This window comes from Pseudoalteromonas fenneropenaei, from assembly GCF_042643375.1.
Classification (GTDB): Bacteria; Pseudomonadota; Gammaproteobacteria; order Enterobacterales; family Alteromonadaceae; genus Pseudoalteromonas; species Pseudoalteromonas fenneropenaei.
In genome coordinates this window covers 115,213-172,883 of sequence record NZ_JBHRSD010000002.1, presented here as the reverse complement: position 1 = coordinate 172,883, position 57,671 = coordinate 115,213, and the positions used below count along the sequence as shown (strand labels likewise).

Annotated in this window: 51 protein-coding genes (2 of these 51 only partly in view); 28 read left to right on the top strand and 23 right to left on the bottom strand. The window is 45.0% G+C overall.

What is annotated here, in order from left to right; all coding sequences use genetic code 11:
- Positions 1–686, top strand: partial view of an SDR family NAD(P)-dependent oxidoreductase gene (locus tag ACFOEE_RS02070; RefSeq protein WP_377120679.1) — the 3' portion only. The gene continues 148 nt to the left of window position 1, outside the view; 686 of the gene's 834 nt are visible here — the last part of the coding sequence; its start codon lies off the left edge, out of view; its stop codon occupies positions 684–686.
- Between the two features lie 204 nt (positions 687–890).
- On the opposite strand, the gene rplT is transcribed toward ACFOEE_RS02070, so the two are convergent.
- The 4 genes from rplT to thrS all read right to left on the bottom strand — a co-directional run bounded on the left by rplT (position 891) and on the right by thrS (position 4,182).
- A complete protein-coding gene (gene rplT, locus ACFOEE_RS02065) occupies positions 891–1,250 on the bottom strand; it encodes a 50S ribosomal protein L20 (protein WP_377120422.1) in 360 nt (119 codons plus the stop codon).
- 15 nt (positions 1,251–1,265) lie between these two features.
- Positions 1,266–1,466, bottom strand: coding sequence for a 50S ribosomal protein L35 (gene rpmI, locus ACFOEE_RS02060; protein ID WP_377120420.1), 201 nt, complete (start codon positions 1,464–1,466; stop codon positions 1,266–1,268).
- Between the two features lie 187 nt (positions 1,467–1,653).
- Positions 1,654–2,217, bottom strand: a complete 564-nt coding sequence (gene infC / locus ACFOEE_RS02055) for a translation initiation factor IF-3 (RefSeq protein ID WP_377120418.1) — start codon at positions 2,215–2,217, stop codon at positions 1,654–1,656.
- 54 nt (positions 2,218–2,271) lie between these two features.
- A complete protein-coding gene (gene thrS, locus ACFOEE_RS02050) occupies positions 2,272–4,182 on the bottom strand; it encodes a threonine--tRNA ligase (RefSeq protein WP_377120416.1) in 1,911 nt (636 codons plus the stop codon).
- 265 nt (positions 4,183–4,447) lie between these two features.
- On the opposite strand from thrS, the gene ACFOEE_RS02045 reads away from it, so the two are divergent.
- The 4 genes from ACFOEE_RS02045 to ACFOEE_RS02030 all read left to right on the top strand — a co-directional run bounded on the left by ACFOEE_RS02045 (position 4,448) and on the right by ACFOEE_RS02030 (position 8,784).
- Positions 4,448–5,449, top strand: coding sequence for an endonuclease/exonuclease/phosphatase family protein (locus ACFOEE_RS02045; protein ID WP_377120414.1), 1,002 nt, complete (start codon positions 4,448–4,450; stop codon positions 5,447–5,449).
- 73 nt (positions 5,450–5,522) lie between these two features.
- Positions 5,523–5,993 (top strand): DUF3010 family protein, encoded by a 471-nt coding sequence (locus ACFOEE_RS02040; protein ID WP_377120412.1) that lies wholly within the window; start codon positions 5,523–5,525, stop codon positions 5,991–5,993.
- Between the two features lie 296 nt (positions 5,994–6,289).
- Positions 6,290–6,844: a TMEM165/GDT1 family protein gene (locus tag ACFOEE_RS02035; RefSeq protein ID WP_377120410.1), complete on the top strand. Its 555-nt coding sequence runs from the start codon at positions 6,290–6,292 to the stop codon at positions 6,842–6,844.
- Positions 6,845–6,942: 98 nt separating this feature from the next.
- Complete coding sequence (locus ACFOEE_RS02030) at positions 6,943–8,784, top strand: ABC transporter ATP-binding protein (RefSeq protein WP_377120408.1); 1,842 nt, start codon at positions 6,943–6,945, stop codon at positions 8,782–8,784.
- On the opposite strand, the gene ACFOEE_RS02025 is transcribed toward ACFOEE_RS02030, so the two are convergent.
- Complete coding sequence (locus ACFOEE_RS02025) at positions 8,768–9,370, bottom strand: TetR/AcrR family transcriptional regulator (RefSeq protein ID WP_377120406.1); 603 nt, start codon at positions 9,368–9,370, stop codon at positions 8,768–8,770. The genes ACFOEE_RS02030 and ACFOEE_RS02025 overlap by 17 nt on opposite strands.
- Positions 9,371–9,842: 472 nt before the next feature.
- Between ACFOEE_RS02025 and ACFOEE_RS02020 the strand changes: the two genes are divergently transcribed.
- The 8 genes from ACFOEE_RS02020 (at position 9,843) to ACFOEE_RS01985 (ending at position 21,543) form a co-directional block, all read left to right on the top strand.
- Positions 9,843–11,021, top strand: a complete 1,179-nt coding sequence (locus tag ACFOEE_RS02020) for an efflux RND transporter periplasmic adaptor subunit (RefSeq protein WP_377120404.1) — start codon at positions 9,843–9,845, stop codon at positions 11,019–11,021.
- A gap of 6 nt (positions 11,022–11,027) precedes the next feature.
- Positions 11,028–14,201 carry an efflux RND transporter permease subunit gene (locus ACFOEE_RS02015; RefSeq protein WP_377120402.1) on the top strand — a complete coding sequence of 1,058 codons (3,174 nt, stop codon included), beginning with the start codon at positions 11,028–11,030 and terminating at the stop codon, positions 14,199–14,201.
- Between the two features lie 140 nt (positions 14,202–14,341).
- Positions 14,342–14,932 carry a PilZ domain-containing protein gene (locus ACFOEE_RS02010; RefSeq protein WP_377120400.1) on the top strand — a complete coding sequence of 197 codons (591 nt, stop codon included), beginning with the start codon at positions 14,342–14,344 and terminating at the stop codon, positions 14,930–14,932.
- A 54-nt stretch (positions 14,933–14,986) separates the two neighbouring features.
- On the top strand, positions 14,987–16,024 hold the full coding sequence (locus ACFOEE_RS02005; protein WP_377120398.1) for an agmatine deiminase family protein: 1,038 nt from the start codon (positions 14,987–14,989) through the stop codon (positions 16,022–16,024).
- An 8-nt stretch (positions 16,025–16,032) separates the two neighbouring features.
- On the top strand, positions 16,033–16,923 hold the full coding sequence (locus ACFOEE_RS02000) for a carbon-nitrogen hydrolase (RefSeq protein WP_377120396.1): 891 nt from the start codon (positions 16,033–16,035) through the stop codon (positions 16,921–16,923).
- 19 nt (positions 16,924–16,942) lie between these two features.
- The gene (gene mfd / locus ACFOEE_RS01995) at positions 16,943–20,413 is read left to right on the top strand and encodes a transcription-repair coupling factor (protein ID WP_377120394.1); all 3,471 of its coding nucleotides are present in this window, start codon (positions 16,943–16,945) and stop codon (positions 20,411–20,413) included.
- Positions 20,413–21,252 carry a CsiV family protein gene (locus ACFOEE_RS01990; RefSeq protein WP_377120392.1) on the top strand — a complete coding sequence of 280 codons (840 nt, stop codon included), beginning with the start codon at positions 20,413–20,415 and terminating at the stop codon, positions 21,250–21,252. Before mfd ends, ACFOEE_RS01990 begins: the two co-directional genes overlap by 1 nt.
- Positions 21,253–21,294: 42 nt before the next feature.
- Complete coding sequence (locus tag ACFOEE_RS01985; protein ID WP_377120390.1) at positions 21,295–21,543, top strand: DUF3862 domain-containing protein; 249 nt, start codon at positions 21,295–21,297, stop codon at positions 21,541–21,543.
- Between the two features lie 42 nt (positions 21,544–21,585).
- Here the strand turns inward: ACFOEE_RS01985 and ACFOEE_RS01980 are convergent, their stop codons facing one another.
- Positions 21,586–22,497, bottom strand: a complete 912-nt coding sequence (locus tag ACFOEE_RS01980; RefSeq protein ID WP_377120388.1) for an AEC family transporter — start codon at positions 22,495–22,497, stop codon at positions 21,586–21,588.
- A 251-nt stretch (positions 22,498–22,748) separates the two neighbouring features.
- On the opposite strand from ACFOEE_RS01980, the gene ACFOEE_RS01975 reads away from it, so the two are divergent.
- Complete coding sequence (locus ACFOEE_RS01975; protein ID WP_377120386.1) at positions 22,749–23,171, top strand: hypothetical protein; 423 nt, start codon at positions 22,749–22,751, stop codon at positions 23,169–23,171.
- Positions 23,172–23,175: 4 nt separating this feature from the next.
- On the opposite strand, the gene ACFOEE_RS01970 is transcribed toward ACFOEE_RS01975, so the two are convergent.
- The 10 genes from ACFOEE_RS01970 to ACFOEE_RS01925 all read right to left on the bottom strand — a co-directional run bounded on the left by ACFOEE_RS01970 (position 23,176) and on the right by ACFOEE_RS01925 (position 32,954).
- Positions 23,176–24,231 carry an NAD(P)H-dependent flavin oxidoreductase gene (locus ACFOEE_RS01970; RefSeq protein WP_377120384.1) on the bottom strand — a complete coding sequence of 352 codons (1,056 nt, stop codon included), beginning with the start codon at positions 24,229–24,231 and terminating at the stop codon, positions 23,176–23,178.
- Between the two features lie 26 nt (positions 24,232–24,257).
- Entirely contained in the window at positions 24,258–24,704 is a 447-nt protein-coding gene (locus tag ACFOEE_RS01965; RefSeq protein ID WP_377120382.1) for a GNAT family N-acetyltransferase, read from the bottom strand.
- 23 nt (positions 24,705–24,727) lie between these two features.
- Positions 24,728–24,997 carry a hypothetical protein gene (locus ACFOEE_RS01960; protein ID WP_377120380.1) on the bottom strand — a complete coding sequence of 90 codons (270 nt, stop codon included), beginning with the start codon at positions 24,995–24,997 and terminating at the stop codon, positions 24,728–24,730.
- A gap of 240 nt (positions 24,998–25,237) precedes the next feature.
- Positions 25,238–25,999: an SDR family oxidoreductase gene (locus ACFOEE_RS01955; protein WP_377120378.1), complete on the bottom strand. Its 762-nt coding sequence runs from the start codon at positions 25,997–25,999 to the stop codon at positions 25,238–25,240.
- Positions 26,000–26,001: 2 nt separating this feature from the next.
- The gene (mmsB, locus tag ACFOEE_RS01950) at positions 26,002–26,889 is read right to left on the bottom strand and encodes a 3-hydroxyisobutyrate dehydrogenase (protein WP_377120376.1); all 888 of its coding nucleotides are present in this window, start codon (positions 26,887–26,889) and stop codon (positions 26,002–26,004) included.
- A 9-nt stretch (positions 26,890–26,898) separates the two neighbouring features.
- Positions 26,899–28,035 carry an enoyl-CoA hydratase/isomerase family protein gene (locus ACFOEE_RS01945; protein ID WP_377120374.1) on the bottom strand — a complete coding sequence of 379 codons (1,137 nt, stop codon included), beginning with the start codon at positions 28,033–28,035 and terminating at the stop codon, positions 26,899–26,901.
- On the bottom strand, positions 28,035–28,811 hold the full coding sequence (locus ACFOEE_RS01940; RefSeq protein ID WP_377120372.1) for an enoyl-CoA hydratase: 777 nt from the start codon (positions 28,809–28,811) through the stop codon (positions 28,035–28,037). Before ACFOEE_RS01940 ends, ACFOEE_RS01945 begins: the two co-directional genes overlap by 1 nt.
- A gap of 10 nt (positions 28,812–28,821) precedes the next feature.
- Positions 28,822–29,979 (bottom strand): acyl-CoA dehydrogenase family protein, encoded by a 1,158-nt coding sequence (locus ACFOEE_RS01935; protein WP_377120677.1) that lies wholly within the window; start codon positions 29,977–29,979, stop codon positions 28,822–28,824.
- A gap of 221 nt (positions 29,980–30,200) precedes the next feature.
- Positions 30,201–31,691 (bottom strand): CoA-acylating methylmalonate-semialdehyde dehydrogenase, encoded by a 1,491-nt coding sequence (locus tag ACFOEE_RS01930; RefSeq protein ID WP_377120370.1) that lies wholly within the window; start codon positions 31,689–31,691, stop codon positions 30,201–30,203.
- An 84-nt stretch (positions 31,692–31,775) separates the two neighbouring features.
- Positions 31,776–32,954, bottom strand: coding sequence for a thiolase family protein (locus ACFOEE_RS01925; RefSeq protein WP_377120368.1), 1,179 nt, complete (start codon positions 32,952–32,954; stop codon positions 31,776–31,778).
- Positions 32,955–33,391: 437 nt separating this feature from the next.
- Between ACFOEE_RS01925 and ACFOEE_RS01920 the strand changes: the two genes are divergently transcribed.
- The 8 genes from ACFOEE_RS01920 (at position 33,392) to ACFOEE_RS01885 (ending at position 41,710) form a co-directional block, all read left to right on the top strand.
- Positions 33,392–33,787 (top strand): MerR family transcriptional regulator, encoded by a 396-nt coding sequence (locus ACFOEE_RS01920; protein WP_377120366.1) that lies wholly within the window; start codon positions 33,392–33,394, stop codon positions 33,785–33,787.
- A gap of 20 nt (positions 33,788–33,807) precedes the next feature.
- The gene (locus ACFOEE_RS01915; RefSeq protein WP_377120364.1) at positions 33,808–34,983 is read left to right on the top strand and encodes an isovaleryl-CoA dehydrogenase; all 1,176 of its coding nucleotides are present in this window, start codon (positions 33,808–33,810) and stop codon (positions 34,981–34,983) included.
- An 11-nt stretch (positions 34,984–34,994) separates the two neighbouring features.
- Positions 34,995–36,602, top strand: coding sequence for a carboxyl transferase domain-containing protein (locus tag ACFOEE_RS01910; RefSeq protein ID WP_377120362.1), 1,608 nt, complete (start codon positions 34,995–34,997; stop codon positions 36,600–36,602).
- 9 nt (positions 36,603–36,611) lie between these two features.
- Positions 36,612–37,394 (top strand): enoyl-CoA hydratase-related protein, encoded by a 783-nt coding sequence (locus tag ACFOEE_RS01905; protein ID WP_377120360.1) that lies wholly within the window; start codon positions 36,612–36,614, stop codon positions 37,392–37,394.
- 10 nt (positions 37,395–37,404) lie between these two features.
- Positions 37,405–39,348 carry an acetyl/propionyl/methylcrotonyl-CoA carboxylase subunit alpha gene (locus ACFOEE_RS01900; protein ID WP_377120358.1) on the top strand — a complete coding sequence of 648 codons (1,944 nt, stop codon included), beginning with the start codon at positions 37,405–37,407 and terminating at the stop codon, positions 39,346–39,348.
- Positions 39,348–40,262, top strand: a complete 915-nt coding sequence (locus ACFOEE_RS01895) for a hydroxymethylglutaryl-CoA lyase (protein ID WP_377120356.1) — start codon at positions 39,348–39,350, stop codon at positions 40,260–40,262. Before ACFOEE_RS01900 ends, ACFOEE_RS01895 begins: the two co-directional genes overlap by 1 nt.
- 76 nt (positions 40,263–40,338) lie before the next feature.
- On the top strand, positions 40,339–41,037 hold the full coding sequence (locus tag ACFOEE_RS01890; RefSeq protein WP_377120354.1) for a CoA transferase subunit A: 699 nt from the start codon (positions 40,339–40,341) through the stop codon (positions 41,035–41,037).
- Positions 41,038–41,047: 10 nt separating this feature from the next.
- Complete coding sequence (locus ACFOEE_RS01885) at positions 41,048–41,710, top strand: 3-oxoacid CoA-transferase subunit B (protein ID WP_377120352.1); 663 nt, start codon at positions 41,048–41,050, stop codon at positions 41,708–41,710.
- A gap of 133 nt (positions 41,711–41,843) precedes the next feature.
- On the opposite strand, the gene ACFOEE_RS01880 is transcribed toward ACFOEE_RS01885, so the two are convergent.
- The 3 genes from ACFOEE_RS01880 to ACFOEE_RS01870 all read right to left on the bottom strand — a co-directional run bounded on the left by ACFOEE_RS01880 (position 41,844) and on the right by ACFOEE_RS01870 (position 48,250).
- On the bottom strand, positions 41,844–42,500 hold the full coding sequence (locus ACFOEE_RS01880) for a hypothetical protein (RefSeq protein WP_377120350.1): 657 nt from the start codon (positions 42,498–42,500) through the stop codon (positions 41,844–41,846).
- Positions 42,501–42,859: 359 nt separating this feature from the next.
- Positions 42,860–45,829, bottom strand: coding sequence for a TonB-dependent receptor (locus tag ACFOEE_RS01875; RefSeq protein WP_377120348.1), 2,970 nt, complete (start codon positions 45,827–45,829; stop codon positions 42,860–42,862).
- 888 nt (positions 45,830–46,717) lie between these two features.
- Positions 46,718–48,250, bottom strand: coding sequence for an EAL domain-containing protein (locus ACFOEE_RS01870; protein WP_377120346.1), 1,533 nt, complete (start codon positions 48,248–48,250; stop codon positions 46,718–46,720).
- Between the two features lie 209 nt (positions 48,251–48,459).
- Between ACFOEE_RS01870 and ACFOEE_RS01865 the strand changes: the two genes are divergently transcribed.
- Positions 48,460–49,122 (top strand): pseudouridine synthase, encoded by a 663-nt coding sequence (locus ACFOEE_RS01865; RefSeq protein ID WP_377120344.1) that lies wholly within the window; start codon positions 48,460–48,462, stop codon positions 49,120–49,122.
- A gap of 119 nt (positions 49,123–49,241) precedes the next feature.
- On the opposite strand, the gene ACFOEE_RS01860 is transcribed toward ACFOEE_RS01865, so the two are convergent.
- Complete coding sequence (locus ACFOEE_RS01860) at positions 49,242–50,165, bottom strand: hypothetical protein (RefSeq protein WP_377120342.1); 924 nt, start codon at positions 50,163–50,165, stop codon at positions 49,242–49,244.
- A gap of 457 nt (positions 50,166–50,622) precedes the next feature.
- On the opposite strand from ACFOEE_RS01860, the gene mnmA reads away from it, so the two are divergent.
- The 5 genes from mnmA (at position 50,623) to ACFOEE_RS01835 (ending at position 55,471) form a co-directional block, all read left to right on the top strand.
- A complete protein-coding gene (gene mnmA / locus ACFOEE_RS01855; RefSeq protein ID WP_377120340.1) occupies positions 50,623–51,723 on the top strand; it encodes a tRNA 2-thiouridine(34) synthase MnmA in 1,101 nt (366 codons plus the stop codon).
- Positions 51,723–52,325, top strand: coding sequence for a high frequency lysogenization protein HflD (hflD, locus tag ACFOEE_RS01850; protein WP_377120338.1), 603 nt, complete (start codon positions 51,723–51,725; stop codon positions 52,323–52,325). The genes mnmA and hflD overlap by 1 nt, the downstream gene beginning before the upstream one ends.
- 35 nt (positions 52,326–52,360) lie before the next feature.
- A complete protein-coding gene (gene purB, locus ACFOEE_RS01845; RefSeq protein WP_377120336.1) occupies positions 52,361–53,731 on the top strand; it encodes an adenylosuccinate lyase in 1,371 nt (456 codons plus the stop codon).
- Positions 53,732–53,795: 64 nt separating this feature from the next.
- A complete protein-coding gene (locus ACFOEE_RS01840; protein ID WP_377120334.1) occupies positions 53,796–54,947 on the top strand; it encodes a ribosomal protein uL16 3-hydroxylase in 1,152 nt (383 codons plus the stop codon).
- Between the two features lie 65 nt (positions 54,948–55,012).
- Entirely contained in the window at positions 55,013–55,471 is a 459-nt protein-coding gene (locus ACFOEE_RS01835; protein ID WP_377120332.1) for a GNAT family N-acetyltransferase, read from the top strand.
- On the opposite strand, the gene ACFOEE_RS01830 is transcribed toward ACFOEE_RS01835, so the two are convergent.
- The 3 genes from ACFOEE_RS01830 to lolD all read right to left on the bottom strand — a co-directional run.
- Positions 55,455–55,889, bottom strand: coding sequence for a DUF4826 family protein (locus tag ACFOEE_RS01830; protein WP_377120330.1), 435 nt, complete (start codon positions 55,887–55,889; stop codon positions 55,455–55,457). The genes ACFOEE_RS01835 and ACFOEE_RS01830 overlap by 17 nt on opposite strands.
- A 151-nt stretch (positions 55,890–56,040) precedes the next feature.
- Complete coding sequence (locus ACFOEE_RS01825) at positions 56,041–57,270, bottom strand: lipoprotein-releasing ABC transporter permease subunit (RefSeq protein ID WP_377120328.1); 1,230 nt, start codon at positions 57,268–57,270, stop codon at positions 56,041–56,043.
- Positions 57,267–57,671, bottom strand: the 3' portion of a protein-coding gene (lolD, locus tag ACFOEE_RS01820) for a lipoprotein-releasing ABC transporter ATP-binding protein LolD (protein WP_377120326.1). The gene runs 300 nt beyond the window's last position; 405 of the gene's 705 nt are visible here — the last part of the coding sequence; the start codon falls outside the window, past its right edge — the gene reads right to left on this strand; the stop codon is at positions 57,267–57,269. The genes ACFOEE_RS01825 and lolD overlap by 4 nt, the downstream gene beginning before the upstream one ends.

Here is a 57,671-nt window from a genome sequence, read left to right as displayed (position 1 = left end):
TGAGTGTCAAGTTAGACTTAAGCGGTGAGACTCAGCGCCAAGCCGGGTTTAACGCAGCCCTTGCATTACTTGACGGAAAACTCGATGTGTTATTCAATAACGGCGCGTATGGACAACCTGGCGCGGTAGAAGATTTACCTACTGCTGCACTCAAACAACAATTTGAAGTGAATCTGTTTGCATGGCACGAACTGACTAATTTGGCATTAAAAATCATGCTACAACAAGGACATGGTCGCATAATTCACAATTCTTCAGTACTTGGTTTGGTCGCCCTGCCTTATCGTGGCGCATATAATGCTAGCAAATTTGCTTTAGAAGGCTTAACCGATACGCTGCGTATGGAGTTAAAAGGCACAGGCGTGCAAGTAAGCTTGATTGAACCTGGCCCGATTGTTTCAAAGTTTCGTGAAAACGCAAGGCAAGCATTTTTGCGTCATATCGACTGGCAACAAAGTCGCCATCATAAAGAATATCAAGGCCAGATGGAGCGTCTTGCTGCGACCGACGCACCTCAAAAATTCACTCTTGGGCCCGAAGCTGTGCTTAAGGTGTTATTGCATGCGATACACGCTAAACAGGCAAAAGCTCGATATTATGTGACTTTTCCAACCTATCTAATGGGTTTCTTACGCCGTATTTTACCTACGAAATGGCTTGATAAAGTGTTACTTGGAAATCGTTAAAAGAAACAACGACTCTGTCTTTGTCATCGTATAGCTGACAGCTATTCAGATTAGGGCTTTGACGAAATAAAGTAAAAGTTCGACTATCTAAAGATAGATTTCAGGCAAAGCCTAAATGATGATAACTCCCTACTGAAGTAGGTGGTTTAGGGCTGAAAACAAAAAAGGCGCCTATTGGCGCCCTTTAAGTTTTCGCTTACTAGATTATGCAGCTAGTGAATCTTTCGCTTTAGCAACTAATGCTGCAAACGCGAATTGATCATAAACTGCGATATCTGCAAGGATCTTACGGTCGATTTCAATCGAAGCCTTTTTAAGACCATTGATGAAACGGCTGTAAGATAGGCCATTTTGACGTGCAGCAGCGTTGATACGAGCAATCCATAGAGCGCGGAAAGTACGTTTCTTAGCACGACGGTCACGGTATGCATATTGACCAGCTTTAGTTACTGCTTGGAAAGCTACGCGGTAAACACGTGAACGTGCACCGTAATAACCTTTAGCTTGTTTCAATACTTTTTTATGACGCGCGCGCGCGATAACACCACGTTTAACTCTTGCCATGACTGAATTCCTCTATTAAGCGAATGGTAACAAACGGTTGATAAGAACTAAATCGTTCTTGTGAACCATTGACTTAGCGCGTAGGTGAAGCTTACGCTTAGAAGATTTCTTAGTCAGGATGTGACGAAGATGTGATTGCTTACGCTTGAAACCGCCAGAAGCAGTCTTTTTGAAGCGCTTTTTCGCGCCGCTGTGCGACTTTAACTTATAAGCCATTGCAATAACTCCAAATGATATTGCGATATAAACAGTAAGAAGGCGGACCGAAGTCACTTTGTTGGCCCTACTTACACCTAAATCCGGTGGAATTAATTGATTTTAAACAATAACTCACTTAGACCGGTCAGCCCAGGTGACCGAAGTACTTGTAGACCTGAGCTAAAGAACGCGCATTATCCAGCTTTTATGACTTTTTGGCAATAGGTGCCAACATCATAATCATCTGACGACCTTCAACACGGTTTGGGAATGACTCAACTTGTGAGTAATCTTTCAGGTCATCTTTGATGCGATTTAAAAGCTCGATAGCAAGATCAGTGTGCGCCATTTCACGGCCACGGAAACGTAGTGTGATTTTCGCTTTGTCGCCCGCTTCAAGGAATTTAATCAAGCTACGAAGCTTAACTTGATAGTCGCCTTCGTCAGTGCCAGGACGGAACTTAATTTCCTTGATTTGGATTTGCTTTTGCTTTTTCTTTTGTTCTTTTTGTTGTTTAGATTTTTCAAAAAGAAACTTACCGTAGTCCATCACTCGACAGACTGGTGGCTCAGCATTTGGACTGATCTCAACTAAATCAACACCAGCTTCTTCCGCTAATGCCAAAGCTTCTCTGGTTGATACAACGCCAATCTGCTCGCCTTCAAGGCCTATTAAGCGAACTTCTTTTCCAGTAATTTCGTCGTTGATACGATTCTTCTGAGCTGTGTTTTGCCCTTTTTTGCCGCCTCTAATGGTACGTTCCTCCAAGTAATTAAAAATACAAACGTGCGCAGTAACTTTTACTGCACACGTTCTGTTTTATCACGCTCGATTTTTGATCTCTTCACTGATTTTAGCGATAAAATCGTCAACCGCCAACTTACCTAGGTCTTCGCCCGTTCTGGTACGAACAGCAACCTCACGTTGTTCCACTTCTTGGTCACCGACAACCAGTAAGTACGGTATGCGTTTTAAAGTATGCTCGCGGATTTTAAAGCCAATCTTCTCATTTCTCAAGTCCGCACAGGCACGAATTCCAAGTTTATTTAACTTTTGCGCAATTTCTTGCACATAATCAGCCTGTTTATCAGTGATATTCATAATCACTACTTGCTTTGGTGCAAGCCAGGTTGGGAATAAACCTGCATATTCTTCTGTAAGAATACCGATGAAACGCTCGATTGAACCTAAAATCGCACGGTGGATCATCACAGGTGTTTTACGGTCATTGCTTTCTGCAACATAAGTCGCACCTAAACGACCCGGTAAAGCGAAGTCTAGCTGAACCGTGCCACATTGCCATGCACGCTCTAAGCAGTCATACAGCGTGAACTCAATTTTCGGACCGTAGAACGCGCCCTCACCCGGTAAAAATTCAAATGCGATGTCGTTTGCGCGCAACGCCTCAGCTAGTGCAGCTTCCGCTTTGTCCCACATCTCATCATCACCGATACGTTTTTCAGGACGTGTAGACAGCTTCACCACGATTTTCTCAAAACCGAATGTTGAATATGTATCATAAACCATTTTGATACACGCTGATACTTCATCCATGATCTGTTCTTCTGTACAGAAAATGTGTGCATCGTCTTGTGTAAAGCCACGGACACGCATTAAGCCATGCAATGCGCCAGATGGTTCGTTACGGTGACAACAACCGAATTCCGCCATGCGGAGCGGTAAATCACGGTAAGATTTCAAACCTTGATTGAAAATTTGTACGTGACCTGGACAGTTCATTGGCTTGATAGCGTATTCACGCTTTTCAGACTCAGTAGTGAACATAGCATCCGAGTATTTGTCCCAGTGACCTGAGCGTTCCCAAAGCACGCGGTCCATCATCAGTGGACCTTTTACTTCTTGGTAATCATATTCACGCAGCTTTTCACGCACGAAGTCTTCAAGCTCGCGATAGATGCTCCAACCGTCATTGTGCCAGAACACCATACCTGGCGCTTCTTCTTGCCAGTGCCACAGATCAAGTGCCTTACCGATTTTACGGTGGTCACGCTTTTCTGCTTCCTCAAGACGTTTTAAGTATGCTGCAAGTTGCTTTTTGTCAGCCCAAGCTGTGCCGTACACACGTTGTAGCATCTTGTTTTCTGAATTGCCACGCCAGTACGCACCAGCGACTTTCATGATTTTGAAAAAATGGCAGAAACGCATGTTTGGTACGTGCGGACCACGGCACATGTCGATATATTCTTCGTGGTGGTACAAACCAGGACGGTCGTCTTTAGAAATATTTTCATCCAAGATTTCGATCTTGTATGTCTCGCCACGCGCTGCAAACGCATCTCGAGCTTCTTGCCAGCTTACTGTCTTCTTAACCACATCGTAATTGGTTTTTGCCAATTCAAGCATGCGCTTTTCTAACGCATCTAAATCGTCTTGCGTTAAAGAGCGGTCTAAATCGATGTCGTAGTAAAAACCATTGTCGATTGTCGGACCGATGGCCATTTTCACATCTGGGAAAAGTTGTTTAATGGCGTGACCTAATAAGTGCGCACATGAGTGACGGATGATCTCTAAACCATCATCGTCTTTTGCGGTGATGATTTCTAATTTCGCATCTTCGCTAATTAAATCGCAAGCATCCACACGTTTGCCATTCACACGGCCAGCAATGGTCGCTTTAGCAAGGCCCGGGCCGATATCAAGTGCTACATCAAGAGTCGAAACTGGATTATCGAAAATACGCTGACTGCCGTCAGGAAGAGTAATAACTGGCATTTTTTATCCTATTTACAGTGGTGACACCTACGCCGCGTCACATGTTTTATCTGATTTTAGAGTTGTTTCATCTTTACAACGCTCTTACCAATAAGCATTGGTGTACTTTGCTGCTTGATATGATAAAAAGTCAGCAACAGTGTTCGTTACACTACAATTTGTGCCACGAAATTTAAGATGAGCCGCTATTTTGTCCATGGTCGTGACGAATTGCAAGTGTGGATCTAAAATTGTCACAATTAAGAAAGGTGAATATAGGTAGAATATGGTTAGTTCAACCCGTTATTGCATTGCAACCTTCAATTTACTGAATTTCGCAGCCCCACCTATGTCATTTTATCAGCTCCATGAGCACTATAATGACACCCAATGGCTTACTAAAATTCAGTTTTTAACTGGCTTAATAGAGCACATCAACCCCACCATAATTGCATTCCAAGAAGTGTTTAGTATCCAAACTTTGCAATTGTTGTGTGAGGACCTAGGCTTACCCTATTTCGCGACTGTGGCAACCCCCCGCCCCGACCCAATCTATCCGAATGTATTGTTTCATCCGGTCGTCGCGATAGCATCGAAAGTGCCGTTTCGCACTGCTCAAGCGCTTGAGCCAAGCCCTGAATTACTTGAATATTTGAACAATCAGCATCATTTTGAATTTAATCGTACGCCGATAAAATGCACTTTTGATTTGCCCGGTTTTGGCCCTCTGAGTTGTTACGCCGTCCATTTTAAATCACAGCGTGTGCACTCTATGGCGCATATGCTGAAGGACTCACCACAAGATGACCCACTATTAACTCTGTTACACCAAACTGTCGGTACCATGCAGTCGCAGATCTCCCGTTCGTTGGAAGCCTCTATTGTCTATTATCATGCGTTAAAGTGTCAGCGCGAAAAGCAACATGCCACTTTGGTGTTGGGAGATTTTAACGATCAACTCACAAGCCCTGCATTGTCGTTTATGACCCAATCATTTCCGCCAGCGGTGACCCCCACTCATCCAGAGAGCGTCGGTCTAACCGACACCTTTTTATTTGCTGATAACAACCATAAATATCCGACTAAACCCCCGAGTCACTACTATCAAGGTAGCGGCAATGTGCTTGATTATATTCTGGCATCGAAAGAATTTAATCCCAATTGCGAACAACCTAAGATCCGCGGTTTAAATTATCTGAGTTTTGACAAACACCTTGACGTTACTCGTAGCGATGAAGACATACGCTATAGTGACCACGCCGCAGTCGCAATTGAGTTTTTTGTCTAGAAGCGTGTCTGTGAGTTGGTATTGCTTAGCTAGATTGCTATAATTGCAGCAATTTTTAGAAAATGGATAAATTATGAGAACTTGTGGTATTGAAATCTCAAGTAACGAGCTGTTTTTATGCTTGTTAAGTAAAGACGCTGATGTGTTCGACATTCGAGATATTCGTCAAACTCGTTTTTCCCTGCCGCACAATGGCGGCGATACGCAAGCTATGCGTAAGTTTTACTTTGACTTTAAAAAATTGGTTGAAGACTACAAAATCGACTCTATTGCGATTAAAGAGCGCCCTGCCAAAGGTAAATTTGCCGGTGCCGCTGCGGGTTTCAAACTAGAAGCGGCGCTACAGTTAATCCCTGATATTGACGTGCGTTTATTTTCAGCGACTGAAATAAAAGAACAGCTTAAACGCAATCCAATTCCAATTGATTTTGAAGAAACAGGGCTTAAGAAGTACCAGCAACACGCTTTTGAGCACGCTTATGTCTACATTATGCGTAAAGTCTATAAAGTAGATGAAAAAGCAGAACAAGATAACGACGACTAATCTAATTAACGGCTCAAGTGAGCCGTTAATATCTCTTATTTGACAATTCCCTCTACTCCTTTTATCCTGTGCGCCTCTTTGGGGGAGTAGCCTACTTCTGCTCAGGTAAAACTTAACTCACCATGTTAAGTTCTGAGTTGATTTGTCTGTATCAACATAGTTGCATGCTCATTCGTGCATGGTGCAGACGTAACTGCGTGTTATTGGCAAGACTCAAGGTGATAATGATCCCATGTTCAGGTGGGAGGATCGTTATTACCTTGCGTTTGTAATCCCACCTGAGCAGTAGCAAGATTATGGAAGCTTTACTCGTTTCAACCCTTACCGTCACCCTCGCAGAAATTGGCGACAAAACCCAATTACTGTCGTTATGTTTGATCCTAAAATTCCGCCAACCGCTGCAGATAGCTTTAGGTATCCTCATCGCCACTTTACTCAATCATTTTGCCACCGCTTACTTTGGTGTGTGGCTCGCTGATGCAATAGATCCAAACTATCTACAATGGGGCATCAGCTTAAGTTTTATTGTACTTGCCATTTGGCTATTGATCCCAGATAAAGACGAAGGGATCAGCGACAAGTTCGATAAACTCGGAGTGTTTGGGGCAACAACGCTGCTATTCTTCTTGGCTGAACTGGGTGACAAAACGCAGATAGCAACCGCATTGCTCGCTTCACAATACCAATCATTAATTTGGGTCACACTAGGCACTACGCTTGGTATGCTAGCAGCAAACTTACCCATCCTCTTTTTAGGCGAAAGGCTCCTTAACGCCCTACCACTGCAACTATTCCGCTGGCTTGCTGCAGGAGTAGCGTGTTTGATTGGTGTACTTGGTTTGGTATGGTAGGCCGCCACCTAAGCTTATTTAATTTTCACAAATAACTGTATATTAATACAGTCTATGGTGTAATATCGGTCAGGCTAAGATAAACAAGGTAAGTTGATATGTATTCGTGGTTTGAAAAACTCACACAGCCGTTTCCTGCCCAATCTGCGTCACAACCGCCTCAGGGCTTATTCGCGTTTTGCCGCTATTACACCCGCGGAATGGAACTTCCGTTGCTGCTCATGTCGTTAAGTGCAGCGGCTTTAGCCATATTAGAAGTGACTCTCTTTAGTTTTATGGGCGATTTAGTGGATTGGTTATCTCACTATTCACCTGACGCATTATTTGTCGAAAAACGCCAAGAGTTGATTTCCATGGCTGTTGTGACGTTAATAGCGTTGCCAGTTTTGGTGCTATTTCATTCCTCCTTATTGCACCAAAGTTTACTTGGCAACTATCCCATGTCTATCCGTTGGCAGGCCCATCGCTATTTACTTAAGCAAAGCATGGCGTTTTATCAGGACGAATTTGCCGGCCGTATTGCCACCAAAGTAATGCAAACCGCGTTGGCGGTGCGCGAGTCGGTAATGAAACTGCTCGACGTATTGGTTTATATTTTAGTTTATTTTGGCGCTATGCTCGCTTTAGTTGCCAGTTCTGATGTTCGTTTGATGATCCCGTTAGTGGTGTGGTTAGGCTGCTATATTGGGCTGCAATTTTACTTTGTGCCTAAATTAAAACGGGTTTCTAGTGCCCAAGCGGACGCTCGTTCAGAGATGACTGGCCGTATTGTCGATAGTTATACCAATATTTCTACCGTAAAGCTGTTTTCCCATACCCAACGCGAAGAATCTTACGCCCGTGAAAGCATGGAAGTATTTATTAAACCTGTGTACCAGCAAATGCGTCTGGCGACGGGTTTAAACGTCAGTATCCAAGCTATCAACTATTTACTGGTATTTTCTGTTGCGGCCTGCGCTATTTACTTGTGGTCATTTAACGCCATTACCGCAGGCGCAATCGCCATTACCATCAGCCTAGCATTACGCTTAAACGGGATGGCGCAGTGGATCATGTGGGAAGTCAGTGGCCTCTTTGAAAATATTGGTACGGTTGCTGACGGTATGAACACGTTGTCGCAACCGTTAGAAATTCAAGACAAGCCAAATGCTGGCAAACTAGAGTTCACACAAGGTCAGATCAGTTTCAATTCCATTGATTTTGCATACAAGCGCAAAGATAACCATCATCGTGCCGTTATCAAACAGCTTAATCTAGATATCAAACCTGGTGAGAAAATTGGCGTGGTTGGCCGCTCTGGTGCGGGTAAGTCAACCTTAGTTAATCTTCTGCTGCGCTTTTACGATTTAGACCAAGGCGAAATCACCATAGATGGGCAGAATATCGCGGATGTACAGCAAGAAAGTTTACGTCAACACATAGCTATGGTGACACAAGATACATCTCTGCTGCACCGCAGTGTGCGCGATAATATTCTTTATGGTCGCCCAGATGCTACAGAAGCAGAGATTTTACAAGCGGCCAGAAAGGCACAAGCCTTTGAGTTTATTCAAGAGCTGGAAGATAAAGCTGGCAATGTTGGTCTTGATGCCCAAGTAGGTGAGCGCGGCGTAAAGCTTTCTGGTGGTCAGCGCCAACGTATTGCTATTGCACGGGTGTTATTGAAAAACGCACCAATCCTGATTTTAGATGAAGCAACCTCAGCGCTCGACTCTGAAGTGGAAGCAGCAATTCAAGATAGCCTAGAAGATCTCATGGCAGGCAAAACAGTGATTGCAATAGCACACCGATTGTCGACGATTGCAAAAATGGATCGCCTAATCGTCATGGACGAAGGCCATATTGTTGAGCAAGGCACTCACCATGAGCTACTGGCACTTGGTGGTATTTACGCGAAGCTGTGGGCGCACCAAACCGGTGGATTTATTGGCGTGGAGTAACACCTAAGCAGAACAAACGGCAGGTCTGGTCTAGTAATTCGTCCAGTGCCTGCTCATCCAGTGCTGGGCGCCATTTCAGCACTTGTTCCCAATAGGTTAGTTTTTTAAGACCGCCCCAGAAAAACGCAGCAGCAATATCTGCTGGAAACTGCCCTAAGCAGCCAGCTTTGGCGGCATCCTCAAACCATTGCACTAGTGCGCATTCACAGTTTACAAAACGCTCAGCTAAACGCTCAGCCTGAGATTTACTGCGTAACGACTCTATCATCACAATGCGTGATAAAGTGAGGTAGTCTTCATCATTGAGTAATTCTACGGCGCTACGCGCTAAATGCTGGAGCTGCACTTTGAAGTCGTAATTTGGGATAAATTGGATTGTCGTTAGCGGTTGAATACGTTCTATAAGTTTATCAACCACGGCGCCAAACAGCTCGTCTTTGGTAGAATAGTGTTTGTACAAAGTACGCTTTGACACTTGCGCGGTAGCGCATATTCCTTCCATGGTTGTCGCAGCCAGTCCATATTGGCCAAAGTGATTAATTGCAGCGCACAATATAGCTTGCTGTTTTGGGGATAATTCTGTCATGGACCGTTAGATCGAGCGTAAAAGTAAATGATATTTTAATGAAATTTTTGCCTAAAAAAAAGTACACGGCATCGTTTACCTTTAAAAGGCAAAAGTATACACTAGCGTTTACCTGCTTATTTATCCAGCACAACGCAAAAGTCTGACCTATATTAGGTAAGCAGTAAATTGAATGCGTCTTACGTTTATTCAGGTGCAAACTGATAACGTACGAATGATCTGTACTTTGCCATGGATTACGCTAACTTTATATCATCTTCTCATTATTAACTTGTTTACATGAGTGTGATAGTCAGCCGATCAATGCATATAGTGCAAAAATTAAAGTTCACGCAATAACCAAAACCTTTTAACTAGACACCGCTCAAGTTCAGAATTCAGCCCCTTTTGTGGCACATGTTACAGTCTGAAGCTTGAAGACATCGGTGGATAGATAAAGGTGAAGTGTAAATTACAATGAATTGGAGTGTTCATGTACTTCACAAAAACAAAACGTCGTGTGTTAGCTGTTTCTGTTATAGCATCAGCTACTAGTTTACTCACTGCCTGTCAAGACGACGCAGCCAACGCTGGTGGGCATGGCGGTATGCCTCCTGCTCAAGTACAAACCCAGGCTGTATCTCGCACTTCGGTGCCATTTACAATTGAATTGCCAGCTACCCTATCAGGTAATAAAGAAGTTGAAGTGCGTGCTCGTGTCGCTGGCATTATCGAGTCTCGTAACTTTGAAGAGGGCCAGCAAATTCAGCAAGGCCATTCTTTATTCACGTTAGATCTCGCACCATTTAAACTTGAAGTAGAAAAAGCACAAGCGCAATTACAGGCGGCAAAAGCAAGCGTAGAGCAAGCTAAACGCGAACGCGACCGTCTAGAAGCACTTAAGAACGAACGTTCTGTGTCAAAGCGTGACTATGACAACGCAAGTTCGGCGTACGACATTGCCATTGCTAACCTCGCTTCGGCCAAAGTCGCGTTGCAAAACGCTGAACTTGACCTCGAATATGCCCATGTGAAAGCACCTGTATCAGGTATTGTTGGTCGCGAATTTGTTTCCGAAGGCAGTTACGTACAAGGACCAAGCGTACTTTTAACTGAACTAACAGAAACCAAAACCATGCGAGTTCGCTTCGGCTTTTCCGAGCGTGAACAGTTAGATATGCGCCAAGAAGTAGAACGTGGTGACTTACAATTACCTACTGGACAGCAATTCAGCGTGCATCTTGTGATGCAAAACGGCAGCTTGTATGGGCAAGAGGGTAAAGTGAACTTTAGCGATGTACGCGTCAATCGTTATACTGGCACCAGCGAACTACAAGCCACCATTGACAATCCAAATGGCGAGCTACGCCCTGGTCAATTCGTACGAGTGCGTTTAGAAGGCGCTGTTCGTAATAACGCCATTGTCGTGCCACAGCGTGCAGTATTGGACAACGGCACAGGCAAATTTGTCTATGTGGCGGCCCAAAACGAGCAAGGCATGACAGTAGCGCTCCCCGCGCCTGTTGAAGTTGGCGAGTGGGTACAATTAAATGGCGAGAATGCTTGGGTTATCAAATCAGGCTTAAAAGACGGACAACCTGTTATTGTTGAAGGTATGGCGCGGATCTTCTTCCCTGGTATGCCTGTGCAAGTGTCTAATCAAGGAGCTTAAGACACGATGTTTTCGAGATATTTTATTGACCGACCAATTTTCGCATTCGTCATTTCTATCGTGATGGTGCTGGCAGGTCTGGCTGCAATGCGCAGTTTACCTATCGCCCAATATCCCGAGATTGCGCCTCCCGTAGTCCAAGTGACTGCGGTTTATCCTGGCGCTTCTGCTGATGTGCTTGAACAAACTGTTGCTGCACCGCTAGAAAACACAATTACTGGTGTTGAAGGGATGATGTATATGGAGTCGACCAGCACCAGCTCTGGTGTGACTTCTATCGCCGTGACCTTTGAAATTGGAACTGATGTTGACCAAGCCGCGGTAGATGTTAACAATCGCGTCAAGCAAGTTGAAGCACGTTTACCTGAAGAAACCCGCCGCCAAGGTGTCGTTGTTGCAAAAGGCTCTTCGAGCTTTTTACAGGTCCATGCGTTTTATTCACCTGATAACTCACGTTCAAGTTTATGGACCTCTAACTACGTGACCATGAATATCCTTGACCGCATCAAGCGTATTCCTGGTACTACTAACGTGCAGATCTTTGGTGCCAAAGACTACGCCATGCGAATTTGGCTGCGTCCCGATGTGATGAGCCAACTTGCCGTGACGGTTGAAGAAGTGACAGCAGCCATTCGCGAACAAAACTCACAATATGCAGCTGGGACTATTGGCGCTACACCGATTGGCAATAATCCACAAGAGTTAGTTTATAGCGTTACGGCAAAAGGCCGCTTATCAACACCAGAAGAGTTCGCGAACGTTATTATTCGTGCCAACCAAGATGGTTCTACCTTGCGCTTAAAAGATATTGCGCGCGTAGAACTTGGTTCAAAAGACTACAACTTTGCCGGTACCATTAATGGCAAAGAAGCCGTACTTCTCGGTATTTTCTTGCAACCCGGTGCCAATGCGTTGGATGTAGCGAATGAGGTTGAAGCAACAGTTAACGAACTGAAAGAAGCCTTCCCTGAAGGGCTTGCCAACTCAATTCCGTATGACACGACACGCTTTGTTGAAGTGTCTATTCGTGAAGTTTTAAAAACGCTCGTTGAGGCTATGGTACTGGTATTCCTTGTGGTTTACTTGTTCCTACAAAACTGGCGCGCCACTTTGATCCCCTCTTTGGCAGTACCAGTGTCACTGCTTGGCACCTTTGCTGGCTTATATATGCTTGGCTATTCAATTAATACCCTTACCTTGTTTGGTATGGTGTTATCCATTGGTATCGTGGTCGATGATGCCATCGTAGTACTTGAAAACGTCGAGCGTATTATGCATGAGCAACACCTTTCACCTCGCGATGCGGCTATCAAAGCGATGCAGGAAGTGAGCGGACCAGTGGTTGCGATTGTGTTAGTGCTATGCTCAGTGTTCGTGCCAATTGCATTCTTGGGCGGTCTTACTGGTGAACTATTCCGCCAATTTGCTATCACTATCTCTATCTCTGTGAGTTTATCAGGCATTGTTGCACTGACTATGACACCTGCATTATGTGTCGCGATTTTACGCCCTGAGCACAAGCAAACGGCTAAATTCTTTTTGTGGTTCAATGAATGGTTCAAACGTGTAACAGGACGTTATGTCAGCACAGTCAGCTTTATGGTCCGCCGTGGCTTGGTTGGTCTGACACTTATGCTCGTTATGGTTAGCGCGACATTGTTTTTATGGAAACTCACGCCAAACTCATTAGTGCCAGATGAAGACCAAGGCTATTACATCAGTGCTGTATTCTTACCTGATGGCTCATCACTTGAACGTACTAATGAAGTGGTAAAACAAGTTGTCGAGGCTATCCAGTCTAACCCTGCTAACGAAAACGTGGTGGCCTTTACCGGTTTTGATTTTATCGGTAATGGTTATAAAGCCAGTGCGGCAACCATCTTCGTCACACAAACCCACTGGGACGACCGAGAGATTGATGTGAAATCTCTCGTTGGTGAGCTGTATATGAAAACCGCGCATATCAACGAAGCCTTAGTATTAGCCTTTAACCCCCCAGCCATTATGGGTTTAGGTAACACGGGTGGTTTTGAGATTTTTGTGCAAAATAAAGGCGATGGTGGTGTAGATAAGCTCAAACACGGCATGAATTTGATGATGGCTGAAGCGCAAAAGAGTCCAATTATCGACGGCTTACAAACGTTATGGCGCCCAGATGCGCCACAGCTGAAAGTTGAAATGGATCGCGAGCAGGCGCATGCTATGGGGGTTAATATCAATTCAGCCTTTAACGCACTAGCAGCGAATCTAGGTAATTACTATGTCAACGACTTCAATAAATTTGGCCGAGTGTGGCAAGTAATCGTCTCAGCTGATGCCGAATATCGCATGAAGCCAGAAGATGTTGGTCGTATTTACGTGAAAAGTAATCGTGGTGAAATGGTACCGATTTCAGCCTTCACCAAAATCGAATATAGCCGCGGACCTGAAAGTTTAAGCCGCTACAATAACCTCTCGGCAGTCAAGCTGATTGGTAATGCCGCGCCAGGATACAGTTCAGGGCAAGCGATTGCTGAAATGGAGCGAATTGCCAAAGCAGTATTGCCACCAGATATGGGTTATGACTGGACAGGCTCCGCCTTCCAAGAAAAACGCAGCTCAGGTACAACCGGCCTTGCGCTTGGTCTTGCGGTGGTAATGGTATTCCTTATCCTTGCAGCTTTGTACGAGCGCTGGTCATTGCCTGTGTCAGTGCTACTGGCATTGCCATTTGGTACTTTCGGTGCGCTGGTTTCGGTATGGATCACCGGAATGACAAACGACGTGTATTTCCAAATCGGTTTAGTGACCTTGCTTGGTTTGGCCAGTAAAAACGCCATCTTGATTGTTGAATACGCGCTAATGAAGTATCAAGAAGGTTGGAGCGCAAGTGCCGCAGCACTTGAAGCAGCTCGCTTACGTTTTCGCCCTATCATTATGACTTCACTGGCCTTTATTTTAGGGGTTGTACCGTTGGTTATGAGTAGTGGCGCCGGTGCTGGGGCACGTCTCTCAGTCGGTACGGGAGTCATGGGCGGAATGATGGCCGCAACCTTCCTAGCGGTATTTTTTGTGCCATTGTTCTTCTTTTGGTTGATGGCACGTCGTGTCGGTGAGAAACGCTCGCGTGATGAGATTGCAGCTGAAATTGCTGAACATCACAAGAAAGAACATGTCGATACGGATGAAGGGTTAGCTTAACCTTTTATGCAACATTACCTTTGTAAAGCGCCGCACTAGCGGCGCTTTTTATTACTGTAAACTGTTGCTCCGAATAGCTAAAGTGGAGTTTTTGCTAAACTACCGTTATGATTAAGAAAAGCGCCAACAAGAGCAGTACCATGAGTAACAAGCAAGAGCAGTTTGAAGCATTCTTTCAGGTGGATGAAGCCAACCGAGTCAACTTATATCCGGTCAGTTTCACAGAAGTACCAATTGATCAAGATAAGCTAGAGCTCTCTATCCCACCGCTGTTTCGCTTAGCCAATGAGGTTAATGAGCTCAGTGTCAGTGTGCTGCGACCATTACGTAACCTTGGCGACGTGGCCGAAGAGCTGGCAACCTATTTACAAGCACAATCCCGCAAGATTGATTTGATCATGAGCCATATTCTCGCCACGGAAACCCCGGAAGAAGACGCTGAATATTGTGATAGCTATGGCGGCGGTGGACTTCGTGTAACCTTACCAACCGCCTATCCTATTGGGCAGTATTTTCGTACTAAATTGTTTTTACAACACGAAGCCAGCGCCATTTTTTGCTTCACCGAAGTCATTGCCACGACCACCAAAGATCAAGGCACACAACATACCTTAGTGTTTGCGCGAATTCGCGAATCTGATCAGGAATTGGTTGTCCGCGCCAGTCTGCATGCCCAAACGCGACAACTAAAAAAGCGCCAATTAGACAAGAAAGATCCACAAAACAGCTGACACCCCTGCATTCAATGATAAACTAATGGCTTGTTTGATGATTTGTAAACTCTCATGACATTTAGATTATTACCTGAATGGGCAGAACAAGATGCCATCATGTTAACTTGGCCGCATAAAGACACCGACTGGGCTGACATTTTAGATGATGTTGAACCTGTATATGTCACTTTATGCCAACAAATTAGCCAAGTCCAAAAAGTGGTGATCGTCGCCCACAATGACGACGTCAAAAATCACATTACCCAGCAATTAATTCAAGCTGACGTAGATCTCATGCAAGTGCAATTTGCACTGGCAAATTGCGATGACACTTGGGCTCGCGACCATGGCCCTTTAACCTGTGCCAATGAGCAAGGCGAATTAGCCATTAAAGACTTTATTTTTAACGGCTGGGGCAATAAGTTCGACGCCTCAATGGACAACGCGATTAACGCTCAAGTAGTTAAGCAACTTGCTGCGCCAAAGGCCCAGTATCATCCACTTAACTTTGTGCTTGAAGGCGGTGGCGTTGAAATCAACGAGCACGGTACTTTACTCGCCACCCGCGAATGCTTACTCAACCCAAATCGTAACCCAGACTATTCGCAGCTTGAAATTGAGCAATTGTTGCAAAAAGAATTAGGGGTGAAAGATTTCTTATGGGTAGATCATGGCTATTTAGCCGGTGACGATACCGACAGTCACATCGACACTTTAGTGCGCTTCGCCCCGAACAACACCTTAGTGTATGTCGAGTGTGATGACGAACAAGATGAGCACTTTAGTGCCCTTTCAGCTATGGCTGCACAGCTCCAAAGCTTTACCACCGCACAAGGCGAGCCATATCGATTAGTTGCCTTACCTTGGCCCAAAGCGATTTGTGATAAAGACGGTTATCGCTTACCTGCAACCTATGCTAATTACTTGATCTTAAATAAAACCGTGCTCGTACCTGTATACGCTGACGAAAATGACGCGCAAGCACTAGCGCAAATTCAACTTGCCTATCCAGACCGGACTGTAATTGGCATCAACTGTACGCCCATTATTCATCAGTTTGGCAGCTTGCACTGTATCACCATGCAGTTACCACGTGGATTTTTAAAGTAGGACACCCAATGACATCTCAGATTTTAAAAGTTGGCCTAGTACAACATAGCAATAGCCATGATCTGGCCGCTAACTTTGCCAAAACCGTACAAGGTATTCGTGATGCAGCCGCACAAGGCGCAAAACTCGTCGCTCTGCAAGAATTGCATCGCAGCCTGTATTTTTGCCAAACTGAAAACACCGATTTGTTCGATTTGGCAGAAACCATTCCGGGCCCTACTACTGATGCGCTTGGTGCGCTTGCCAAAGAACTTGGTATTGTCATTGTGTCGTCGTTATTTGAAAAACGCGCAACCGGTTTGTACCACAATACCGCCGTGGTATTTGACACTGACGGTAGCATAGCGGGTAAATACCGTAAGATGCACATTCCGGACGACCCCGGGTTTTATGAGAAGTTTTATTTCACCCCCGGCGACCTTGGTTTTACGCCAATTCAAACCTCGATTGGCAAAATTGGCGTTTTAGTCTGTTGGGATCAATGGTTCCCTGAGGCTGCGCGTCTTATGGCGATGGCAGGTGCTGAGCTACTCATTTATCCTACCGCCATTGGCTGGGATCCAACTGATGAACGTGACGAGCAAATTCGTCAACGTGATGCATGGATCATCGCCCAGCGCGCTCATGCCGTTTCTAATGGCGTGCCGGTAATCAGCGTTAACCGCGTTGGTCATGAAGCAGATCCCAGTGGCAGCAGCGAAGGCATTCTGTTTTGGGGCAATTCGTTTGTGGCAGGGCCGCAAGGTGAGTTCTTAGCGCACGGCTCAGAAACAGACGAGCAAGTCATGGTGGTTGATATTGACCAAACTCGCAGCGAATCTGTGCGCCGTATTTGGCCATATTTACGCGACCGCCGTATCGACCATTATCAAGATCTATTAAAAATTTACCGCGATTAATTATAACTAGGAGCAGTACATGGCAAGGGCGCACTGGCAATCTCTTCCTTGGGTAAAGTCTGATAGCGACAAAATTCACTGGGGCCAACTCGTTGGCAGTGGTATGAGCATTGCGCTCGCTGCTGCGATTAAACAGCATGCTGATTTAGTGGTCATTGTCACACCAGACACGCCATCTGCTCTGCGCCTAGAAACCGAACTGCAATACCTACTGACGTCTCCTGTGATGGTGTTTCCAGACTGGGAGACGTTACCGTATGACCATTTTTCGCCTCATCAGGATATTATTTCACAGCGTTTAGCCACACTTAACGCGCTGAAAAAGCAACAGCACAGTGTGCTCATTATCCCGGCTGCAACTTTAATGCTGCGCACCGCGCCAAAGTCCTTTATTCACGGTACAGCACTTCAGTTCAAAAGCGGTGAACAAGTTAATTTAGACGAGTTGAAAGCCGCATTAACTGACGCTGGCTACCGCAATGTGCAGCAAGTCATAGAACACGGCGAGTTCGCAGTGCGCGGATCAATTATAGATTTGTTCCCAATGGGCAGCTCTACCCCCTTTCGTCTCGATTTTTTTGATGATGAGCTGGACAGCATTCGAATATTTGACCCCGAAACCCAGCGTTCAGAAGACAAGATCGACGCCATTGTTCTCCTCCCAGCGCACGAGTTTCCAACAGGACAGCCGGATATTGAGCGTTTTCGCATCCAATATCGCAGCCAATTTGGCGCCAGCAGTGAAAGCGACTCAATCTACATGCAGGTGAGTAAAGGCAGTTTACCGGCCGGCATTGAATATTACTTTCCACTCTTTTTTGAGCAAACCGCTACGGTATTTGATTACCTACCGGACAACACCACTTTCTTTCATTTAGGCGATGTCGAACATGCCGCACAGCAGTTTTGGTTAGACGTCAATAAACGTTATGAAAACCGTCGCGTTGACCCGCTGCGCCCGTTACTTGCGCCAGCAAGCTTGTATTTGCCGGTTGAACAGTTGTTTGCTGAGCTAGCACGTTTTGCCCGCATTCGCTTATCTGCTGCCGCTTTAGGCACCCGAGCTGGGCATGTGAATTTGGATGCTGAATTACTCAGTGAAGTACGAATTGATCACAAACAAGCTGACCCTTATGCTGCGTTGCTCAAGTTTGTCAGCGAGCAAAAAGGCCAACAAGGTAAAGTACTGTTTTCAGTGGAGTCAGATGGGCGACGCGAATCGCTGTTAACTTTATTGAAGCCAACTGGACTCAAAGCCAAGCAGTTTGATCATTTTGACGACTTTATCAAGGCCAAAAGCGATGTTGGCATAGTCGTTAGCCCACTTGAGCAAAGTGTATTTTTAGCCGGCTCTCCTGCGCTTGCCGTTATTACTGAGCAAGAGCTGCTCGGGGTTAAAATCTCCCAACGCCGACGCCGTAAACACAAACACGACCAAGGTCAAGATGCGCTTATTCGTAACCTTGCTGAGCTCAAAGAAGGCCAGCCGATTGTCCATTTAGATCATGGGGTTGGTCGCTATTTAGGGCTACAAACCATTGAAGCTAATGGCATTGCTACAGAGTTTGTGACCATAGTGTACGCCAACGAAGCCAAACTGTACGTACCAGTCGCATCCTTGCACTTACTTAGCCGCTATTCAGGTGGCGAAGAAGCCTCAGCACCGCTGCATAAACTCGGCTCTGACGTGTGGGAAAAAGCCAAACGTCGCGCCGCGGAAAAAGTCCGCGATGTCGCCGCTGAACTTCTCGATATCTATGCTAAGCGTCAGAGTAAACCGGGCTATGCCTTTAAGCTTGATGGCAAATCTTATCGCGAGTTCTCAGAAAGCTTCCCGTTTGAAGAAACAGATGACCAACGCAATGCGATTGAAGCTGTACTGGCAGATATGCAAAGTGCGCAAGCAATGGACCGTTTAGTCTGCGGCGATGTTGGTTTTGGTAAAACCGAAGTCGCAATGCGCGCCGCTTTTGCCGCAGTAAACGATGGTAAGCAAGTCGCAGTATTGGTGCCAACCACTCTGCTAGCGCAGCAACATTATGAAAACTTCAAAGATAGATTTGCTGATTTGCCTGTCGAAGTCGGCGTGTTATCGCGTTTTAATAGCACAAAAGAACAAAAAGATGCGTTAGCTAAACTGGAAGCAGGTAAACTGGACATTGTCATTGGCACCCACAAATTGCTGCAAGAAGACATTAAGTTCGCCGATCTGGGTCTTTTGATTGTGGATGAAGAGCACCGTTTTGGTGTAAGACAAAAAGAGAAAATCAAACAGCTGCGCGCCGATGTCGATATTCTCACCCTAACCGCCACGCCAATCCCAAGAACGCTCAATATGGCCATGAGTGGCATGCGCGATTTGTCGATTATCGCCACTCCTCCTGCGAAGCGTCTGGCGGTGAAAACCTTTGTTCGTGAACGTGAAGATGAACTTATCCGCGAAGCCATTTTGCGTGAAATTAAACGTGGTGGCCAAGTGTATTTCTTACATAACAATGTTGAAACCATAGAGAAAGTAGCCGCAGATGTGGTCGATTTGGTACCAGAAGCCACTGTCACCGTGGCGCATGGTCAAATGCGCGAGAAAGAACTCGAATCTATCATGGCGGATTTCTACCACCAGAAATATAACGTACTGGTGTGTACCACTATCATCGAAACGGGTATCGACGTACCAACGGCTAACACCATTATTATGGACCGTGCCGACAAGCTTGGCCTTGCGCAAATGCACCAGTTACGTGGCCGAGTTGGTCGTAGCCACCACCAAGCGTATGCTTATCTCCTCACCAAGCCGACCAATGCGCTTACTCCTGACGCCGTAAAACGTTTGCAGGCAATTGAATCGTTGGAAGACTTGGGTGCTGGTTTTGCGCTTGCGACGCACGATTTAGAGATCCGTGGTGCCGGTGAATTACTTGGTGATGACCAAAGCGGACAAATTCAAACCATTGGTTTTACGCTCTACATGGAAATGTTAGAACAAGCAGTCAATGCCCTAAAAGAAGGTAAAGAGCCAACCCTTGAAAACCTCTTACAACAACAAACCGAAGTTGACTTAAAAGTTCCTGCATTGTTACCAGATAGCTATATTCCTGACGTAAATACCCGCCTTAGCCTCTACAAACGCATTGCAAGCTGTAAAGATCAAGAGCAACTTGATGAGTTACAAGTAGAGTTGATTGACCGCTTCGGCTTGTTACCCGATGCGACTAAGCACCTGTTCGCTATTCAAGCGTTAAAAAACCAAGCTCAAGATATTGGCATTAGCCGCGTTGAAGCAAATCCCAAAGGCGGCTACTTTGAATTTACCTCGCAAACCAAGGTTAACCCAATGTTCATTATCGGTTTGATACAAAGTGCACCGAAAATCTACAAAATGGATGGTGCGAATAAACTTAAGTTCACCATCGAAGCCAATAACGGCAATGAAAGAATCAAAATGATTAGCGCTATGTTGCATGATTTCCAGAAAAAGGCGGTTGCGTAATGAAACTAAAGGCAATGCTGCTTCTGCCTGTATTACTATTTTCATCATTGAGTCATGCTGAGCGCTGGTTTGAAGTCGAGTTTATCGCTTTTGAGCAACAACCCAATCCTCAACTTCGCGAAGATTTCTCGCTCTCTCATGCCGAGCTCAAAGGTAAAAATCAACGCGATTTACTAACCGATGGTTTCAATCTCTACGGCCAAAAAGAATGCTTAAATGGTAAGCGAGAATTTCCTTTAGCACCACTGGCCGAGCAATTGCTGAGTGCAAGCAATGTGTCACGCTATTGCCCAGATAACTTTAATTATCTCGATAGTTACGATCCGCTGCCATTGTCCCCTGCCGCAGAGCCGCAAGAACATACCGATGCAATTTACTTGCTCGATAGCAGCCAGCTGCAGATGCAAGACGTGGTCACTAAATTGCGTCGTAAAGGGCTTAAGCCTATGCTACATACAGGTTGGCGTTTTCCAGAGCAAAGTGAGCGCCGAGCACCGAATATGGTTATCTATGCTGGTAAGCGTTTTGCGGCACCAAGTAGTTACGAAGCGGTCAGTAATCGCGTAGCAAATGCGGGCTATCAAAGCTTATTACAACCTGAGTTTGGGGTGCTGCAACAGCCAGAACCCGATCTATGGCAATTGCAAGGACTGATGAAAATCCATGTCCGCCATTATTTGTTTATTACCACCGATTTTGATTATCGCTACTATAATCTTGACGGTGGGCTTGAAAGCGCGCGCTTTTCGCAGTTTACGCGAGTCTACAGCGGCGATATCCATTATCTCGACCATCCCAAGATGGGCATGATAATTCAAATAAGAAAGTACCAGCATTAATTTCCAATTAATGCCAATAATCGGGTCCTAAAGGGGAAAACCATGAAAAAACTCGCTATTTTAACGCTTGCGCTAGGTCTTACTGCATGTTCAAAAGTGAACATGGAGAATTACAACAAGATCAAAGTAGGTATGGACAAAGCTGAAGTTGAGCAGATCTTAGGCAGTGCTGATAAATGTGAAGAGAAAACGTTACACACAGCATGTATGTGGGGCGGTGAAGATAAGCATATTAAAATCACTTTAGTGTCAGATAAAGTCACTATTTACAGCAAAAAAGGTATTGAATAAGCTGTCTCTTGCTGGTGAGGGCTCTTTCGAGCCCTTCCTTATCTAATGCAACTGTGCTAAAACCCAAGCCCACATTGGCAAAGTCACAAAACTCATTACTAAGCCAATAGCAACCAGACTAGACACCATTTTTGGCGCAAGACCCGCAGCAATGGCAATGGCACCCGCTGAAATCATAACCGGCATTGCTGCCTCAAATACCGTCACTTTGAATACTAACGGCGAAACCTCAAAGCACATTAAAATTGCCAGCGCGATTAAAGGCATTAACAGCAATTTGACTGGCAGTGCAAATAGCAGCGGTTTTACCTCCGCCGCGTCAAGACGAAACCTAAACTGGAAGCCAACTGCAATCATAATGACAGGCACTAAAGTAGCCGCTAAAGACTCTAGTAGTTGTGTCAAAATTGGCGGATAACTCCAGCCTTTTAAGCAAAAAGCCAATATCAGCGCAATAAAAGACGGAAATGTGGCAATTCGCTTTAGCATCTGTGTAGCGCTTGGTTTATTACCATTGCCACCGTAAAGTGCCGCGAGTATCGTTGAATAGGTAGCAAGCGCGATAAAAGAGCCAGCTTGGTCATAAATAATTGCAACAGGTAAGCCTTCGCTGCCAAAAAAGGCTTCCACCATAGGAAAACCGAGAAACGAGGTATTGCCAAGTGGCAAGGCAATTAATAATGCCGCTGTTACTTCGCGTGACCACTGCCAGATTTTACTTGCCGCGAATACTAAACCTGCCACGACAGTTAAAATAAGCCAAGGCACAAGCGCTGGTAACAGTAACTCTGTTGAAAAATGAACCGTTGGAATTTTTAAAAACACCAGCGCAGGTAAAGCGACAACCAACACATACTGATTAAACACTAAACCCGTTTCTTGAGGAATTTGCGGCACACGCCGAAGGCCAAAACCTATAATCAAATAGGCAATAATCAGAACGAAATTTTCCATAACCGCTGAAGCTCAGTAATAAAGTAATCACTCTACTTAAACTTACTTAAAAACGCTATTCGACTAAGGCAGAGCGTCAACATTAAACGACCTTCCCCAAAACGCTAATAGACTCTACAAACTCGTACGCACATAGGCATCAAAGGAGATCTTTATCCGCCCTGTAAACCTTAGTAACAGCTAAAGCTCTTAAGTTTTGTGCCGATATAAGGGATACTTTCTCGGCGCAACGAAGTACAGGAACGTAAAAGATGAATATTAATGCGATGCAAAAGTTTGTCACTATAGGCACTAACCGAGACGAACGCGCTACAGCCGTTACTCCTCCCTCGCAAAGTCAACAGCCGTTGCATGTTGATATGCGCCAAAACACTGCTGTGGAAAACCAAGCCTCAAAAAGCGATAAGTACGATAACTTACCACCGGGGATCAAGAAAATGCTTGAGCGGATAGATGAAATTAAAGAACAAATTCGCTTATTTAAAGTAGAACTCGAAAAAATTCGCCAGAACACTGAGTTAAACGAAGAGTTGAAAATGGAATTACTTCAGCAAAAATCGCAGCAATTAACGCAGTTATCGGCTGAATACATCGCGTTGACGCAAGATGTGCAAGAGGCACTTAAAAATGCCGGTATTGACGATCCCGGCATTTTAATGAGTGTATTAGCGTAAACTATTAGCTAATTGAGAATGCCTGAGCAAATTCAAAGGTGAGTTCATAAGCAGAAATCGCTTTACACCCTGTGCGATTTTGTCCGCTCCACAGTGGTGTAAAATCCGCACGTCCCTTAGCTTCAGCGGCCTTACGTAGCTGATTAATAGCAATAGCTGCATACGGAAAAGGCGGCGCATCTTGATGCAAATTACCTAAATCTCTCATTAAGCGGTTCGCGATACCTCGAGCGGGTCGTCCAGAAAATAAGTTGGTCAGTTCAGTTTGCTGGTGTGGACCGCTCATTAGCGCATCGCGATGAAGCGGCGTAGTAATCGCCTCGTCACACAATAAATAGGCAGTACCAATTTGCACCGCCGATGCTCCAGATTGCATCATTGTGTGAATTTGTTCCATATCAGCAATACCACCCGCTGCAACCACGGGGACATCTAACACACTACACAGCTCTGCCAATAAATGAGATGTACTAGGTTGTTCGGTCACATCTAAATTTAAAAACATCCCACGATGCCCACCGGCCTCCGCCCCTTGGGCAATCACAATATCGGCACCATGTTGTTGCAACCACATTCCTTCTGCTTTTGTAGTAGCCGAAGCCATCACCACTGCGCCCCATTGTTTAACGCGCTGCAGTAACTGGGCATCAGGCAAGCCAAAATGAAAGCTCATGACGGGCGGTGCAAATTCAGCAATCGCATCTGCCATCTGGTGATCAAAAGGTAAACGCAGCGCCCCTAACTGTTGAGGGTCAAATTCAAGCTCTAATTCAGCAAAGTAAGGCTGTAATCTTTGCAACCAACGGGCTTGGACGTTCCAATCTAGCTCAGGTAAGGTATGGCAAAAAAAGTTAAGGTTGTAAATTGCCGCATCGGCAGCACGCAGTTTAGCAATTTCAGCACGCACTTGGGCCGCATCAAGCATACCACACGGCACTGAACCAAGCCCGCCGGCTCGTGTTACAGCAAGCGCCAAACGACTATCTTGTACTCCTGCCATCGGAGCTTGAATAATGGGATAGCGCGTATTAATTAGTTGCAAATAACTCGCTGCTGACATGACGATTTCCTTATAAATTTTGAACCTTAGCCAAGTTGGGTATAAATGGCTGGGTTATAAATTTCCATAAACGTATCTGGTTTACTGAGCGCAGTGAAACCAAACTGACGATATAGCCCATGGGCATTTGAGGTTGCTAAAGTAAAACGTCTTACGCCGGTTATACTTGGGTGACCAAGCACGGCTTTCATTAGCATTTTTGAGACCCCTAAACCTCGATACTCAGGCCAAACGATAACATCCACTAAATTGGCAAAAGTCGCGTGGTCAGTAATTATACGGCAAAATGCGATTTGTTCGTCGCCTAGATAAGCCGCGAGACAAACCGAGTTAGCAATTGCAGTCTCGACTGTAACCTTTGGAATACCCAAAGCCCACGTACTATGCTCCGTCAAAAAGCGATAAACTTTATCAATATTAAGCAGGGCTTTATCGTCACTAATAACAAACCCTTGTTCTTGGGCCAGCGTCATTGTTTGTCCTTTTAGATCTTATTTTACTGGCGCTTTTGCGCCGCTTGCACCGCCTTTTTATGCTCCCTCACTAATTGAAAAGAGCGGTACATCACCCACAATATGATAGGAACACTGAAAAGCAACATCAGGTTCACGGTTGTGTCATCGCGCAAAAACTCAAACACAGGATTGCCATCACTGAATTTAGCATGGAGCGCGAGACCAAACATCGTCATAGGAATTGCATCAATATAGCCAAGCTTCTTAAACTCTTTCTCAAGCTCAGTAGTTTGTTGTTCATTTTTATTCATTTGTCATCCTTAATAAAAATAAAAAGTGTTAAATCGGTTTGGCGTTACCAAAGCGTTTTGATTACGCAAAAAAGGAACATGACATACTGACCCTTAATCGTTTACATTTCAATATCTATCGCTTTGAATAAACGCTATTCTTTTTCACGACATACGGGCCTTTTTGATATCTATTCCATTCTTAGCACCGCAGCCAATAAAAAAGCGCCTCGAGGGCGCTTTCTTGATTAAAGCTTGCGATTACAAACGAATACCACCGTCGATTTCAATCACTCGACCGGTGAAAAAATCATTTTCGATAATATATTTTGCAGTATGGGCGATTTCTTCCGCTTCACCTAAACGGCCAACTGGTTTCATTGCCACCAAACGTTGCTTCGCTTCTGGCTTCATGGCATCTGTCATGGCAGTACGAATAACCCCTGGGGCAATAGCACCAACACGAATGCCATAGCGGCCAAGCTCTTTTGCCCAACTGGTGGTCATGGCAACCACACCTGCTTTGGCAGCAGAATAATTCGTTTGCCCCATATTGCCCGCACGCGCGACGCTCGACATATTGATGATAACACCGCCTTGCCCGCCTTCTACCATCTTGATGGCAGCTTCACGGCCGCACAGGAAGACCCCAGTGAGGTTCACATCAATGACAGATTGGAATTGCTGTAAAGACATTTTGTCAGTAATTTGACCGTCTTTAAATTTCAGCAACATGCCATCACGCAAAATGCCTGCGTTATTGATAAGCACCGCAATACCGCCGAAATCAGCTTGGATTTGGTTAAAGACGTTTTCAACTTCAGCCTCAACACTCACGTTGGCGACATAGGTTTTTACTGCAATATCAAACTCGCTTAACGCCGTTTTAGCGTCAGCCAAAACAGCTTCTTGCATGTCAATAAGGGCAAGGTTAGCGCCTTGTTTCGCCATCGCCGTTGCCATCGCAAAACCTAAACCCTGAGCGCCACCAGTAATAACTACCGTTCTATTTTTAATGTCCATCGTTACTTCTCTGAATAGAGTTTAAAGATAGCGCTGAAATCTTCGCTCCCTTTGCCTTGATTTTGCATCAGGTTATAAAGATTCTTTGCCAGCGCACCAAGTGGGGTTGCCGAGTTTGTTTGTTGTGCCGCCTGTTGAGCAAGTCCAAGATCTTTTGCCATTAGGTCGACCATAAAGCCCGGCTTATACCCATTTGTGGATGGCACATTGTCCTGCACATTCGGGCATGGGTTGTACACTTCCAATGTCCAGTTGCGCCCAGAACTAGCCAACATGATCTCACTTAAAACTTTCGGGTCAAGACCATGATCTATCCCAAGTTGCAGTGCTTCGCTGGTGCCTGCCATTAATATTGATAACAGCATATTGTTACAGATCTTCGCCACTTGGCCGGCGCCAATATTACCCGCATGGAAAATGTTTTTACCCATGTTGGTTAAAATGGTTTTTGCTTTTACAAAGTGCTCATCACTGCCGCCGACGATAAAAGTCAAAGTACCAGCCGCTGCGCCTGCTACTCCACCAGAAACTGGCGCATCAACAAACGCAATACCTGCTGCTGCGAGTGCTTTGCCCACAAACTGCGCAGATTCTGCATCTATAGTCGAAGAATCAATCACTAATGTCTGTGGTTCAAGATAATTCACTAAACCATCTTCACCTGTGTAGATAGCGCGTACATGCTTGCCTGCAGGTAACATGCTAACCACAAAATCAGCACCGGTACATACCGCGCTGACTTTATCTGCTAATTGCGCACCTTTGCTCGCTAAATCAGCCATAGCTGCTTCGGACAAATCAAATACCGTGACTTGATGACCCGCTTTTAACAAATTGGCTGCCATTGGGCCGCCCATATTACCTAGGCCAATAAATCCTATTTTTGCCATGTTTTGCTCCTAAAGCGAAGCGAGTGGATGTGTTTTATCATCCCACTGCGCTGCAAAAAAACTTTCAACAATTGCTGGCTCTACCGCAGACAAAGCCGCATAACGCCATGCAGGTGCGCCGTCTTTATCGATTAACAGCGCGCGAACCCCTTCTTGGAATTCACCAAATTTGCCACATTGCACCGACATGCCGAGCTCCTGCATAAAACAGGTTTTTAGAGTCTTACCCGCACTGCGTTTGAGCTGCTCGCTAATAAGTACCGCGCTTAATGGCGAGCCGTGCTGTAACGACGCCTGCGCACGAGCTAGCCATTTATTTTCACTATTCAAACTCAAAATATAATCCACTTGCGCGGCTAAGCTAGGTAACGCTGCCATTTCAGCTAACTGAGGTAATAATGGCTTTAACTCGCTCTTTGGCGGTTTGCCTGAAGCATTGTCGAGCTGTTGTAACAATTGACTCAACTTTTCATGATTAAGAGCCACCGTTTTACCAAACTTGGTTTTAGTTAAGCCAATGAGCAGCTCATCAAATTTGGCAGCGTCGACAAAGTAGTCGCCCAAACCTACAAGGTGAGCATCTTTCGCATTAATTGACGCACCAGTAAGGCCTAAAAATAGCCCTACACCTGTTGGCATTTTATTGAGGAAATAACTGCCACCTACATCTGGGTATAAACCGATGGTGATTTCTGGCATCGCAATGCGCGCGCTTTCAGTAACCACTTTGTGGCTCGCGCCCGCCATCAGTCCAAGGCCGCCGCCCATGATGATGCCATTACCCCAGAGCAGAATAGGCTTTTCGTAGCAATGGATTTGATAATCGAGGCGATATTCTTCACTGAAAAACGTTTCAATGTAGTTTTCTGGGTCGCCGCTGTGCATGGCTTTATACAAGCTCACTACATCGCCGCCTGCGCAAAATGCTTTTTCGCCTGCGCCTTTTAACACCACCATGGCAATGTTGTCATCATTCGCCCAAACACTCAGCTGCGGTGCTAAGGCTCTGATCATCTCAAGATTTAGCGCATTCAGTGCCTTTGGTGCATTTAAGGTGGCAAACGCCACCTGCATACCATTGTCACAATGCGCTACTTCAAACACCACAGGGGCATCAGGTGTATTGAGTAGCTGTAGTGCGGTCATTAGCCATTCACCCAATTTGCTTTGCGTTTTTCTAAAAAGGCGTTCACGCCCTCTTTTTGGTCTTGCGTATCAAACAGAGTGACAAATAGCTCACGCTCTAACGGTAAGGCGCTGTCGATAGTCCCTGTACGGCCTTTTTGAATTAAGGTTTTACAGGCTGTGACAGCTACAGGGCTTTGCTCCGCCACTTTTTCTGCCAGTGCCAGTGCTGCAGATAAACCTTCACCTTTAGCAACAACCTCTTCCACTAAGCCGATTTCTAATGCTTTTGCAGCAGTGAGGCGCTCACCGCACAAAATCATTCGCTTGGCCCAACCCTCTCCAACCAACCAAGCGAGGTTTTGTGTACCACCCGCGCAGGGTAACAAGCCAACTTTGGCTTCCGGTAACGCCATTTGCGCTTGCTCTTCGGCAATACGAATATCACAAGCCAGTGCCACTTCTAAGCCACCACCCATGGCGTAGCCATTGATAGCGCTGATAGAAACACCACGGAAACTGCTCAGCGTTTCAAATGCTTCACCAAAAACGCGCGACATATCGGCCGCAACACCTTTATCGCCGCTGGCAAAAACATTTAAGTCGGCCCCTGCCGAGAAAAACTTCTCGCCTTCGCCGGTAATCACTAAGGCATAAATGCTTTTGTCACTGTTTAGTTCTTGCACTAAATGTTTTAAGCCCACCAAAGTGTCGCGCGTCCAAGTATTGGCAGGTGGATTCGACATCGTCACAACAGCGATATGACCTTGTGTTTCAAGTTTTAATTGAGCTGACATAGTAATCTCCTTACAGTACGGCGGCTGCGCCTTCGGCCAAAATACGACGTGCGATGATCACGCGCATAATTTCATTGGTGCCTTCAAGAATTTGATGGACACGAACATCACGGAAATGACGCTCTAACGGATATTCTTTAATGTAGCCATAGCCACCGTGGATCTGCAACGCATCGTCACAGACTTTAAAACCCACATCGGTAGCAAAACGTTTTGCCATCGCGCAGTAAGTGGTTTTTTCAGGGTCTTGGCTATCTAGTTTATAAGCAGCTAAACGCACCATTTGCCTTGCCGCGACTAATTCGGTATTCATATCCGCTACTTTAAACTGCAGTGCTTGGAAGGCCGCGAGCGGCTTGCCGAATTGCTGGCGCTCTTGCATATAATTGATGGCAGTATTAAGTGCTTGCTGGGCAGTGCCTAATGAGCAAGTGGCAATATTAATACGACCACCATCAAGGCCCATCATGGCAAACTTGAACCCTTCACCTTCTTCACCAAGCAAATTGCTAACTGGAATGCGTACATTTTCAAACGTAACTAAGCGAGTTGGCTGAGCGTTCCAACCCATTTTTTCTTCCGCTTTGCCATAAATCACCCCCGGTGCATTGGCTGGCACAACAACTGCGGAAATCCCTTTTGGACCGTCTTCACCGGTACGTACCATTACCACCAACACGTCGGTTTCACCGGCACCAGAGATAAACATTTTTGAACCGTTTAGCACGTATTCGTTGCCGTCTTTAACCGCTTTGGTTTTTAATGAAGCAGCATCAGAGCCTGAACCTGGCTCAGTTAAACAGTAGGAGGCAAGCAACTCCCCCATCACTAAGCTATCCATATATTCTGCTTTGGTTTCTTCGGTTGCAAAGCTCGCAATCATCCAAGTTGCCATATTATGAATGGTTAGCATTGCCGTAGTGGCCGTACAGCCCATCGACAGCTGTTCGAAAATAATGCTTGAATCGAGACGAGATAAACCAAGGCCACCGGCTTCTTCTGGGGTATACAAACCACAAAAACCGAGTTCACCAGCTTTTTTTATCACGTCTTTTGGAAAAATATGTTCTTGATCCCACTTCGCTGCGTTAGGTGCCAGCTCAGTCATGGCAAATTGGTATGCCGTTTCGGCGAATGCTTTTTGATCTTCGGTCATATCAAAGTTCATACGAACCTCTTCTGCTGTTGTCATGTGGTAGCTAACGCCACCTAATTATTATTTTCGCTTGCTATACCCTTCCTACTTTAAGTTGCAGCGGTGTTCGCTACTTTCCCCCAATCACCTAGGATATCTATGCTCATGGGGATGAGCTTACTTACCTACAACACCAAGTAATGTGGGTATAAACACTGTTTAAGGGCGACCCAAAGTCGCCCTCAGCGTATAAATTAACGTAGGTTAATACTCATATTTGGGCCAGTGACGACCTCATCATCGAACCAACGCGCGGTAACCGTTTTAGTTTCTGTGTAAAAACGCACACCTTGCTTACCATAAGTATGTTGGTCACCGTAGAAGGAGTTTTTCCAACCGGTGAATGAGAAGAAAGGTAAAGGCACAGGAATTGGAATATTAATGCCCACCTGACCGACTTCGATTTGTTGTTGGAATTTACGCGCTGCGGCGCCACTAGCGGTGAACAATGAAGTACCGTTACCGTATGGGTTACGGTTGATAAGCGCTATCGCTTCATCTAGCGTGTCAACAAATACGCAGCTTAGTACCGGGCCGAAAATTTCCTCTTTGTAGATAGCCATATCTTCAGTCACGTTAGTAAATAACGTTGGGCCAACCCAGTTACCAGATTCATAACCCGCAACAGTGAAGTTAGACCCATCCACTAAACAAGTTGCGCCTTCGTCTTTACCGCTTTGAATTAGTGACAAAATACGTTGTTTTGCTTGTGGTGTGGTTTGCGGACCATAGGCAGCTTGCGGGTCGTTCCAAAGCCCAGGGCGCACACTTTCAAAGCCTTTTTTAATGTCTTCAACCCATTCTTTTGCTGCGCCAACAAATACCGCTACTGAAATACCCATACAACGTTGACCACCCGCACCAACCGACGCACCAACGAGGTTATTAACGGTTTGCGCTTTTGATGCATCAGGCATAATCACCATGTGGTTTTTCGCACCAACACATGCCTGCACACGTTTTTTATGCTGGGTGCCTTTGCTGTAGATGTAGTGGCCGACATTACAAGAACCCACAAAAGAAATGGCTTTTATCTCTGGTGCTTCTAACAGTTGATCAACTTGTGCTTTAGTACCATGTACCACTTGCAGCACGCCTTTAGGTGCACCCGCTTCTTCAAACAGTTCAACTAAACGCATCGGGGTAAGCGGATCTTGCTCTGACGGCTTCAATATAAAGGTATTGCCACACACAATCGCCATTGGGAACATCCAAAGTGGGATCATGGCTGGGAAGTTAAATGGGGTAATACCTGCGCACACCCCAAGTGGTTGCATGTAAGAATAAGTATCGATATTGCGCGCGACGTTTTCTACCGTTTCGCCCATCATCATAGCTGGGGCATTAGCAGCTTGTTCAACCACTTCAATACCACGCCATACATCGCCTTTTGCATCTTCAAAAGTTTTGCCAAGTTCGTGACAAATAATAGTCGCGATTTCTTCTTGATGCTCTTTTAAAAGCGCAGCGTACTTCATCATGATGCGCGCACGCTCAGGCACTGGCACATGACGCCAAGTTTTGAACGCATCTGCCGCGGATGCAATAGCGGCGTTTACTTCAGCTTCAGTAGCACAAGGCACTTTTGCTATGACTTCCTGATTTGCCGGATTTACGACGTCAATCCACTGCTCTGTTTGTGACTGAGTAAATTCGCCGCCGATGTATAATGGTACTTGGTGCATGAGCACTCCTCCCCGGATAACTTGATGACAAGGCGCCGCGTTGTATTGTTATAGTGCAGCGCCTTTAGATTGGTATTGCGTTAATTAAACTTCGATAGCCATGGCAACTGCTTCGCCACCACCGATACACAGTGAGGCAACGCCCTTTGACAAACCACGGTTACGTAAAGCGTGGATCAAAGTGACTAGAATACGTGCGCCACTGGCACCGATTGGGTGACCAAGTGCACAAGCACCGCCATTAACGTTAACTTTAGCGCTATCTAAACCTAGTTCATTGATGGCAAGCATAGTGACCATGGCAAACGCTTCGTTAATTTCCCACAAGTCTACTTGGTCTTTTTGCCAACCTGCTTTGTCTAGCACTTTTTGCATTGCGCCCACAGGTGCGACAGTAAACTCAGCTGGAGCTTGTGAATGCGTGGCATGGGCGACAATTTTACACAGCGGTGTTAAACCATGTTTTTGTGCTTCTGCTGCACTCATTAACACTAACGCAGCCGCACCATCTGAAATGGATGATGAGTTTGCTGCAGTGATGGTGCCGTCCTTTTTAAATGCTGGACGCAGTGAAGGAATCTTTTCAGGACGAGCATTACCAGGTTGCTCGTCAGTATCAATGACTAACTCACCTTTACGAGTTTGCAGAGTTACCGCTTCGATTTCGTTTTTAAACGCACCACTTTCGATAGCATGATTGGCTTTATTTAATGAAGATAAGGCAAATTCATCCATTTGCTCACGGGTGATACCGTATTCGTCAGCAGTCGCTTGGGCAAAACAACCCATTGCTTTGTTGTCATAGGCATCTTCAAGACCATCCATCATCATGTGATCTTTGATTTCGCCATGGCCCATGCGTAAGCCTGCGCGCGCTTTTGGTAACACATACGGGGAGTTGGTCATGCTTTCCATACCACCTACCACCGCAGAGTTGATTGAGCCCGCTTTAATCAAATCGTTTGCTAGCATTGCGGCTTTAAGGCCAGAACCACACACTTTGTTAATGGTGGTCGCCCCTGTTGAGCGGGCTAATCCAGCGTGTAACATAGCTTGACGCGCAGGAGCCTGACCTAAACCAGCCGGCAACACACAGCCCATAATCACTTCGTCAATGGCATCGCTTGCAAGACCAGTTTGGGCAACGGCGCTTTTAATCGCAACCGCACCTAAATCTGTTGCGCTTGCATCCGACAATGCGCCCATAAAGCCACCCATAGGGGTACGTTTTGCTGCTACAATGACTACAGAATCGTTACTCATTTATCTCTCCTAAGATAGTTACGCTGTTATTTGGGAAAATTATGCTTTACTTCTCTATGCTGAGGGAGTTGAATGACAACTTCGTTGCAGCGCCGGAGTGAATTAAAATTAAGCACTTAGCCAAACAGCGTACGAACTAATCGTGAATTGTTAGTTCGAGCATACCTAATATTTACGTTTACGCCAACGTAAATCTAAAATCAACCCTAACGCGTTCAACCTAAGTGTAAACTTTGCTTGCCCAGAGCTGTGCACAGAACGCAACAAGCATAGTTAGAAACGACTGAAAACATGCGGCACTGCTCAATATGATGAAATGAGAAAGTAGCAATAATCGCACAATTCATACCCTACCAAAGTATTAAAGCCATTCACTACTTTACCTTTACGTAAACTTCACTTATATTGGTCTAATCAGTAGTAAAGGTGCAGTGAATATGAAGCAGGATTTAAACGAACCCACGTATACCATCAGCGATTTGGCAAAAGAATTTGATATTACCACCCGTAGTATTCGTTTTTACGAAGACCAAGGTTTGCTGACGCCATTACGCCACGGTCAGACCCGCATTTATTCCAAGCGCGATAAAGTCAGACTAAAACTGATTTTACGTGGTAAGCGTTTAGGCTTTTCACTGGCGGAAACAGGCCGCTTGTTTGAGCTTTACGACGCAGACAAAAGCAGCGCCAAACAACTTCGCACCATGTTGGATTTGATCGAGCAGAAAAAGGCCGATCTCAATCAGCAAATGGACGACATTAAAGTGGTATTGATGGAATTAGTGACCGCAGAACGTCGCTGCCGCGATACCTTAAAAGATTTAGATAAATAATCTCTCACAGGATTTGGACCATGAGCACAGTATCACTCTATAAAGAACTAAACTTCGGACTTGGCGAAACCGCGGACATGATCCGTTCACATGTAAACGAATTCGCAAGTAATGAAATTGCCCCTATCGCGGAAAAAACTGACCATGAGAACGCCTTCCCAAATCACATGTGGCCAAAATTTGGTGATATGGGTTTGTTAGGCATCACGGTTGCTGAGGAGTTCGGTGGTTCAGGTTTAGGCTATTTAGAACACGTTATCGCCATGGAAGAAATCAGCCGCGCCAGCGCCTCAATAGGCCTAAGCTACGGCGCACATTCTAATTTGTGTGTTAACCAAATTAACCGCAACGGCAATCAAGCACAAAAAGAAAAATATTTGCCAAAGCTCATCAGCGGTGAACACATTGGCGCGCTTGCGATGAGTGAGCCGAATGCGGGTTCTGACGTGGTTTCTATGAAACTCAAAGCAGAACAACAAGGTGACAAGTTCATTCTAAACGGCAATAAGATGTGGATCACTAACGGTCCTGATGCCGATGTATTTGTTATATACGCAAAGACAGATCTTAATGCAGGTGCCAAAGGTATTACTGCATTTATCGTCGAGCGTAATTTCCCGGGTTTTTCAACTGCACAAAAGCTCGACAAGTTAGGTATGCGTGGCTCAAATACCTGTGAATTGGTATTTGAAAACTGTGAAGTCCCTGCTGAAAATATCCTTGGTAACTTAAACGAAGGCGTTAAAGTGCTGATGAGCGGCCTAGATTATGAGCGCGTAGTACTGGCTGGTGGCCCGCTTGGCATCATGCAAGCTTGTATGGATATTGTGGTGCCTTACATTCACGAGCGTAAGCAATTTAATCAATCTATCGGTGAATTCCAGCTTATTCAGGGCAAAGTGGCCGATATGTATACGCAAATGAATGCCGCGCGTTCATACGTTTATACCGTTGCTAAAGCCTGCGACCGTGGTGAAACCACCCGTAAAGATGCCGCTGGCGCTATCCTTTATGCAGCAGAACTTGCAACCAAAATGGCATTAGACGCAATCCAAATTTTAGGCGGTAATGGTTATATCAACGAATATGCCACAGGCCGTTTGTTACGTGATGCAAAACTCTATGAAATCGGCGCTGGCACCTCAGAAATTCGCCGTATGTTAATTGGCCGCGAGCTATTTAACGAAAGCCGCTAAGGACAAGCTCAATGACAGTATTAAATTCAGCGGTGAATATTCACGATCCGCAGTTCAAGGAAAAATCTCAAGCAATGGCGGCTCTTGTAGCCGACCTACGCAGTAAAGTCGCACAATTGAGCCAAGGTGGTGGTAGCGAGCTTATTGCGCGTCACCAAAGCCGCGGTAAATTGTTTGTTCGCGACCGAATCGAAACCTTGCTTGACGAAGGTTCACCGTTTTTAGAAATCGGTCAGTTTGCTGCGTTTGGCGTGTATGAGCAAGATATTCCCTGTGCTGGCGTAGTCGCGGGGATTGGCCGCGTAAAAGGCATTGAATGTATGATTGTGGCAAATGATGCCACAGTGAAAGGCGGAACCTACTTTCCGCTTACCGTGAAAAAGCATTTACGCGCGCAAGAAATCGCTGAGCGCTGTCATTTACCCTGTATTTATTTGGTTGACTCAGGTGGTGCAAATTTACCTGAGCAAGACGAAGTATTTCCAGACAAACTACACTTTGGCCGAATTTTCTATAATCAAGCGCGTATGTCAGCTAAAGGTATCCCGCAAATTGCGGTGGTAATGGGTCTGTGTACAGCTGGTGGCGCATATGTGCCTGCTATGGCCGACGAAAGCATTATCGTTAAAAATCAAGGAACCATATTCCTTGCTGGTCCGCCGTTAGTCAAAGCGGCAACTGGTGAAGAAGTCAGTGCAGAAGAACTCGGTGGCGCTGATGTGCATTGTAAAGTGTCAGGCGTTGCCGACCACTATGCCGAAAATGACGAACACGCATTATCGATTGCACGCCAATGTGTATCAAGATTAAACCATATTCGCCCTACTCAATCCTTGCTAAAAGACATAAAAGCACCACGCTTTGCAGCCCATGAATTGTACGGCATTGTTGGGACTGATCTGAAAAAGCCGTTTGACGTGCGTGAAGTGATTGCGCGTATCGTTGATGATTCTCAGTTCGATGAATTCAAACGCTACTTTGGTGAAACCTTAGTGACAGGCTTTGCCGAAATATACGGCCACCCTGTGGGGATTGTCGCGAACAACGGGATTTTATTCTCAGAGTCTGCGCAAAAAGGCGCGCATTTTATCGAGCTTTGTGCCCAGCGTAATATTCCTTTGGTGTTTTTACAAAACATCACAGGTTTTATGGTAGGTAAAAAATACGAAGCCGAAGGTATCGCTAAACATGGTGCCAAAATGGTGATGGCAGTGTCTTGTGCTGATGTTCCTAAGTTTACCATTTTGATTGGTGGCTCGTATGGCGCCGGTAACTACGGCATGTGTGGTCGAGCATATGAGCCGACCATGATGTGGATGTGGCCGAATGCTCGGATCTCAGTGATGGGTGGTGAGCAAGCCGCTGGCGTTTTGACTCAGGTACGTCAAGACGGTTTAGCACGTAAAGGCCAAGCGATGTCAGCCGAAGAAGTGGCTGAGTTCAAAAAGCCAATCGTTGAACAATACGAACGCCAAGGCCACCCTTATTATGCCAGTGCCCGTTTATGGGATGACGGTATTATTGACCCTGCTGATACACGTACCGTGCTTGGATTAGCACTTGAAGCTGCAGCCAACGCCCCCAAACGTGAATCAAAGTTTGGCGTATTTAGGATGTAAGGAGACCACATGTCAGTCACATTATCTATCAGCAAAAATAAAGTCGCGGAACTCGTACTTGGCAGACCAGAAAAACACAATGCTTTTAATAGCGAAGTCATCGCCGAGCTTATCAAGAATATTGAATACGCAAGCACACTAGATGTGCGCGCGTTAGTATTTAAAACCGAAGGTAAACACTTTTCAGCAGGCGCCGACCTTGGTTGGATGAAATCCATGGCCGGCAATAATTACGACGAAAACGTTGCTGATTCGATGGAACTTGCCAAACTAATGGCGGTGTTGGCTAACTGCCCTCACCCCACCATCTGTTTAGTGCAGGGCGCTGCGTTTGGCGGTGCATTAGGTCTGATTGCCTGTTGTGACATTGCGATTGCAACACCTGATGCCAAATTTTGCTTAAGCGAAGTCAAACTAGGTTTAATCCCTGCAGTCATTAGCCCGTATGTGATCCGAGCTATCGGCGAGCGTCAAGCCCGTCGTTACTTTTTAACTGCCGAAGTATTCAATGCAGAACAAGCCTTACACATGGGTTTGTTACATGCTATCAGCGAAGATTTGTCTCTGAGCCAAGCGCATTTTGTCGACACCTTACTCAATAACGGCCCGCATGCAGTACATAGCGCTAAAGCACTGATCACCGAAGTTGCAAACCAAGAGATTAATGCCGAGTTAATTGCGCATACTGCCAAACGTATCGCTGAAATACGGGTTAGCACTGAAGGGCAAGAAGGGTTAGGCGCATTTTTTGAAAAACGTCCACCTGCTTGGCAAAGCGAAAGTAACCATTAAGAGAACGACGATGTTAAAGAAAATTCTTATTGCTAACCGTGGTGAAATTGCCTGTCGTGTCATGCGCACGGCTAAAAAACTAGGTATGACCACAGTTGCGGTCTATTCAGATGCGGACGCCCACAGCCAACACGTCAAACTTGCTGATGAGGCTTATCACATCGGTGCGGCACCGACCAAAGACTCGTATCTTGTGGCCGACAAAATCCTAGAAGTGGCAAAACGCTCTGGTGCTGATTGTGTACACCCGGGCTATGGTTTTTTATCTGAAAACGACACTTTTGCTAATGCTTGCGAACAAGTAGGCATTGTCTTTATTGGCCCGCCAGCCACAGCGATTGAAGCCATGGGTTCAAAAACCCGCGCTAAAGAAATTATGGCCAGTGCCAATGTGCCGTTAGTACCTGGATACTATGGTCAGCAGCAAGATAGCGACTTTTTAGCCGCGGAAGCAGAAAAAATTGGCTATCCGGTACTTATCAAAGCGGCCTTTGGCGGTGGTGGTAAAGGTATGCGAGTGGTACGCGGGCAAAGCGAGTTTCTCGCCGCGCTTGAAGGTGCAAAGCGTGAAGCAAAAGCCAGTTTTGGGAATGATTTAGTATTACTTGAGCGCTATGTTGATAAGCCACGCCACGTTGAAGTCCAAGTATTTGCCGACGCGCACGGTAACGCAGTGTATTTAGGCGATCGAGATTGCTCATTACAGCGCCGCCATCAAAAAGTCATTGAAGAAGCGCCAGCGCCGGGTTTAAGCGATTCACTACGCCAAGCCATGGGTGAAGCGGCGGTACGCTGCGCAAAAGCCATTAACTATCGGGGTGCAGGCACAGTCGAGTTTTTACTCTGCGGCGACGAGTTTTTCTTTATGGAAATGAATACTCGGTTACAGGTTGAACACCCAGTAACTGAGATGGTTACGGGTCAAGACTTAGTTGCGTGGCAAATTCGCGTTGCCAACGGTGAAGTATTACCCCTAACGCAAAATCAGATCAGTTTAACTGGGCACAGTTTTGAAGCGCGTATTTATGCTGAAGATCCAGTCGAAAACTTTATGCCCTGCTCTGGCACTTTGGCCTGCTTAACCTTCCCTGCCGAAGGTGATGGGGTGCGTATAGACACAGGTGTTATTAGCGGTGACGAAATTAGTCCGTTTTATGACCCTATGATTGCCAAGCTGATTGTACATGGCGCTTCACGTGATGTGGCGCTGAATAAACTGAGCCATGCGCTTGAGCAAGTACACTTGTGCGGACTGAAAAGCAACATCGCGTTTTTGCATCATTTGGCCAATCACCCTGTGTTTAAACAAGGTGCGCCTGATACCCATTTTATCGATACCCAAACGGCGACTCTGACACAATTCGAAGTCCCGGTCGATACTATGGTCACCTTGGCAGCGTTAGCGTTTGTCTTACATCAAAAGCCATGTCGCCAGTCACCTTGGCAACAACTTGGCTTTAAGCTCAACCAAGCCGCGCATATGAACGTGCCCTTTATTGGTCATGCCATCACTGCAACCGCTGTCGGCACGCATTGGTCGATTCAAGTCGATAACAACGTTTGTATTGCCGAAGGCAGTTTGCAAGGGCAATTACTTACAGCCAGTCTTGATGGTAAAAAAGTCACGGCCCACGTGGTATTTGCCGAGGGTGAACTGACCATTATGTTTGGTCCGCATCAGTTCAGTATTGAGTTACTTTCTAAGCACTATATTAGCGAACAAGAACATGAAGCTGCGCCGCTTGCAGCACCGTTAAATGGTACAGTCGTCAAGCACTTAAAAGCGATAAACAGTAAAGTGCAAAAAGGTGATGCAATAGTGGTTATCGAAGCAATGAAAATGGAATACACGCTTACCGCGCCATACAGTGGCACATTGCAAAGCTATTGTTTTGCCGAAGGCGAGCTGGTTAGTCATGGTGCGATGCTCGCCATTGTGGAGGCACAGGAATAATGTCAACACACTACCCGCAAGCGGTTCGAATCGTTGAAGTAGGCGCACGCGATGGCCTACAAAACGAGTTATCTGTCACCACTCAAGATAAAGTCGCGTTGATCCATGCATTGGCACAAGCTGGCATAAAAAACATCGAGGCAGGCGCATTTGTATCACCTAAATGGGTGCCACAAATGGCTGACTCGCTTGAGGTGATCAAAGCCTTAAAACTACCTAAAGATGTGGAAATAAGCGCCCTTACCCCAAACCTAAAGGGCGCGGAATTAGCGCTTGATGCGGGTGTGCAGGAGTTTGCGATTTTCACTGCAGCCAGTGAAGCTTTTACGCAAAAAAACATCAACTGTACTATCGCAGAAAGTATTGCTCGTTTTGAACCTGTCATGACGTTAGCAAAAGCGAATGATATTCGCGTGCGCGGCTATGTGAGCTGCGTGGTTGGCTGCCCGTATCAAGGGCAAGTGGAGCCTGAGCAAGTTCTCGCGGTGTGTAAACAATTATTGGCACTCGGCTGCTACGAAATTAGTCTGGGCGATACCATAGGTGTGGGTACACCAAACAAAGTACGCGCGCTGCTAGAATTGCTGCTACAACATATCCCAGCCGACAAGCTGGCTGTGCATTTCCATGATACTTACGGTCAAGCGATTGCGAACATCCACACCGCACTGAGTATGGGGATAGCCACCATTGATAGTGCAGTTGCGGGACTAGGCGGCTGTCCTTACGCCAAAGGGGCGTCAGGAAATGTTGCCACCGAGGACGTAATATACTTGCTTGAGGGACTTGGCATTAGTACCGGAATTGATTTAGAAAGGCTAGCTGAAGCAGGCTGGACAATTTGCGCCGCATTAAACAAGCAACCAGTGAGCAAAGTATCACTGGCACTGCGAAGTCAATGTAGCCATAAGTAACATAAAGTCGCCTGCTTCGCGCGTGCGAAATGGCACGTGATAAGCGTGCGTAACAAATAATTTTAGGAGTGGGCTTATGGCCGGTTTCGATAAAGTCGTTGCAAGTTATGAAGAAGCAATGGCAGGCCTGAAAGATGGCGACACAGTCATCGCAGGTGGTTTTGGTCTGTGTGGTATTCCTGAAGGCTTAATTGCGGAAATTAAACGCAAAGGCACTAAAGAATTAACTGTGGTATCCAATAACTGCGGCGTGGATGATTTTGGCTTAGGTGTGTTGTTACACGACCGTCAAATCAAAAAAATCATCGCATCCTACGTGGGTGAAAATGCGATTTTTGAACAGCAGTTGTTAGACGGCATATTAGAAGTAGAACTGACCCCTCAAGGTACGTTGGCAGAGAAAATGCGCGCCGGTGGTGCAGGCATTCCTGCGTTTTATACGGCAACCGGTTACGGCACCCCAGTAGCGGAAGGCAAAGAGGTTAAAGAGTTCAACGGTCGTCCGTATATTCTTGAAGAATCAATCACTGGCGAGTTTGCCATTGTGAAAGCGTGGAAAGCCGACCGTTACGGTAACTTAGTGTTCCGTCACACAGCGATGAACTTCAACCCTATGGCAGCCACTGCGGGTAAAATCACAGTAGTTGAAGTTGAAGAAATTGTAGAACCTGGCGAACTTGAACCAAGCCAAATTCACACCCCAGGCATTTATGTTGACCGCGTCATTCTAGGTCAATTTGAAAAACGTATTGAACGCAGAACCACGCGCAGTTAAGGAGTAAATCATGGCATTATCTCGTGAACAAGTTGCGATGCGCGTAGCGCAGGAGCTGCAAGACGGTTTCTACGTAAACCTAGGTATTGGTATCCCAACCTTAGTTGCCAACTACGTCCCTGCTGGCATTGAAGTGATGCTGCAATCAGAGAACGGCTTGTTAGGTATGGGTCCATACCCGACTGAAGACAGCGTCGATGCTGATATGATCAACGCGGGTAAAGAAACCGTTACAGCAGTAAAAGGGGCTGCTATCTTCAATAGTGCGGAAAGTTTTGCGATGATACGCGGCGGTCATGTCGATTTAACCGTATTAGGTGCTTTTGAAGTCGACCAACACGGTAATATCGCCTCTTGGATGATCCCAAAGAAACTCATCAAAGGTATGGGTGGCGCGATGGATTTAGTGGCTGGCGCACAGAATATTATCGTGACTATGACCCATGCCAGCAAGCACGGCGAATCCAAATTATTAGAACAATGTAGTTTACCGCTGACAGGCGTGAACTGCGTAAAGAAAATAGTCACAGATCTGGCTGTTTTAGAAGTTAAAAATGGCGCGTTTTATTTGCTAGAACGTGCACCAGGTGTTAGTGTTGATGAAATCATCAGCAAAACTGCAGGTAAGTTGATTGTCGAAGGCGACATTCCTGAAATGCAATTTGCAGAGTAATTCAGCACAGTTGCGATTCGGTCAATCACAATACTAACATCATGTACCGACCTCATTCCCAGTGCCATTGGCGCTGAGTTACCCAAAACCCCTCGCAAGAGGGGTTTTTTTTAGCTGTGCGAACTAAGTTCTACTAACTCTGATTCACCTGAGCAATCAAGCCTTGTTGTCCAACTACTAGCAAATATGAGTTGTTGTATGAGCCTTGGCAAATATCTAAACGCTGACCTGCGACAACAATATCCTGACCACACTCATCAATATAGTACCACTCTGATATCCCAGCTCGCGCGAGCGTCATCGTAGTACCATTCACTATAACTTGTTGTGCATCAAGCGCAAAAAAACGCACTGCAAATTGTCCAGAGCGATTACTCTGCTCACGCCTTAAGACATTAATTCCAAAGGCGCCATTGCTATCTTGCCAAGCGATAACATTATAATCTTTATCCGTTTTTACTTTCTCAGTGACTTTAGCTGACTTCCCTGCTGGATTACGACTTTCAGCATAAAATGTGACTTTTTGCGCAACATTGTGCTCATGCTTGGTCTTTACCACATCAGCGCCGGCAGTTAAGGTTTGCACCCAATATTTATTATTACTGGCATCACGCTCATCACCATCTACTTCCGTATTGGCAAGATGAAACGCCACTTCAGTGCCGCTAGCGTTAACCAGATAATAGTTATTTTTATAGAGATCTGAGCCAAAATTGGTGGTCTCCAAGTCTTCCGATGAACAACCTAGTAAAGTAAGCGGAATGATTATTCCCACAGCCTGTTTCAACATATACAACTCCTTTGAATTTTCATTTATCTGCACTTTCGTAAGCAACCGACAAGCACTGCTGGCCGCCACATATAGTAATGGTTATAGGCTTGACGTAGCGTTCAATTTTGTTGTGAAACTGTGAGAATTTGTACAGTCATAAAGGTTTAGAAAAGAGAGAAAGATATGGTGGGTAAACTTTCATGCAGATTGGTCTTATGACTCAACTCGAAATATCAACAGGCCCTGGTATTGTTAATTTTATGTTGCCGCCAGAAAAAAGCCGTTCACTTATAGTGAACGGCATTAACGTGAAAGAAGCGAAGTCAAACATCAATCTAAGATGTTTATTACGCCTCCAGTCTTAACCGTTTCAACAATTAGAACTGTAGATTGAATGTAAGTTCAACACGACGCGGTGCTTGCCAAGATGATGCTGAACCAAATGCAGGATCTACTGAGAATGCAGCATCGTCTTTCTCTGCATCTTCATAAAAGCGAGTAACTGTATTTGCGTCAAACAGGTTATAAATGTTTAAAGCAATGTACCCTGACTTCGCAAAACCCGACACCAGATCATCCAATTGATATTTGATGTTTGCATCGATATTAGTAACCCACGGCGTACGGCCAAGTGAGCCGCGTTTAAGGAAGTTACTACCAACCCAATAAGTTTGACCATAGTGATAGTTATCTTGGTCTGGATAATATCCTTGACCAAACGCACTCATTGGACGACCAGATGAAATACTAGCGTTAAAACCAACAGTCAAGTTGTCAGCCAAAGCATACGCGCCGAATAGTTTGATGGCGTGACGACGGTCATTAGGTAAATAACCTTCCGCGCCCTCTGCAAGATATGGATAGTCCCAGTCGGTTGTTAAGCCTGCATCGTCCTGACCATTATCAGACTTGACGTAACCTTCAGCGTTACCATAGCTCTGTGCCCAAGTATAAGCAGCCTTGAACATCCAAACACCATCCCACGCTTTCTCTAAAGCTAGATCAAGCGAGTTATATGAACGTTCCGCTTCTGGGTAGCCCATTTGCTCAGGTGAGAATGTAATAGTCTCAGCAACACCATCACCATCGTGATCGTATATGAATGTTACTGGACGGCCTGGGTTAAATAGTAAGAAATGATCATCAGCAACACCTGTAGTCTGTCTGAATGCATATTCCATACTACCATCATCAATTACGTTACCTAGTTCACGGCGAGTAAATTTCGCAGCGAATGACCAGTCATCATTAATCATACCTTGATAACCAAGGATGAATTCATCTTGATACATCGGCTCAAGATTTTTGTCTGTTACGCTGTCTGGAAGCGGAGCAGTACCGTCTTGAATCTCATGAGTTGTACCCACTTTATCACCAAGAATTGGTGAATCATCGCCATTAATACCCGCTAACTTGTACCAATCATGGGTGTATAGCTCTGCACCCGCTAAACGAACGTTTGTGTTAGATGCAACAGGTAAGTGATAGCGACCCAGATTAGCGAATACCTTGTGCTCTCCATCACCAAAAATATCGTACGCAATACCCAGACGTGGCGCAAACTGATTTTTCATTTCGATAAACGTCACATCGTCAGCATTCAAGTTTTCGAATGACTCCCAACGTAGACCGATTGTAGCAGTTAGCCGATCATTAATCGTCCAAACATCTTCAACGTAGTATGCGCTGTTGTTGATTTTGAACGTACCGCCGTTTGAGTAGTTACGAACACGAACGTAATCTCCCGTTTCAGCTACGGTAGAACCGTTCGGCAACTTGGCGCCTTCGTTTAAGCTGGTAATTAGGTAATAAATGTTACCTGAAAGAATTGTATCTGCTTGGGAAGTATTCTTCTCTAAGTCAATACCAAAACGGAGGTTGTGGCTTTCATTTACAAACCAATCTACGTCAAAACGGTATTGCTTACGCTCATCACTATCCTTACGAATTTGGAACGCGGATGGGTTCCAGCAACCTTTCGGCACGAATGCACCACTACGGTTGTCATAAATAACTGGGCAATCGCCAGAAGGGCTTGACACTGTATCTGTGAATTCTACCGAACCAGCCATTGCAGAAATTGAAAGATCGTCCGTAATCGCTCCTGTGTAACGTACAGACCAGCTCTTACCACCAGTGTCATAAGAAGACTCTGTCGGTATACCCGCTTTGTTTTTGTTTGCATCAGTAGAGAAAGTCTCTGTTAATTCCGTCGACTCATCACTGTAAACCCAAGCCATTAGCGTGTGATCTTCGTTGATGTTCCAATCTAAACGCGCCAAATAATATGGATCATCATCTGATGTTTCTTCGAATTGACTATTTACACCAACATATTGTTCAGTTTCACGTTTTCTAAACTCATATAAACCGTAGAAGAACAAAGTGTCTTCGATGATTGCACCGCTAGCAAAAATATCGGTGCTATAGAAACCAACTTCATCTCGTGAATTGTCTAAACGTAAATCACCTACGTTTACAGCGCAACCATCGTCATTACAATTATCTTGAGATAAGAAATAAGAATTTGGACGCTCACCATATAGAGAAGCAAATTGTTGGCGGTGTTGAATACCGAATTCGAATTCGTTAGAGCCTTTTTTCGTCACTGCTGAAACTACACCACCAGTTGCACGACCAAATTCCGCAGAATAACCACCAGTCTTAACTTGAAATGAGTCGTAAGAAAGGAAAGGAATAGTGGCTCCACCAACACCATTACGGAAATTTGTCATGTTTAAACCGTTCACGTAGTAAACGTTTTCAGCTTGGGAGGCACCACCGAAGCTTGCTAATGAATTACCTTTAGCATCGATAAAACGGCTATCGCCCAAGTTAACGCCAGGAGCCAATAGCGCAACCGATGTAATATCTGCAGGAACAGGAAGACGAATTAATTCCTCAGCTGAAATATTGAATGAAGCTTCTGAACTTGTTACATCAACTGTTGCAACTCTAGAACCCGTAACAGAGATAACTTCGACACTACCAGAGGTAAGCGCGACTTCCAAGTTTGAAGACTTACCAACACCGATAGTTAATTTTTCAATGGATTCGGTCTGATAGCCGTCTTTTCTCACTTCAACCTTATAATCGCCTACTGGAATAGTTTTCAGATTGAAAGAACCATCCTGATCAACAACAATAGTCTTTGTGTAACCATTCTTCTCGTTAGTAATTACAATTGTTGCCCCGACGACAGGCTGGTTATTTCCCTTCGCTGTAATTAAACCACGAAGTTCACCATCAACGTTACTTGCAAGTGCTGTTGTACTGAATACAGCTAGTGATGAACAAACAGCTACACACAAAGCTGCCTTTCTAAACATCCGTTTTGAATTGGACATTGAATTCTCCCTCATTATAAAAGATTTTTTTAGTTATTGAGTTTTCATTCAGTCAAGGTGCTTATTTTAAAGCTCACGCAAAATAACACGATGCCTTTGTGAATGACGTGATAATTTCTACCTCATTGTGACGAAAAATGCAAACTAGTTAGTTCGCTAGAATTAAATTTGTTATGAACTTTTAAAGATATATAAATGATCATTAACCCCCCATCTTGAATACAGCCCATTATGTTTACAAAAAATACACCAAAAACTTTTAAAAAATGACTGGTAAATCAACAAAAAAACTACAAACTAATGTTTTTTATGACAAAATTTAAAAACCAAAAGCTACGGGGCATTATTGCGAAAAAAATCAGTTTTCTAAAACAAGAAGATGATATTAATTAGGAGATTTTATCGACAATTTTCACAAAAATGGCAGGTGTTTATAACTCCGTTCACAAATATGTTTGGATCCTATCGCCGCAACCTTACAATAGAATGGGTCAGCAGAATTTGATTAAAGTAGCAGAGCTGGTAGAGCTAACTACCATCGCTATAATTAATTGCAGTATTCACAACAGAATCCATCGCGAGTAAAAGAAGATGCTAATTTTTCAAAGTATTTACAAGGAAAAGTGTAAAGATTGGCTTACATAGATCAATTATCTATTTTAATTCCACTCTAAACAAACTTTGTTGCATGTTGACTGAAAGCACATGGCAAATTGCGAGTTTAGATTTTCTGATAACTTTACTGGACAAAAAGAAGATAATGGAGCACTCGGAACAAGTCGCGGAGGCAACTCGACGAAAATCCATATGGCGGTGAGTTGTTGAGACGTGCTTGTCGTTTTTAGCCACACAGGCGGTGAAGTTCGCGACAGCAAAGCGGCTATAGCGTTACTTTAACAGCAGCCGAATGCTGAGCATGTCGAGAAAAAGGTCTGAGCGAAGTGGTTTTGCGTATAGCCACCCCTGTTGAACATTGACTCCTTGACGTGATAGGTAGCGCTGTTGAACAGACGTTTCCACACCTTCAGCAATCAGCTTTTTACCAAGTTTATCGGCCATTTCAATGACCGCATCCAATACAGGCGTTTGTAAATTCTTGGTGCCAATTGAAGCAACAAAGCTTTGGTCGATTTTTAGTAAATCAATTGGAAATTGCTGTAGATACTGAAGCCCACTATATCCAGTGCCAAAATCATCAATCGCAATTTCAACCCCAGCATCACTTAGCGTTTGAAGATGGTGTTGCAGTTCAGCCCCTTGCAACACATCCCTTTCTGTAAGTTCGAGGGTTAGATTTGGTACCTGTTGTGCAGCCCACAAAATAACTTGACGATAGCTAGGTTGCATTAGCAGATAACCGTTGGCATTAAAAGAAAGCTTAAAACTAGGCATGTCGTAAAGCAGCGCTTCGAGTTCAACTAATGCCCGCTCTATTTGTGCAATAGAGAGCTCAAGGATAGAACCATCTCGCTCGGCTTCTGGAATAAAATAAGCGGGACCAAGCTCCCCTTCAACTGGATGTTGCCAGCGCATCAATACTTCTGCGCCAATAATGGTGTTCGACTGACAATCGTAAAATGGTTGATAAACGTTAAAAAATTCGTTTTGTGCTAACGCATCCAAGATTTGTAGCTTGGCGTTGCGGCTCCGGCGGTCCAAGTAATTTAAAAGCCACAACGTCATGATAAAAAATGCTGAACTCCCCAGCAGGCTAAGTAGAGCGCTAGACCATTTTAAGTTGAATAGTTGAATCTCATCTACGGCGATTGTTAAGCCAAGTTCTGGGATAGCTTTAAAGCGTAGCGCAAACCAATATTTACTATTTAAGTCGTCAAATTTACCCGTATATTCAGCCGTATCATTGAGTAAAGGATAGGGCTTGTAGTTAAGTGGTAAACTGTAGTGGCCGAATTTAAATATCGGCACCCCACTGAAGGTGTCCACTATGGCAAGGTAAGAAACATGATTTTCTGTCGGTAATTTAATCACATTGTTTACCCAACTGGTGGGGATCAAACCATTCACTTCAATCCCGTCCGAACGAGTCATGGCTAAAATAAATGCGCTGGTACCGAGATAATCGCTAATAATCGGACCATAGTAACGAAGGCCTTGCAGCCTAACTGGGATGGTGCTTTGTACCACAGGATCTAACTTGCCAAACGAGTTACAACGAATACGCCCTTGCTCATCCACCATACCAATTTCACTCAAAGCTGGTTGTTCAAATACAGCTGTTCGCATGGTTTGCAGGGTGTTATCATCGCAGGCGATATTAAACTGCGCTCCTTGCCTGAGTAGCTCTGCTACTTTAGCGAATTGATTATCTAAATCTTGTGCGATTTTCTGCGCGATGTCTTCAACCCGCTGCTTTCCATTTTTTACTTCCTGAACATAGACCACACTAGTCAACAGCAGCATGACAACTATCGTGACGGCGAGAGCAATAAAAAAGTTGGAGTTTTTTCTGGTCAATGATGGTTCTCGATAAAGGTGATAAGTACCTCAGTAGCGAAGAGCGCACAGTAACCAACGAATATGGCATTTATATGACAAATCGTTCGATTAGCTGTTGCTCGTTGTCTCAATCGGTATAATAAAGCCATTGACTAAAGTGATTCCCTAAGACCATGCCAACTACAAATTCAACCCCAAAACCTCGTCGCCGTGCGAGCAAGCCAAATAGCCGAGCTCAGCAGTTTAAGGCTAAATCTTATGGAGCAAAAAAGCTGACTTCAGCGCGACCCAGCGAGCCCCCTCTTGTTGTTTTATTTAACAAACCTTTTGATGTGCTGTGCCAATTTAGTGATGAGCAAAACCGCCAAACGCTGGCAAATTTTATCGATATCAAAAATGTTTACGCCGCAGGTCGCCTCGACCGCGATAGTGAAGGGTTATTACTATTAACCAACTGCGGCAAACTACAGCATCAGCTCACTGCACCGGGTAAAAAGACCGAAAAAACCTATTGGGTTCAAGTTGAAGGTGTGCCCAATGAAGAGGACTTACAAAAACTCCGTGATGGCGTTCTCCTTAACGACGGCCCTACTTTACCCGCTAAAGTGCAGTTAATTAACGAGCCACAAATTTGGCCACGTAATCCACCGATTAGAGAGCGTAAACAGATCCCAACCAGCTGGTTAGAAATTAAAATCATCGAAGGGCGTAATCGCCAAGTGCGCCGCATGACAGCACACGTAGGTTTTCCAACGTTACGTTTAGTCCGCATACAGATAGGACAATACAAGCTGAGTAGCCTAAAAAGTGGTGAATACACCATAACGAAGCCGTAATGCTAATTTATGGCGAGATAGTTACGTCTTTATTGAATCGTCCAGAATGGCAATAAAAAGTGGCTGCGACAATGATGCTCGCGCCACTTCTTGTTTATAATTTTTGTTAAATCTAATCATTAATAAGGTGTGCAATCGGGTTCAATATCAAGTTTACACACTCGTTTTCCACCTGTAGTCCAACGAGTATATGTTGCACTACCAATAGTTATACTGACATACTGTTGTGACGCAACAACTCCGCCAACGGTGAAAGAAAAATTGTCATTTATCAGTTTTCTTGTGTCCAGCTTATTCAGTATATAAGCACCATAATCTACACCGTTAAAGACCAATTTATTGGTTGGGATAACATCTTTGATTGAACCTATCGTAAATGTGGACTCACCTGTATAAAGGTTCGCCAAATTGTTTGGGATAGAGCTACTAATTTGACCGTCTATATAGTTATCAACAAATGAGTCCAAAAGCTCGCCTAAAATTGGAATATTCAAATCAAAGTCAACATCGACTTTAAGTGGTGCATCAAAGTAATCAACAACAACAATGCCATTTGAGTAATCATATGATCCTCTGATAGTTATGTTTGGAATAGTTGCTCGTGCCGTACCGTCGGCATACCAACTTTTGCTTAAATTCGCAAAGCCAGACAGAGTGAAACCGCTGATGTTAAAATCGAGTTTGCTCCCGGCACCAGGTGTAAACGCCGTGGTGAGTCTTCCACCTGTTGTCACTATGAGGTTACTAATCTTCACGCCATTATTAGACATCTCTCGATTAATACCTTCTGTGACCGCATCAATTAACTTCTTATCCAAGGCTGAATAACGCTTCCATGATATTTTATGCAGATAACCATCAACCCAATTATCAATTTTATCATAATCTTTACTGAAAAATTCAGCTCCCTTATATGATGCAGACTCATGGAGTTGTGCATAATACATAAAACCATATTCATCAGTGTTTGGCGCAGCAACAGCTACATTTGTTAACGCAACAGACAATACAGCCGCTGACAAAATAAGACTTTTAGAGTTCATAAGTATTCCCTTTAACTATCCACTTAAAAGCGAATTAACGTTGTCAATTAATATTACAGCCGCCTTAAAATTGATTACAAATTAACCAAAATGGGTACTACCTGTCAACATAAATTTAAAGAAAAAACATTCACCACCCCTTGGTAACATATTTTTCAAGTACTTATTGCTTAAAAACCACAGCGTTTGTGTTTTTATTTTGCTATCATCTTTGTTCTTTTCTCCGCGTTCCATAAACTCAAAAGACTCAAATGCTCTTGACTACTAACCGAACACATGGGGGAGATGAGTCTAGGATTAGTGAATTCGTAAAAACAACCACTGACACCATGTGTAGAGATACCAAATAAACTGCTAGTTAATAGTCCAAGACAATGAGTCGAAGTTAAATTTTATTTCAACGGGTTTTGCGTGTTATAATGCAGCCCTTTTCGAATGCCTTGAGAAATCATCTACTATGAGTGAAAACAGTCACATTAAAGTCATCGTCGGTATGTCTGGCGGTGTAGATTCTTCCGTTTCAGCCTATTTGCTTAAGCAGCAAGGCTATCAGGTTGAAGGCCTGTTTATGAAAAACTGGGAAGAAGACGATAATGATGACTACTGCGCAGCAGCAGAAGACTTAAAAGATGCTCAAGCTGTATGCGACAAACTTGGCATACCATTACACACCGTCAACTTTGCAGCGGAATACTGGGATAACGTGTTTGAGTATTTTCTTGAAGAATACAAAGCAGGTCGCACGCCAAACCCCGATATCATGTGTAATAAAGAAATCAAATTTAAGGCGTTTTTGCAGTTTGCAGCGGAGGCGCTAAATGCCGATTATATCGCGACCGGCCACTATGTGCGCCGCGACGAGCGCGATGGCAAATTTGCCTTGTTGCGTGGTCTTGATGACAACAAAGATCAAAGTTACTTCCTTTACACATTGAGTCACGAGCACGTGGCGCAGACGCTATTCCCGGTTGGCGATATTGCTAAGCCAGAAGTACGCCGCATTGCCGAAGAGCAAGGCTTGATCACCCACGACAAAAAAGACAGCACCGGTATTTGCTTTATTGGCGAACGCAAATTTAAAGACTTTCTGCAGCGTTATTTACCGGCGCAACCAGGCAGTATAGAAGATACCGACGGCAATGAGGTCGGTACGCATGAAGGCTTGATGTACCACACTTTAGGCCAACGTAAAGGCCTATTAATCGGTGGTATGAAAGAAGGTAATGGCGAACCTTGGTATGTGGTAGACAAAGACATTGCACGAAACGTGCTGGTTGTGGGTCAAGGCTCAGATCACCCTCGCCTTTACAGCAATGGTTTAAACGCCAACCAACTACATTGGGTGGACCGTGTTGGCCCACAAGGTACAACACGCTGCACCGTAAAAACCCGTTATCGCCAACAAGATATCCCATGTACTTTATTAGTCGGCCAAGACGGCATGGCACGCGTATTGTTTGATTCGCCACAAAAAGCTGTTACCCCAGGCCAATCTGCGGTGTTTTACAGCGACGAAGTGTGCTTGGGTGGTGGTATTATCGACTCGGTGATCCGCTAATGATGCAACATCAAGTGATGGCCTTAGCGGCGCTATGTCAAATCACCAAGCAAGTACAAAAGGTGGCTAAATATGGCCAATTCAATGCACATGAAGTAGACAGCCTACTGCACAGTATTGTGATCACCAATCCCAAGCAGCCCGAAGATGTCTATACAGACAAGTTTGCACTCCAGCAAGGCTATCGTACCTTAGTGGAGCAACTCTCAGCAGACGGCAAAAAAGACGTCGAACTGGTCAAATATGTCGGTGGCTTAATTCAACTTGAGCGTGCCCTTGCCGCTAAACCACAAGCTTTGAATGAATTAGCGCGACGCATCAACGATATCGAGCGTCGCCTCGACCATTTCGCGATGACCGACGATACTATGGTGGCTAGTTTGGCCGATATTTACAGCCAAGTTATCAGTCCACTTGGGCAAAAAATCCAAGTTTTTGGTCAGCCTGAACTATTAAAACAGCCGCACATTCAGCATAAGATCAGAGCGCTATTGCTTGCGGGTGTACGCGCTGCAGTATTGTGGCGGCAAATGGGCGGACGCCGTCGCCAGTTTTTTTTCGCCAAGCGCAAAATCATCGCTGCGGCACAACAGAATTTATGAATATCGTTCAAAACCCAAAATAGGTAGGAGTTATTATGGAGCTTTCAGCGTTAACCGCTATCTCTCCGGTAGATGGTCGCTATGGTAGCAAGACCACTGAGTTACGTAGTATTTTCAGTGAGTTTGGTTTAATTAAATACCGTGTGACTGTTGAGGTGCGCTGGTTACAAGCGTTGTCCAAAGCCGCTGGTATTCCTGAAGTACCGGCTTTTAGCGACGAAGCCAATGCACTACTTGATAGCATTGTTGAAAACTTCAGCGAAGCTGATGCGATGCGTGTGAAAGAAATTGAGCGCACCACTAACCACGACGTTAAAGCCGTTGAATACCTACTAAAAGAAAAAGTGGCAGGTAATGCAGAGTTAAATGCGGTGAATGAATTTATTCATTTCGCATGTACTTCAGAAGACATCAATAACCTATCGCACGGTTTAATGCTCACTGAAGCACGTGACAAAGTATTATTGCCTTACTGCGACCAACTGCTTAGCGCCATCAAAGAAAAAGCCATTGAATATCGTTCAGTCGCTATGATGACACGCACCCACGGTCAACCTGCAACCCCTTCGACCATGGGTAAAGAATTCGCTAACGTGTATGTGCGTTTACAGCGCCAACGTGAGCAAATCGCAAATGTTCAAATGTTAGGCAAAATCAACGGTGCCGTTGGTAACTACAACGCTCACCTCAGTGCATACCCAGACTATGATTGGCATGCACACGCAGAAAGCTTTGTAACTAGCTTAGGCCTGACTTGGAATGCATTTACCACGCAAATCGAGCCGCATGATTATATTGCTGAGCTATTTGATGCGATTGCGCGTTTCAATACTATCGTACTTGATTTCGACCGTGACGTTTGGGGCTATATCGCACTTAACCATTTCAAGCAAAAAACCATTGCTGGCGAAATTGGTTCATCCACTATGCCACACAAAGTAAACCCAATTGACTTTGAAAACTCAGAAGGCAATTTAGGACTTGCGAACGCTATTTTCACGCACTTAGCGCAAAAGCTGCCAGTATCGCGCTGGCAACGTGACCTAACTGACTCGACAGTTTTGCGTAACCTTGGCGTTGGTATGGGTTATGCCCTAATTGCTTATCAAGCAACGTTAAAAGGGATCAGCAAGTTAGAAGTTAACGCTGAGCGTTTACTGGCTGAGCTTGATGAAAACTGGGAATTGTTAGCTGAGCCAATTCAAACCGTAATGCGTAAGTACGCAATTGAAAAACCGTATGAAAAGCTTAAAGAATTAACCCGTGGTAAACGTGTTAATCAAACCATTATGGCTGAGTTTATTGATGGTCTAGACTTACCAGATCACGTTAAAGCTGAAATGAAGAAAATGACACCGGCTAATTATATCGGCCGTGCAGAAGCCTTCATTGACGAGCTAAACTAAGTCTCTTGAAGATGATATAAAGCGAAAGAGGCAGCTCTTTCGCTTTTTTTATGGATGGAATTTTATGTACGAATTGTCTCTAAACGGCATGAGCGTTGCCGAGTTTCTCGCCAATTATTGGCAAAAAAAACCGTTACTTATTAAAGGTGGTTTTACAGATTTTCAAGATCCCATCGAGCCTGAAGAGCTCGCCGGACTTGCCATGGAAGACAGCATTGAATCGCGCCTTGTCACCAATCACAACAATGACTGGCAGGCATATCATGGCCCGTTTGAAGATTTTTCGTTATTAACTGAGCGCAACAGCACTTTGTTAGTTCAAGCTGTTGACCACTGGCATCCAGATTCTGCCGCCTTACTTGAACCGTTTCGATTTATTCCAAACTGGCGGATTGACGACTTGATGATCAGCTACTCAACCCCTGGCGGCGGTGTTGGTCCACACCTTGACCAGTATGATGTGTTCATTATCCAAGGTATGGGTAAACGCCATTGGCGCGTCGGTTTACCCAACCCAACGCTGAAAGAATTTGCGCAAAATAAGTCTCTGCTTCAAGTAGAACAGTTTGAAGCTTGTATCGACGAAGTGTTACAACCTGGCGATATTTTATATATCCCGCCAGGTCACCCGCACGAAGGTTATGCTGTAGAAAATGCACTCAACTACTCAGTTGGCTTTCGCGCTGCTAACCAACGCGATTTACTGAGCAACTTTGCCGATTATTTGATAGATAATGAAGCAGGTAAATTGCGCTATAGTGATGCCAATTTGACTGAGCGCCCTTCTTGTGGCGAATTGTTAAATGCTGAAGCGAGCGCTATCGCAGAGCTTATGATTGCGGCGATCCACAACCAGCAAGAATTTAAGCATTGGCTTGGCAAAAACATGTCTACACCTAAACATGATATGGACTTATGCCCACTAGACGAGCCATTTGATGTTGAAGAACTTGCCGATATACTCTCGGATGACGTGGAGCTTTGCCGCGCTGGTGGTACTCGCGCTATTTATCAACGGCTTGATGAGCAACAACTCCTCCTCAGCGTTAACGGTGAAAATTACTCGTTGCCAAGCTCAGAACTGCATAATGTTAAATTGTTGTGTGACAATACTGAGCTCAGCTCTGATCAGTTCGAAAATTCGCAAAACTGGCTGGAATTTGTGCAGACACTTGCTACGCTAATTAATGAAGGGATCTTTTATTTCCCAGAATAGCGTGTCAACGCCTCATACATCGTGACAAGGTTCGGCCGCCGCGCTGAGATCGATAAGGAGGTTATATGTTTTATCGGGCTGATAAGGTAAGCTGGCAACTTTACAAGCGAGAGTTGCAGCAGATCAGAGAAAAAGTGTTCGTTTGCGAACTCCATATCCCCAAAAGCATTGAATTTGATCAGCTCGATTTGAGCGCCGAACATGTCCTCGTCAGGGATGAAAAAGAAGGTCCTGTGGCCACCGGTAGATTATGTCGTGATGGCCTTATTAGCCGAGTGGCTGTACTAAAACCTCACCGCACTCGCGAAACTTACGACACTTTGCTTAATTTTTTAGTGTATTTAGCCGAGCAAAACGGCCTAAAAGCGGTGGGGATAAATTGTATCTTGCATGAGGTTGAGCTTTTTACCGCTAAGGGGTTTGAAAAGCAAGGCTGCGTGTTTATGGAAGCTGGCATTCCAAGGCAACGCTTGCAATGCCAAATTGAGCGGTTTTGCACTGAGCCTTTTACACTGGTTCATTAGCCCAGAGGTGGTCTTTTTCGTACACCTCGTACAAACCTTGAGCGCGATTCACAAGTAAGTTCACATAATCGGCTTGTGTTTGGTCAGTAATGCCAGTTTGAATGATCTGCTCTGCTTTTAGTTGCCAACGTAGTGAAAATGCACGTAACGCGTCGCGCGCATTGGCAGCCCCGCTAACTTCAATGGCATCCGCAGGTAAGCGTCCGGTGATCACCCAATACTTTTTGCCGTCTTGCGCTTTAAACTTCCACACAGCACATAAAGGCGCTAAAAAGCGGCTCTCTTTATCAAATACCGAATGCGGCATGATGCCCTTTTCAGCGAGGTGCTTTTGCGCAGCTTGGAATGCTTCCCGTTGCCAAGCCCTATCTAATTCTTCTAAATCTACTTGTTGCTCGTTCGCTTGTTGTTCGTTCATTTTTCTAGATTCTCTTTTACTGCAAGACGCAGCGAAATTATAACATTGCCTTATAAACTGCAATCACTTTACCGCGATTTTTACCATAAAAGTAACTGGTTTTGGTACGGTCCTTTTAATATAAGCATCACAGCAAATATTTGCACCAGCCCTAGTTACCAAGCACTACCGCTGGGTCAATTTTAGTTGCACGCCATGCTGGGTACAGGGTTGCTAAAGTAGCGATACTTAAAGTACCTGCGACGGTCACCAGCACATCTTGCCATTGTAGTTTGGTTGGTAAAAAGTTGACGAAATATACGCCATCTAACGGATTATGCTCACTTAAGCTCACCCAGTATTGAAATAGATCAGGCACGTTCATCGCAAGCACAACACCAATAAATGTACCGAGCAAAGACCCTACCATTGCATAGCCAATGCCTTGCAATGCGAAAGTGCTAAAAATGGTGCTATCGCGTGCGCCCATGGTTTTAAGAATGGCGATATCGGCTTGCTTATCTTTTACTTCCATCACCATAGACGAAACGATATTAAAGCTTGCCACCGCAATGATTAAAAACACGACGAGGTAAACTATGGTCCTAACCATCTGAATATCTTGGTACAAGCTACCTTGACTGCGATACCAGCTATTGACGTAAACCAGATCTGGCAATAACCGTCCAGCCTGCATTGCAATGTAATGCGCACTAAACACATCTAGCACTGACACCCGAATGTCGGTCACTTCATCGGGTGTCAGCCCTAAAATTTGCTGAGCTTTGGCAAGATGCATCAAGGCAAGGCTTTGATCCAATGGACCACCCATATCAACCAAACCAACTAAGGTTAAAGTGACCCGCTTAGGTGCAGCTAACGGTTGTTCTGCTTGTTCATCCGCGACAAGCAATGTGATTTTATCGCCAACTTCTGCATTGAGTGTTTTGGCAATTTGCTTCCCTAAAATCAGCTCATGCTCTTGTAAACTTGCGATAGCTTGCCCTTTAACATAATTATCCAACTGGGAGACTTTATGATACTCACTCGGCAATATCGCCTCGACCTGCGCAGCTTTTAACTGGCCCTTAAACTGTACCATGGCAGTGAGCTTAATTTGCGGCGTTGCAGCAGCAATTTGCTGGTGCTGCTCAAGTAAAGCGATTTTACTTGGCCAGTTTTTAATTGGCTTTTCCGGTGCATGGTATTCAACATGGGCCACTACCGACAGTAGCCTTTGTACCAACTGCTGTTCAAAGCCATTTACCACAGATAAAGCGACTATCAGTACGCTCACTCCTAGCATCACGCCAATAGTCGAGGCTTTACTTAAAAACCCTACAAGACCAGAATGATGATTGCTTTGGCGAAAACGTTTGGATAAAAACCAGCTTAATTTCATAGCGTCGTTTTCTCGAGTAACGATTTTTCAACAATTTGACCTTCGTCCAACTGCACTACTCGACCAAGTTTGGCGGCTAATTCTAAGTCATGGGTAACAATCACAAAACACGTCCCGAGCGATTGATTTAATTCCGCTAATAGGTCAAAAATCTTAAGCGCATTGTGTTTATCAAGATTACCGGTTGGTTCGTCCGCAAGGATAAGTGCCGGCTCAGTGACTAGCGCCCGAGCGATTGCAACACGTTGGCGCTCGCCTCCTGATAAAGCAGATGGTTTATGACTCAGGCGGTGGCTTAAACCGACTTTATCTAACATTTGTGCGGCTTTTTCACGCGCTACAGCCGCTTTTTGCCCTTGGATCAGAAGTGGGATCGCAACGTTTTCTAATGCAGAAAACTC

Excerpts from the sequence above, each read along its gene's own strand:
- rplT (WP_377120422.1), bottom strand. The coding sequence starts at position 1,250 with ATGGCAAGAGTTAAACGTGGTGTTATCGCGCGCGCGCGTCATAAAAAA.
- rpmI (WP_377120420.1), bottom strand. The coding sequence starts at position 1,466 with ATGGCTTATAAGTTAAAGTCGCACAGCGGCGCGAAAAAGCGCTTCAAA.
- thrS (WP_377120416.1), bottom strand. The coding sequence starts at position 4,182 with ATGCCAGTTATTACTCTTCCTGACGGCAGTCAGCGTATTTTCGATAAT.
- ACFOEE_RS02045 (WP_377120414.1), top strand. The coding sequence starts at position 4,448 with ATGGTTAGTTCAACCCGTTATTGCATTGCAACCTTCAATTTACTGAAT.
- ACFOEE_RS02040 (WP_377120412.1), top strand. The coding sequence starts at position 5,523 with ATGAGAACTTGTGGTATTGAAATCTCAAGTAACGAGCTGTTTTTATGC.
- ACFOEE_RS02035 (WP_377120410.1), top strand. The coding sequence starts at position 6,290 with ATGGAAGCTTTACTCGTTTCAACCCTTACCGTCACCCTCGCAGAAATT.
- ACFOEE_RS02030 (WP_377120408.1), top strand. The coding sequence starts at position 6,943 with ATGTATTCGTGGTTTGAAAAACTCACACAGCCGTTTCCTGCCCAATCT.
- ACFOEE_RS02025 (WP_377120406.1), bottom strand. The coding sequence starts at position 9,370 with ATGACAGAATTATCCCCAAAACAGCAAGCTATATTGTGCGCTGCAATT.
- ACFOEE_RS02020 (WP_377120404.1), top strand. The coding sequence starts at position 9,843 with ATGTACTTCACAAAAACAAAACGTCGTGTGTTAGCTGTTTCTGTTATA.
- ACFOEE_RS02015 (WP_377120402.1), top strand. The coding sequence starts at position 11,028 with ATGTTTTCGAGATATTTTATTGACCGACCAATTTTCGCATTCGTCATT.
- ACFOEE_RS02010 (WP_377120400.1), top strand. The coding sequence starts at position 14,342 with ATGAGTAACAAGCAAGAGCAGTTTGAAGCATTCTTTCAGGTGGATGAA.
- ACFOEE_RS02005 (WP_377120398.1), top strand. The coding sequence starts at position 14,987 with ATGACATTTAGATTATTACCTGAATGGGCAGAACAAGATGCCATCATG.
- ACFOEE_RS02000 (WP_377120396.1), top strand. The coding sequence starts at position 16,033 with ATGACATCTCAGATTTTAAAAGTTGGCCTAGTACAACATAGCAATAGC.
- mfd (WP_377120394.1), top strand. The coding sequence starts at position 16,943 with ATGGCAAGGGCGCACTGGCAATCTCTTCCTTGGGTAAAGTCTGATAGC.
- ACFOEE_RS01990 (WP_377120392.1), top strand. The coding sequence starts at position 20,413 with ATGAAACTAAAGGCAATGCTGCTTCTGCCTGTATTACTATTTTCATCA.
- ACFOEE_RS01985 (WP_377120390.1), top strand. The coding sequence starts at position 21,295 with ATGAAAAAACTCGCTATTTTAACGCTTGCGCTAGGTCTTACTGCATGT.
- ACFOEE_RS01980 (WP_377120388.1), bottom strand. The coding sequence starts at position 22,497 with ATGGAAAATTTCGTTCTGATTATTGCCTATTTGATTATAGGTTTTGGC.
- ACFOEE_RS01975 (WP_377120386.1), top strand. The coding sequence starts at position 22,749 with ATGAATATTAATGCGATGCAAAAGTTTGTCACTATAGGCACTAACCGA.
- ACFOEE_RS01970 (WP_377120384.1), bottom strand. The coding sequence starts at position 24,231 with ATGTCAGCAGCGAGTTATTTGCAACTAATTAATACGCGCTATCCCATT.
- ACFOEE_RS01965 (WP_377120382.1), bottom strand. The coding sequence starts at position 24,704 with ATGACGCTGGCCCAAGAACAAGGGTTTGTTATTAGTGACGATAAAGCC.
- ACFOEE_RS01960 (WP_377120380.1), bottom strand. The coding sequence starts at position 24,997 with ATGAATAAAAATGAACAACAAACTACTGAGCTTGAGAAAGAGTTTAAG.
- ACFOEE_RS01955 (WP_377120378.1), bottom strand. The coding sequence starts at position 25,999 with ATGGACATTAAAAATAGAACGGTAGTTATTACTGGTGGCGCTCAGGGT.
- mmsB (WP_377120376.1), bottom strand. The coding sequence starts at position 26,889 with ATGGCAAAAATAGGATTTATTGGCCTAGGTAATATGGGCGGCCCAATG.
- ACFOEE_RS01945 (WP_377120374.1), bottom strand. The coding sequence starts at position 28,035 with ATGACCGCACTACAGCTACTCAATACACCTGATGCCCCTGTGGTGTTT.
- ACFOEE_RS01940 (WP_377120372.1), bottom strand. The coding sequence starts at position 28,811 with ATGTCAGCTCAATTAAAACTTGAAACACAAGGTCATATCGCTGTTGTG.
- ACFOEE_RS01935 (WP_377120677.1), bottom strand. The coding sequence starts at position 29,979 with ATGAACTTTGATATGACCGAAGATCAAAAAGCATTCGCCGAAACGGCA.
- ACFOEE_RS01930 (WP_377120370.1), bottom strand. The coding sequence starts at position 31,691 with ATGCACCAAGTACCATTATACATCGGCGGCGAATTTACTCAGTCACAA.
- ACFOEE_RS01925 (WP_377120368.1), bottom strand. The coding sequence starts at position 32,954 with ATGAGTAACGATTCTGTAGTCATTGTAGCAGCAAAACGTACCCCTATG.
- ACFOEE_RS01920 (WP_377120366.1), top strand. The coding sequence starts at position 33,392 with ATGAAGCAGGATTTAAACGAACCCACGTATACCATCAGCGATTTGGCA.
- ACFOEE_RS01915 (WP_377120364.1), top strand. The coding sequence starts at position 33,808 with ATGAGCACAGTATCACTCTATAAAGAACTAAACTTCGGACTTGGCGAA.
- ACFOEE_RS01910 (WP_377120362.1), top strand. The coding sequence starts at position 34,995 with ATGACAGTATTAAATTCAGCGGTGAATATTCACGATCCGCAGTTCAAG.
- ACFOEE_RS01905 (WP_377120360.1), top strand. The coding sequence starts at position 36,612 with ATGTCAGTCACATTATCTATCAGCAAAAATAAAGTCGCGGAACTCGTA.
- ACFOEE_RS01900 (WP_377120358.1), top strand. The coding sequence starts at position 37,405 with ATGTTAAAGAAAATTCTTATTGCTAACCGTGGTGAAATTGCCTGTCGT.
- ACFOEE_RS01895 (WP_377120356.1), top strand. The coding sequence starts at position 39,348 with ATGTCAACACACTACCCGCAAGCGGTTCGAATCGTTGAAGTAGGCGCA.
- ACFOEE_RS01890 (WP_377120354.1), top strand. The coding sequence starts at position 40,339 with ATGGCCGGTTTCGATAAAGTCGTTGCAAGTTATGAAGAAGCAATGGCA.
- ACFOEE_RS01885 (WP_377120352.1), top strand. The coding sequence starts at position 41,048 with ATGGCATTATCTCGTGAACAAGTTGCGATGCGCGTAGCGCAGGAGCTG.
- ACFOEE_RS01880 (WP_377120350.1), bottom strand. The coding sequence starts at position 42,500 with ATGTTGAAACAGGCTGTGGGAATAATCATTCCGCTTACTTTACTAGGT.
- ACFOEE_RS01875 (WP_377120348.1), bottom strand. The coding sequence starts at position 45,829 with ATGTCCAATTCAAAACGGATGTTTAGAAAGGCAGCTTTGTGTGTAGCT.
- ACFOEE_RS01870 (WP_377120346.1), bottom strand. The coding sequence starts at position 48,250 with ATGCTGCTGTTGACTAGTGTGGTCTATGTTCAGGAAGTAAAAAATGGA.
- ACFOEE_RS01865 (WP_377120344.1), top strand. The coding sequence starts at position 48,460 with ATGCCAACTACAAATTCAACCCCAAAACCTCGTCGCCGTGCGAGCAAG.
- ACFOEE_RS01860 (WP_377120342.1), bottom strand. The coding sequence starts at position 50,165 with ATGAACTCTAAAAGTCTTATTTTGTCAGCGGCTGTATTGTCTGTTGCG.
- mnmA (WP_377120340.1), top strand. The coding sequence starts at position 50,623 with ATGAGTGAAAACAGTCACATTAAAGTCATCGTCGGTATGTCTGGCGGT.
- hflD (WP_377120338.1), top strand. The coding sequence starts at position 51,723 with ATGATGCAACATCAAGTGATGGCCTTAGCGGCGCTATGTCAAATCACC.
- purB (WP_377120336.1), top strand. The coding sequence starts at position 52,361 with ATGGAGCTTTCAGCGTTAACCGCTATCTCTCCGGTAGATGGTCGCTAT.
- ACFOEE_RS01840 (WP_377120334.1), top strand. The coding sequence starts at position 53,796 with ATGTACGAATTGTCTCTAAACGGCATGAGCGTTGCCGAGTTTCTCGCC.
- ACFOEE_RS01835 (WP_377120332.1), top strand. The coding sequence starts at position 55,013 with ATGTTTTATCGGGCTGATAAGGTAAGCTGGCAACTTTACAAGCGAGAG.
- ACFOEE_RS01830 (WP_377120330.1), bottom strand. The coding sequence starts at position 55,889 with ATGAACGAACAACAAGCGAACGAGCAACAAGTAGATTTAGAAGAATTA.
- ACFOEE_RS01825 (WP_377120328.1), bottom strand. The coding sequence starts at position 57,270 with ATGAAATTAAGCTGGTTTTTATCCAAACGTTTTCGCCAAAGCAATCAT.